Genomic DNA, 55532 nt, shown 5'->3' with positions numbered 1-55532 from the left:
AACACCCGTGCTACGGAACGGTTGACCGTGTAGACCATACGGCTGCGCTGCGGCGGAACCTCCGGCGTTTCAAGCAAGTCTTTCCAGACGGCCAGAACTTGGTCATCGACGGTGATGATCCGGCCTGCATGTGGTCGCAAATCCCAGTTTCCGTCGAGATCTTTAACGCCGGGTTCTGCTCCAGAATTATCGTGGACGAGCGAGCGCACGACCGTATCGGGGTGATACAACGACGAGGCATTGAGGAACAATGGCTCTCGCGCTAGCCCATACACATGCACGCCGTACTCGACCAGGTTGTGAATCTCAAACAGCTTGAGTTGGTTAATGAATTGCCAGTGCTGCCGTAGCCGTTGATACGCACCCTCCCGCAGCAGGCCGGCCTTCTCGTCGGTGAAGTGGGTCTCGGGGTGGATCAACGACACCGTGCCGCGTGGAGACATGTTGCGCCAGGTCTGCCCCATGAAGCAGCGATAAAGGTCCGGCTGCAAGCCCTTCAGCAGTGGGTACTGGCGTTCATCACCGACAAAGGCGGCGAGCGCGGCGATCTCGGCGGTGCCATCGACTACTAGATCGCGGATGCCGGGCAGTGCCAGAGTGGTTGCTTGCTTAGCTCGCACCTCGGCCTGCGTTGGTTTGAGTGCGAGTTGGAACCATGGATCACCCTCAGAAAGAAGTGCAGCCACGTCAGAGCGCGGCCGCACCCATGGCGGGTTCCCGACCTGCAGATCAAACCCCCCACGCCCGAACACCGGCCCGAAATCAAGCTCCCAGTGGAAGAACCCGTGCCGTCCGGCCAGCCGTTCGCAGACCACTAACCAGCGATGCGCGGCCAGCACTGCGTCAACATTCTTGGCTTGGGCGAACGTCAAATCGTTGTCTTCGGCAACGCCGAGGTCGTCCCAGTCGTCGATGTCGGCGAAGCTGTATTGCTGCTCGTCGCGGCGGCTGACTTTCAATTCCTGGCCGAGCAGTTGCTCCAGCCCGTCGATCCACGCGTTGACGCTCGGCGGGGACACCAGTTCGCCGTTCACGGTGGCTAACTCGTCGGTGAGCGGCCAGAACCACAGGGCGCACCAGGCGTCCATCACTCGGCGCAGCCGTTGATGCGCCCCGGCGGGGTCGGCCAGGGCTGCCTCGATGGCTTCGCGGGGGACCGCTCCGCCGGCGTCGGGCAGATCGTCAGCGCCCCAGACCGGGATGGCGCGACGGATCTGGGCTTCGGCGATCTGCAGCCGACGCAGCGCGAGGGCCCAGAGCCGTTCGGTGCGCCGGGCTAGCGACGACAGATTTGCGATCTGGGTTTTGGACAGCTTGGGGCGCAGCGATTTCCGCCAGTCCTTGAGCCGTTCCAGCGCGTCGGGGGCGAGTTCCTTGGCTTCCTTGGCGTCGACGGTGGCGCCCCAGCCGTCGACCGGCAGCAGGAAGTGGTGCACCCCGCCGCGCAGATCATCACCCAGCGTCGACAGCGGTGCATCGGTGGGAGTGGCCTGCAGCCAACCCTTTTCCCGCAGCGATGCCGCCGGGATGATCGAGTGACGTGCCCCCACCAGCGAGTTGCCGCGGCGCAGGTGCAGCCCGAACCAGGGGGCGGCCAAGCCTTCGCCCATGGTGGCCAGCCACAGCGAGATCTCGGCGAACTCCACCGCGGTGGCGTTCAGGTCCACCCCGTAGGTCTGATGCAGCGCGATGTAGGCCTTGACCTTCTGCAACTCGGCGGCATACGCGTCGGGGTCGATGCGCTGGTCGAGTTCGTCTTGTCGCCGACGCAGATATTCTTCGGCAAGCTGCTGGACGGCTTCGATGGCGAACGCCCCAGAGCCCAGGGCGGGTTCGCAGATGCTCAGGTCCAAAATGGCACGGGCGGGCGTGGTTTCGCCGTTCGGGTCGAGCAGTTCGGCCAGCGCCTGCCCGACCACGAAGCGGGTCAGCACCTCCGGGGAGTAGTAGGAGGCCGACTGCTGGCGTTCCCGCCCGGAGAGGCGATAGACGAACGTGCCGCGGTGGTGCAGCACCGGTTTGCGCTCCCCGGTGTCAAGGTCTTCGGCGGTGACGAAGTCGGATCGGGCGATGCCGTCGCTGCGGGTGGTTGGCACCACCCACGAGCCTTTGGACGCGTCGCCGTTCTTGGCGACCTCGAAGAGGTCTTCGGCGGCGAAGAAGCCGGTGTAGCTCATCAGTCCTTCGTAGACCGCGCCGAGCTGGTTGATGCCCAGTTGGGCATAGGAGATGAAGCCGCGGTCGCGGCCCTTGGCCTGCTTGCTGAGCAGCAGGTGGCGGAACACCTTCTGTAGTTCGGCGTTGCCGAGCTTGACCTCATCGATCAACGCGATGGCGCCGGGTTTGAACAGGTCGGCGCGCAGCGGCTGAAACACCAGGCCCTCGGCGGCGGCCGGATCATCGCCGCTGCCGTCGTGGCCGCGATCGACCAGATCGAACAGCACCGCCAGCGATTCATACAGGTGCGTGCCGGACCGGGCGCGGGGGCTGACCAGTTCTGTCAGGGTGAGCTCGCGCAGCCGGTCGATGGAGTAGCCGCGCTCGTAGGCGGGCTCACCGACCGGCAGCACCGCCAGCTCGGGGGAGGCTTCGGCATAGAGCAGGAACAGGATTCGGTACAAAAACCGCAGCGCGTCGCGGGCCAGCGGCTGGGCCTGCTCCGGCGGCAGCGGCGCCAGGCCGAGGGCTTTGCGGCGCGCGACCACCTCGTTGGCGATGATCTCGATCGACAGCCGCACCCCTTCGCGCAGATCCTCCGACACCCCGACGGTGTGCTTGATCGACTCCTCGATCACGCTCGACCACCAGATGGCGCCCTCGGCGTCCGGGGCCAACGAGTCAGCGTCCAGACAAGCCAGCGCGCGGTCGATCTCACCGCCGCGTTTGGTGTCGGCGCGCTCACCGACCAACTGCAGATCCACCGCCAAGTAGCGGCCTTCGGGCCAGCGTTCCCGCTCGGTGACCAGCGCCCGTCCACCAGCGAGTACCAGGGCGAACTGCGGGCCGTCGGCGGCGACGAACAGATGCGACAGCAGCCGGGCCACCGAGGTGATCGGCTTGCCGTCGGCCACCTCGTCGGTGAGATAGCCGCGCAGCAGCGACTTCTCGTCCTTGGCCAGCAGATCCTCCAGTGCCAGAGCGCCGCGGGCCTCCACGATCGCCAGCGGTGCCGGGCCGGCAAGCCCGCGGGCTCGCAGTGCCAGCACCGGGCCGGGCTGCCCGTCGACGCCGCCGAGGCGTTCGATGTCGAACCGGACCGGGTTGTCGAAGCCGAGGATGTCGCGCAGTTGCGTGTACAGCGCATCGACGGTGTCGGCGTCGGCGGTTTCGGCCAGGCCCAGAAACGCCTGCGCCAGCTCGCGCCGGTGCGCGGTGTAGCGGGACCGAGTGGTGGGCTGGTTCTCGTCGTGGGCTGGATCATGAGCCGAGTCCCACTGCTTGCGGCGCTCCAGCACTTTGGCTTGGAACGACTGCGATTTGGCGTCGGTGGTGAAGTAGTGCTCGGACAGGAAGTCGTCGGCGAGCAGCAGTGCATCTGATGTCGGCATCGCGGATTCCTACCTGTTTCCCTGCGGTTGCGGCACGACGACCACCAGGGGGCGCACCAGCCGCCGGTCCGGGTTCATGTCCTGTGCCAGTGATTGTTCGTCGTCGATCCGCCGGGTGCGCGCGACGAGGGTCTCCCGCCTGGCCAGCTCGCCGGCCTGCTGTTTCCAGGTCTGGGTGCGCTGCGTCCACGCGGCGATGCGGGCTTGCGTTTCGGCGCGGATCGCCTCGGCGTGCTGATCGGCGGCGGCATTCGCGGCCCGCGCCGCGGCGGCGACCAGTGGCTGCAAACCGGTCACGTCGGTGAGGTCGCCGGGGTTGACGGTGGCCAGGTTCAGCGCGTCGATCGCGAGGTGCGGATGGCTGTAGGCCGTGGCCATCCCTACCTCGGGTTGGCCGGGGTCGGGGAACACCACCGTGTAGTAGGACGCGGCCACCACCTGGCCGCGCCGATTGGACTGGGTCACCAACACCAGCACCGTTGGGAAATCCACCGTGCCGTGTACCGCGAAGATCTCATCGCGACTCAACTCCGCCAGCGCCCGATCGGCAGCCCACTCGACCACCGGGTGCAGCGGCGCCAGGAAATGCGCCTCCGGCCACGTCGTCGTCGAATCCCCGGAACGCGCCGCCTCCAACTCGGCCTGCCCGCGCGCCGGCGTCAACGCCAGCTTGAACGACTCGATCACCTTGCGGTCAGCCAGATAGGACTGCGGCAGCACCTGCAGCCGCTGCCGCAGATCCGCCGGCGGCACCAGTGAGGCGATCGAATGATGCTGGTGCACCTGCCATTTGATGCCGTTCGGCGGCGCCTGCGCCGGGGTGGTGATGAACTCATCGACCGCGTCGGAGACGAAAGCGAACTCGCTGGCGTACACCCCGGTCCTGGGCCGCGCGCTGGCGGTTGCGCCGGCCCCGGCCTGCGGGATCTCTCCGGTGGCCAGGTCGGCGAAGAACGCATCCAACCCGCCGCCGGCACGAGCCTCGTCGACGGTCTTGACCTCGGCGTCGAATTCGGCCTTTCCGGCCAGCACCTCACGGATGGCGTCTTCTTCGGCGGCGACGTCATAGCTGCCCATCAGCGACGCGACGTCGCCGAGGGCGGTGTGGGCTTCGTGTTCGCGCTCCACCAGCCGGGTCAGCACCTTGATGTCGCCGCTGAACCGGCCGGCGGATGGGGTGAGCAGCAGCGTGGTGATCTGCGGGCGGTGCCGCTGCCCGTAGCGGTCGATGCGCCCGTTGCGCTGCTCGATGCGGATCAGGCTCCACGGAATGTCGTAGTGCACCAGGTGATGGCAGTGGCTGTGCAGGTTCACCCCCTCCGAGGCGATGTCTCCGGTGACCAGCACCCGGATCGGTGAGGACGCCAGCTTGAAGGACTCCACGATGTCCTGCTGCTCTTTGTCGGACAGCCCGCCGTGCAGCATCGCCACCTGATCTCCGCCGAGTTTGAGATCGGCGGTGATGGATTTGCGCAGCCACTCCAAGGTGGCGACCCGTTCGGCGAAGATCACCACCCGGCGTTCGGCGCTGGGCGAGATACCGATCGCTTTGAGGTGTGCCAGCAGCCCGTTGTACTTGGCCGAGCCGGTGTGGCGGGCCTTAGCGGTCAGCTCGGCCAGCCGGGTCAAGGCTGTGCGTTCGACGGTCGCCTTGGCGCTGTCGTCAAGGCGGCGCAGCCGTTCGGTGATGGTGTCGACCAGCGCGGCGGGGGAGGACAGGAACGCCTTGGCCAGCACCCACGGGAACAGGGCGGCGGTCTTGCCCGAATACGGTGAGGCGCCCGACTCCGGCCACAACCAGACCTCTTCGAGTTCGCGGGCGATCTCGTCTTCGGCCGGCGATGCGGTGATGGTGATGTGCTGCGGTGGTTGGCGTTCGGCCCAGTCCGCGCCGACCTCGGCGGCCACATCGGGGTGGTGACGGTGCCGGCGAATCACGAGCTTGGCGACCTGGTCGAAGTCCGGTTTCCCGGCGGGGCTGACCGCGCTCGGGTCGAGCATGCGCACCAGCTCGGCGAACGACTCGGGTTTGCCGTTGTGCGGGGTGGCCGAAGCCAGGATCAACGCGTCGGTGCGATCGGCCAGCAGCCGCACCAGCCGGTTGTTCTGCGAGGCGGTGTTGGTGACGTTGTGCGACTCGTCGACCACCACGGCGTCCCACCACTGCTTTTGCAGGTGGGCGATGTAGCGGTCGCTTTTGAGGGTGTCGATGGAGATGATCACCCGCTTGTAGTAGGTGAACGGGTTGCGGTTGGCCGGCAGAATCTGCCGAATGCGTTGAATGCCGGTGGAATCCAGTCGCACGAACGGCAGCGCGTAGCGGCTCCACAACTCCATCTGCATCTGCTCCAGCACATGCTTGGGCGTGACGATCAGAATCCGCTCCCCGCGGCCGCGGCGCACCAACTCCGAGAGGATCATGCCGATCTCAATGGTCTTGCCCAGTCCCACCGCGTCGGCCAGCAGAATTCGCGGCCGCAGCTTGTCCGGGTCCAGCGCCTTTTGCACCGCCTTGAATTGGTAATCGAGGTGGGTGGCCAGACCGCGGTGCGCGATGGTCAGATCCGGGTCGGTGATGGCCGCCGGCGTCTTGCGCAGCGTGGCCTCCAGCCACAGCCGGGCCCGCCGGAACCCGGGGGAGTCATCCGCGGTAACCCGGACCTTGGTCGGGTCGACCTCGACGACGGTGTCGATCGCGGTGGAGAACGTCGCGGTGGTGTCGCGCACCAACTCCGACAGGCCGATCACGTGCACGAAGAAGCCGTCGGTGGCCTCTTCGACCGCGGTGACCAGCCATTCGGCGTCGCGCACCAGCACCACCGAGCCGGGGGCCGCGGTGAACGGTGTCGTGGTCGGCTTGTCTGCCGTGGTAGTCACTGGGGCTCCGGTCAGGGGTTTCGGGTGTTCTGTCGGGCGCGTCTGCGGTGCCGGCTGGTCGGGGGGTTCATCGGGTTGTGGTTCAACCTCGCCGAGAGCGATGAATGCATTGAGCACGATCTCACGCAGGGTCTTCGCGTTGCGCAGCCCATGCAGATACGTCATCTGGTCGCGATGCTTGGCCAAGTGGCCGTCCTCATGGCGGACCTCGCGCAGCGCGGCCACGATCGCGTCCCTCGCCGGCGTGTCGTGGGAGACCCAGTGCTTCAGCAGGGTGGGCCATGCATCGTGGACGAAGTCGTCTTTCGGGCGGGCGCCATACCAGCTGTGCAGTGCCTCGGCGGGGTCGTCGGGATCGGCGAAGCCCAGATCTGCGTAGAGCGCGTCAAGCAGTGGTCGGGGCAGGTTCGCCCAGTGAAACTTGTATCTAGGCACGGTCGATCCCGTGCTGCGGTGCTGCGGTGATTTTCACGCTGGCCGGCCGCTCGTCTCGGATTCGCATGACCGAGTGAATCTAACGCGCGAGACCGACAGGCTCGGCGGTGAGAGGTGGGTCGACGTTTGCGACGTTGCCGCCGACACGGTCGGCCCGATTCGTCCTACAACCATCTACACCCTGCACGTACTCGAAATCTCCTACGACAGCCGACTGTAGTGCGACGCCTTGATCCCGACCGAACTTTGGTTCGGTTAGTCGCACGCGCCGCAGATGCCGGTGAGCGGCAACTGCACGTAGCAGGTGGTGCAGAGCCTGGCCGCCTCGCGTCGGATGTCGCGAGCCCGATCGCTGCCATGGCGCACCTGATTCGTTGGATGCGCCACGTACCAGGTTCCCTTCCGTGAACTGGGACCACGGTCGGCGCCGCTGCCCGCGACTCGAACGACTTCGTCTTCGGAGACGAACCCGGTGGTGTACCCGTAGTGGATGCGCAGATCGGGCAGGCCATCCTGTCGCCGGGCTCGGACGTAGGGTTTGTCGACGCTGACCACCGCCTGATATTCGGCGATGCCGACGGCCATGGTTAGACGTTCGATGAAGCCGTGGTTTTCCACTGGAATCCGGGCCTTGCTCAGTGCCCCAAGCAGGGAGTCGGACTGATCGTCTGTTGTCGTCATCGTTGCTCGAGGATAGGGCCGAACATCGCAAGTTCGGCCGCCTTTGGGACGGGGCTGTAAGAGTGGCGAAGCCCGCCGGGTCTGAAACTCAGACCTCGTCGATCTCGCCTGCTTCTTCTCGGTCGCTGAAGACCTCCTTGGTCCGCTCGACCGCGTGCGTGGCGATCTCCATGGAATCCTGGACGATCGCGCTGACGCCGCCGGAGACGTCCCCGCGGATGATATCGCCGGCGTCCTCGACGATGTCGGAGGCCTTCTCGACAGCGTGGGTGGCGATGTCGCGGGCGGCGTTGAAGGCGTCCTTGGGGGTGAGAGCCATCAGAGTCTCCTGTCGCTAGCTGTTGAGTCCGACTCTAGACGCCGGACTGCGGCTGCGCAGTGCCTAGACGACCTGGGCTCCGGGGGTGCCCTCCGGCTCGATCGTGGCCGCCGCCAACGGGTTGTGGCGCGAGCGGCGCAGCCGGCGCTCCAGTGCAATGGCGCCGGCCGACAGCGCCAGGTTTGCGGTGATCATCAGCGCCGCGATCACCAACAGCGCCGGGAGGTAATTGCTGTACTGAGAACCGACCACCGTGCCCTGGCGCACCATCTCCACGAACGTGATCTGGTAGCCGATCGCGGTGTCTTTGAGCGCCACCACCAGTTGTGAGACCAGCACCGGCAGCATGGCGGTGACGGCCTGGGGCAACAGCACCAGTCGCATCGAGCGGCCCCAACTCATCCCCAGCGCGGCGGCCGCCTCGGATTGCCCGGCCGGTAGGGCGCGTACCCCCGCCCGCACGATCTCGGCGATCACAGCGCCGTTGTAGAGCGTCAGGCCGGTGACCACACCGGCCAGGGCGAGCTGCTGCGGCGGGAACACGTCCAGCACGCCGTAGACGAAGTAGGCGAAGATCATCATGATCAGCACCGGGATCGCCCGGAAGAACTCCACCATCACCGCACAACTCCAGCGGAGCGGCCGCACCCCCGACAGTCGGCCGACCCCGAGGCCGACGCCCAGGATCAGCGCCAGCCCGATCGACCAGGCCGCTGCGGTCAGCGTGCCCGAGACCCCCGGCAGCACGTAGGTTCGCCACAGGTCGGCGGTCAAAAACGGGGCCCACTTCTCGGCGGTCAGCTGGCCCTTGGCGGACAGTCGCGAATACACCAGCCAGCCCAGCGACGCCGCGGCCAGCACCGTCGCCACCGACACGGCGCGGTGGCGGGCCCGGGCGCGCGGCCCGGGTGCGTCGAACAGCACCGTGGACGACCCCGCGGCGCTCATCGCGTCACCGCCCAGCGCCGGCCCAGGTACCCGAACAGCAGGCCCAGCGGCAAGGTCAGCACGAGGAATCCGGCCGCGAAGATGGCGCCCACCGCGATCAGCGCCGCGGTGTTCTCGGTCATCGACTTCATCAGCAGTGCCGCTTCGGCAACCCCGATCGCCGAGGCCAGCGTGGTGTTCTTCGTCAACGCGATCAGCACCGAGCCCAGCGGGATGATCACCGCCCGAAACGCCTGGGGCAGCAGAATTATTCGCAGGTTCTGGCCGAAGCTCAGCCCGAGTGACCGGGCCGCCTCGGCCTGTCCGATCCCGACGGTGTTGACGCCGGAACGTAGCGCCACGCTCACGAACGACGCCGTGTACATCCCCAGTCCGAGCACCGCGAGCCGGAAGTTGCTGTCATCAATCGACGTCGGCGAGCGCGGATTGCTCAGGGTCACGCCCAGCGTCTGGGCCAGGCCGAACGAGCACAGCAGCAACAGCAGCGTCAGCGGGGTGCTGCGCACCAGGTGGACGTAGCCGGCGCCGAGCCACCGCAGCGCCGGCACCGGAGACAGCCGCATCGCGGCCAACCCGGTGCCCAGGATCAGGGCGAAGACCCCGGACAGCACCGCCAACTCGACGGTGACGGTGAAGGCCTGAAAAATCTGGCCGCGATACTCGGCGAACATCATCGCTCGATCGGCGGGGGATCGGGCACCGCGAACCCGGCGGCGCCGAAGTTGTCGACGAACGCCGTCCGCCAGGATCCGTCGCGTTCCATCTGCTCGAGCGCGTCGTTGATCCGCTGCCGCAGAACGTCGTTGCCCTTGCCCACGCCGATCCCGTACTTCTCTTCCGAGAACCGTCCACCGACCAGCTTGAAGGCGCCGGGGCTCTGGGCGGCGTACCCGGCCAGGATCACGTCATCGGTGGTCACCGCGTCGATGGCATTGTTGCGCAACGCCTCCACGCACGCCGAGTAGGTGTCGTAGCGCTGCAACTGCACGCCGGGATAGCGGTCCTTGATCAGTTGGGCGGGCGTGGACCCGGACACCGAACACAGCTTCTTGTGCTGCTGCAGCGATGCTGTGCCGGTGATGTCGGTGTTGTCGGCGCGCACCAGCAGGGACTGCCCGGCCAGCAGGTAGGGGCCGGCGAAGTCGACCTTTTGCCGTCGCGATTCGGTGATCGAATAGGTGGCCACCACATAGTCGACCTGTCCGTTGCGCAGCAGCATCTCGCGTTGGCCGGACGGGGCTTCCAGCCAGGCGATGCGCTGCGGCGGGTAACCCAAGGCGCCCGCGACGTAGCGGGCCACATCGACGTCGAATCCGCCGAGCGTGCCGTCCGGCTTCTTGACGCTCAACCCGGGCTGGTCGAACTTGACACCGATGGTGATCTTGCCGCTGTCGTGGGCGGTGCACGCGACCGACGCCACCGCCACCGCCACAGCGGCGGCCAGCACATGCAACAGCCGCGGTGCGCGCATCAGTGGTCGAGGACCCGGGAGAGAAAGTCTTTGGCCCGCGCGGACTTCGGGTCGGAGAAGAACTCCGCCGGCGCGGCGTCCTCGACGATGGTGCCGTCGGCCATGAACACCACACGGTCGGCGGCGCGGCGGGCGAAACCCATCTCGTGGGTCACCACCACCATCGTCATCCCGTCCGCGGCCAGTGAGCTCATCACCGCCAGCACCTCGCTGATCATCTCCGGGTCCAGCGCACTGGTCGGCTCGTCGAACAGCATCACCTTGGGGTTCATCGCCAGCGAGCGGGCGATCGCCACCCGCTGCTGCTGGCCGCCGGACAACTGGGCGGGGTGTTTGCCGGCCTGATCGGCCACGCCGACCCGTTCCAGCAGTGCCATCGCCTGGCGCTGGGCCTCGGCCCGCGGGGTCTTGTGCACCTTCATCGGTGCCAGTGTGACGTTGTCGAGGATGGTCTTGTGCGGAAACAGATTGAACGCCTGGAACACCATCCCGACCTGCGCGCGCAGCCGGGCCAGGGCGGCGCCTTCGGCCGGCAACGGTTGACCGTCGATGGTGATGGTGCCCGAATCCACGGTCTCGAGTCGGTTGATGGTGCGGCACAGCGTGGACTTGCCCGATCCCGACGGGCCCAGGATCGCCACCACCTCGCCACCGGCGACGTCGAGATTGACGTCCTTGAGCACATGCAGGCTGCCGAAGTACTTGTTGACGTCCCGGATGGCGATCATGGGCACCGGATCCGATCCGCCGCTGGTCATGGGTTATGAGCCTAACCAGCAGCGCCGTACCATGGCCGGGTGACTTCGCCGGTGATTTCCGAACAGCTGCGCACCTATGAGGTGCGTACCTACGGCTGTCAGATGAATGTTCACGACTCCGAACGCATCGCCGGCATGCTCGAACAGGCCGGTTACCGCCGCGCCGCCGCGGGCTCCGACGCCGACGTGGTGGTCTTCAACACCTGCGCGGTGCGCGAGAACGCCGACAACAAGCTGTACGGCAACTTGAGCCACCTGGCGCCGAACAAGCGCAGCAACCCGGACATGCAGATCGCGGTCGGGGGCTGCCTGGCCCAAAAAGACAAGGACGGCGTGCTCAACCGGGCGCCGTGGGTGGACGTGGTGTTCGGCACCCACAACCTGGGCTCACTGCCGGTGCTGCTGGAGCGGGCCCGGCACAACCGGCAAGCCCAGGTCGAGATCATCGACTCACTGCGCGAGTTCCCGTCGTCGCTGCCGGCGGCACGGGAATCGGCTTACGCGGCCTGGGTTTCCATCTCGGTGGGCTGCAACAACAGCTGCACCTTCTGCATCGTGCCGTCGTTGCGGGGCCGCGAAGTGGACCGCAGCCCCGACGACGTGCTCGCCGAGGTCGCCGCACTGGCCGACCAGGGCGTTCTCGAGGTGACGCTGCTGGGCCAGAACGTCAACGCCTACGGTGTCTCGTTCGCCGACCGGGCGATACCCCGCGACCGCGGGGCGTTCGCGTCGCTGCTGCGGGCCTGCGGCGACATCGAGGGCTTGGAGCGGGTCCGGTTTACCTCCCCACACCCGGCCGAGTTCACCGACGACGTCATCGAGGCGATGGCGCAGACCCGCAACGTCTGTCCCACGCTGCACATGCCGCTGCAATCCGGCTCGGATGCGGTGCTGCGGGCGATGCGCCGCTCCTACCGTGCCGAGCGCTACCTGGGCATCCTCGACCGGGTCCGGGCCGCCATTCCGGATGCAGCGATCACCACCGATCTGATCGTCGGATTCCCGGGCGAGACCGAGCAGGACTTCGCCGAGACCCTCGAGGTGGTGGCCGCGGCCCGATTCTCCGCCGCGTACACCTTCCAGTACTCCAAGCGTCCCGGCACACCGGCCGCCGAGCTGCCGGATCAGCTCCCCAAAGAGGTTGTCCAGCAACGCTACGACCGGCTGATCGAACTGCAGGAGCAGATCTCGCTGGAAGAGAACCAGGCGCAGATCGGCCGCACCGTCGAGCTGCTGGTGGCGGTCGGGGAGGGGCGCAAGGACGCTCAGACGGCGCGGATGAGCGGCCGGGCCCGCGACGGCCGGCTGGTGCACTTCGTCCCGGGCGGCGCGCAGGTGCGTCCCGGTGACGTGGTGACCACGACCGTGACCGGCGCGGCACCGCATCACCTGCTGGCCGACGGGAATCTGCTGAGCCACCGCCGCACCAAGGCGGGCGATATCGCGGCCGGCCCCCCGCCCGGGGTCGGGCTGGGCATGCCGAAGATGCCGGGGGCCGCGCGATGAACGGCCGAGCCGACAACGCCGGGGAGCACGGGGACTTCGAGGCCTACCGGGCCGACATCGAAGCCGCGGAGCGCCGGGTGGCCAGCGAAATCGACCCCGGCGGTAGGGGCCTGGTCGTCGCGATCGGCGTGTTCGTGCTGCTGGGATCGTTCCTGCTGCCCCACACCGGAGCGGTGCGGGGCTGGGACGTGCTGTTCGCCACCAACGGCGCCGACGAGGCCCTGGTGACGCTGCCTTCGCGCCTGTTCATGTGGCTGGCGCTGGTGTTCGGCGCCGGGTTCTCGATGCTGGCCCTGCTGACCCGCCGCTGGACGGTGGCGTGGGTGGCGCTGGCGGGCTCCGCGGTGGGCAGCGTGGCCGGCCTGCTGGCCGTGTGGTCCCGGCAGACCGTGGCACAAGGCCATCCGGGCCCCGGGTTCGGGCTCATCCTGGCCTGGATCACGCTGATCGTGCTGACGTTTCATTGGGCCCGGGTGGTGTGGTCGCGTACCGCGTTGCAGCTGGCCGCCGAAGAGGAGCGCCGCCGCAACACCGCGCAGCGCCAGGTCCTCGGCCTGCTCGACGAGCTCAAGCCTCCCGAGGACCAGCCGCCGAGCGAGTAGCCGCCGGCCCGTTTCTGCCGTCACGGCTGCCGCGATAGGCCTGGGCCCGCAGTTCCGCGAGCCACCGGGGCCGCAGGTGCACCCCCGGTGCGGTGTTGATAACCGGATCGAACGACACGTCCTCGCCGTCATCGAGGCCGGTGAGCACCAAGCGGGCCAGCGGACGAAAGTCCGCGGTGCCGCGGGCCTGGTCGAGTTCGAAACAGACCCGGTCCCGCTCGATCTGATCGCCGATGCTGCCCAGCGCCACCCCGAAGCCACCGACCGGCGTGCTCAGCCGTGCCCGCAACCACCATGTGCCGTCGCGGTAGCCCAACGGCATGAGCGTGGTCATCGTCAGACCCGCCCACGACACGGCGGGCCGCAACCCGACTGCCCGGCCCACCGCCCCGGACCCCGCCGACACAAGCAGGATGTCCCAGGGACCCGGCGCCCGCAGCGCCAGCCCGATCGCATCCGGCAGCGGCCCCGGGGTGCCCGCGCCCTTGGAGATCCGAGCGACGACCTCCGACGAAACCAGCGGAAGGCCCTCGTCGGCGGGTGCGATCCGCTCGAGAAAACCGGTCGCCAACACCCCGGCGGGATGAAACACCCGCCGGGAGCGCGCCACGGCGCCCCAGCGAAACACCTGCGCGGTCGGGTCCATCAGCGTCGCGGCACGTCTCCGCGCCACGAGCCGGTTTCGGCGGGCACGTTCTCGATGAAGTCCTTGAACCGCTTGAGATCCGCGTGGACACGGTGATCGAGGATGTTCAGCTTCTCGGCGACGTGCTCCACGACCCCGTCCGGGTCGATGTCCATCTGGGTGGTCACCCGGGTGGTGTCCTCGTCGATCTTGTGGAACGTGACCACGCCACCGTGCCGGGGGCCGCTGTCGGATCGCCAGGCCACCCGTTCTTCGGGGTGCTGTTCGGTGATCGTCGCGTCGAACTCGCGGGTCGCGGGCCCCACCTTGATGGTCCAGTGCAGGTGGGTGTCGTCGCGCTGTTGGATCCGCTCAACGCCCTCCATGAACAGCGGGAACGACTCGAACTGGGTCCATTGGTTATAGACCGTGCGGATCGGTCGCTTGACGTCGAGTGCGGCGGTGATATTGCTGGCCATAGTTACCCCCAACTGAGATGCGTCGCCAGTGAGACGGTTGTTGTCACTGTGGGGTTAGCCCGGTGCACCCGAGCGCCAAACATCGCCGGGTCAGCGCCGGTTGAGCGCCCGCTCGGCGGCCTGCGCCCATTGCCGCCACTGCTCGGCGCTGGCGGTGGCCTCCGCGGCCTCCTTGTCCCGGCCGGCGGCCTGGGCCTTTTGCGCCTGGCGTTCGAATTGTTCGGCGCGGGTACGAAATTGGGCAGCGCGGGCCTCGGCCTCGGGATCCACCACGGACGCCTCGGCGGCGGCGCCGGCATCCCGCACCTTCTTCTCCACCGCCCGCAACCGCCGCTCCAGCTCGGCGGAGCGCTCCCGGGGCACCTTGCCGGTCGCGTCCCACTTGGTGACGATCGACCGCAGCGCGGCACGCGCCGCATTCTGGTTGGCCGGGTCGATCCGCTCGGCCTCGGCCAGCAGCGCCTCTTTCGCCGCGGCATTGGCCACCAGCTCGGCGTCGCGTTCGGCGTTGGCGGCATTGCGCGCGCTGAAGAACGTGTCCTGGGCGGCCTTGAACCGCTGCCACAGCGCCTCGTCGAGATCCTTGCTGGCCCGCCCGACCGCCTTCCAGGTGTTGAGCAGCTCCCGGAACGCGGCACTGGTGGCCGCCCAGTCGGTCGAGCCGGCCAGCTCCTCGGCGCGCTTGCACAACCGTTCCTTCTCCTCGCGCGCCCCGGCACGTCCGCGGTCGAGGTCGGCGAAGTGCGACCCGCGTCGCCGGTTGAAGGCGTCCCGGGCCGCCGAGTAGCGCTTCCACAGCGCGTCGTCAGTCTTGCGGTCCAAGCCGGTGATCGTGCGCCACTCTTCGAGGATGGCGCGCAGCCGGTCGCCGGCGGCTTTCCACTGCGTCGAATTCGCGGCCAGCTCCTCGGCCTCGGCGGCCAGTGCCTCCTTGCGGGCGGTCGCGGCGGCCCGCTGCTCATCACGCTGCGCCCGGGCGGCAGCAACGGCGGCGCCGGCACGCTCGCTGACCGTGGCGATGCGGGCCGCCAGCGCGTCCACGTCACCGAGAACACTTGCCGTCGGCAATGTCTCGGCCAGCGCCGCCGCGGACGCCTTGATCTTGCGGGCGTCGCCGCTTCCGGAGGCCAGCCGCTCTTCAAGCAGGGTCACCTCGGTGCCCAGGTCGTCGAAGCGCCGACCGAAGTGCGCGAACGCGGCCTCGGGATCGCCGGCCTGCCACGAGCCGATCTGCCGCTCACCAGACGAGGTGATCAGCCACACCGTGCCGTCGGCGTCGACCCGTCCGAAGCGGTGCGGATCGCTGGCCGGCGGGCCGGCGATCACCGGGCCGGGGCGGGCACCCGGCTTGGGACCGGGACGCGGGCCCGGGCGCGGACCCGGGCGAGGAGCCGGGGCGGGGGAACCGCTGTCGACGTTCATCGCTGTAGTCACCTCACCCTTCGCGGGAGACCCGCGCATCTGCCGCGCACCGCGGCGCCTTGCCTCTAGGAGTATCCAAGCGTATTCAAGCAGCTACCCGCCACGGTGTGCCGCTAAGTCGGTGGTTCAGCGAGGCTCGACGGAGGAGAGGCGAAGCTGGGGCCGCCGTATGGGCCGGGCGGTAACCTGTTCGATCGCCGCCGGGTGTCACTGGGATACCACAGGCTTTGAGGAGTCCGCCAGTGGCGAAAGAGACCGTCGTCGTCTTGCTCGCACTCGGCGCGGCGCTCTTCGTCGCGATCAGTGATGTGATCCACCAGCGCAGCGCCCACCGGGTCGCCGACGAGTCGATCGGCCACCTTGCGCTGTTCGCTCGCTTGCTGGCCGACCGGCGCTGGTGGGTGGGCAGTGGGGTGGCCGTCGTGGGTTTCGTCCTGCAGGCCGCTGCGCTCGGGCTGGGCTCGGTGCTGCTGGTGGAGTCGCTGCTGGTGGTCTCGTTGCTGTTCGCTCTGCCGCTCAGTGCGCGGCAGTCCGGCCGGCGGCTGGGCCGGTCGGTCTGGATGTGGGCGGCGCTGCTGGTCGCCGCCGAAACCGTCATCATCACCGTCGGTAATCCCACCGCAGGGCAGGCCCGCGCCTCGTTCGACACCTGGATCTGGGTGATCACAGTGCTGGGTCCGGCGGTAGTGCTGTGCCTGGTGGGGGCGCGCCTGCGGCCCGGGCGGGTCGAGGCGGTGCTGCTCGCGGCGGCGTCGGCCATCTCCTGGGGCGTCGTCGCCGTGCTGACCAAGGGACTCGTCGAGTTGATCGGCGACGGACTGCGGCCGCTGGTGAGCTCACCGGAGCTCTACGCGTGGGCGGCGCTCGCGGTGGCAGGTACCGTGTTTCAACAGTCGTCGTTTCGCGCCGGAGCACTGACCGCCTCGTTGCCGACGATGACGGTGCTGGAGCCGACGGTGGCTGCGGCGCTGGGCGTGGCGTTGCTGGGTGAGGTGGTCCGGCCCGGCCGCAGCGGCGGGTTCTTGCTGGCCGCGGCGCTGGTCGTGCTGGTAGTCGCGGTCGCGGTGTTGTCGCGGAGCGAGGCAGTGGTCGACGACGATGCGGCTGCCTCCGCGGCGTAGCGTTGTCCGGTTGCCCCGCCGCCAGCCGGTATTCTTGCGCGATTGTAGGGAGGGTCATGTCGACAGGGAATGTCATCGCGGCGCTGCTCGCACTGTGCGCCGCGCTGGCGTCCGCCACCGGCGACGTGATCCGCCAGCGGTCCGCCCAGGAGATCACCGACCAGCAGGTCGGTCACCTGAAGCTGTTCTGGCTGTCGCTGCGCGACCCGAAATGGTGGGGCGGCGGCGCGGCGGCGGTGGCCAACTACGCCCTGCAAGCGGCGGCCTTGGCCGTGGGTTCGGTGATGCTGGTGACCGGGCTGCAGGTGACCGCGCTGCTGTTCGCGCTGCCGATGTATGCCTGGTTGACCCACCGCCGGGTGACCAACTGGGAATGGATGTGGGCGATCGTGCTGGCCGCGGCGCTGGCCGTGGTGGTGATCGTTGGGGATCCGACCGAGGGCAAACAACATGCCCCGGCGGCTGCCTGGATCACGGTGTCCGTGGTGGTGATCACGCTGTTGCTGGCCTGCGCGGTGGCCGCCCGCCGACTCCGGGGCCGGCCTGCCGCCGCGGTGCTGCTGGCCGTGGTGGCGGGTACCTCGCTGGCGGTGTTCGCGTTGCTGACGAAAGTGCTCGTGGAGCTGATCAAGGCCGAAGGTCTGGAAGACGCGCTGGAGTCGCCCGTGGTGGTGCCCTGGCTGATAGCGACGCTGGCCGGCATGATCTTCCAGCAGTCGGCGTTCCGGGCCGGCGCACTGACCGCCTCGATGCCGACGATGATCGTGGCCAAACCGCTGGTGGCCAGCGCACTGGGCGTGCTGCTGCTCAACGAGCACATCCAGGCCGGCGGGGTCGAGGACGCCGCCGTGATCATCGGGGTGGTGCTGATCGTCATCGCGACGGCGGCCTTGGCCAGGGGTGAAGCCGCCACCATCGTCGCCGACGCCGGAGGCGCCGACCGGGCCACACCGGTGGCGTCACCGACGAGCTAGCCGGGGTCTCGTGCTGGGACCGATAGCGATTGTGCCGTCGGCGCCGGTGCTGGTGCCCGAACTGGCCGGTACCGCCCCCGAGGCGGCCCAGCTGCGGGCCGCGGCGCTGGCCGCAGCCGCAACGCTGCCGCCGCGCTGGGTGGCGTTGGGCGCCGGAGCCGACGGCGTATTCGGCCCGGACAGTGCCGGCAGTTTCGCCGGATTCGGCGCCGACGTGGCGGTGCGCCTGGCCCCGGGGAGCGAGCGACCGGCCGACCTGCCGTTGTGTGCCCTGGTCGCCGGCTGGGTGCGCGGGCAGCTGCGGCCGGATGCCTCGGTGCTGGTCCACGCCCGCACCGACCCGGCCGCCGCGCTGGCCGCCGGCAGGCGACTGCGGGCCCGGATCGAGCAGTCACCAGAGCCGATCGGGGTGCTGGTGCTGGCCGACGGCGCCAACACCTTGACCCCGACCGCACCCGGCGGGCACCACCCCGAAGACGTCGGCGTTCAGCGCGCCCTCGACGACGCCTTGGCCGCCGGCGACGTCGCCGCACTGGCCGACTTGCCGCCGCAGATCGTCGGGAGGGCGGCATTCGCCGCGCTGGCCGGCCTGGCTGAAACCCCGCCGCGCACCGCCACCCAGCTCTACCGCGACGCCCCCTACGGCGTCGGCTACTTCGTTGGGGTCTGGGAGCCGTGAGGCCGATCGCGGTCGTGGGGCCCACCGGCACCGGCAAGTCGCAGCTCGCGCTGGACCTGGCCGAACGGCTCGGCGCGGAGATCGTGAACGCCGACGCCATGCAGCTTTACCGCGGCATGGACATCGGCACCGCCAAGCTGTCGCCGACGGAACGACGGGGCATCGCGCACCACCAACTCGACGTCCTCGACGTCACCCAGACCGCGACCGTTGCCCGCTACCAGCAGGCCGCAGCCGAGGACGTCGAGGCGATCGCGGGCCGCGGCGCGGTCCCGATCATCGTCGGCGGGTCGATGCTCTACCTGCAGGCGCTGCTCGACGACTGGTCGTTTCCGGCCACCGACCCGGCGGTGCGGGCCCGCTACGAGCAGCGACTGACCGAGGCCGGCGTGGCGGCGTTGCATGCCGAGCTGGCCGTCGCCGACCCGGCCGCGGCGGCGGCGATCCTGCCCACCGACCGCCGGCGCATCGTGCGGGCGCTGGAGGTGGTGGAGCTGACCGGGCGGCCGTTCGCCGCTTCGGCGCCCACCATCGGCGACCCCCGCTGGGACACGGTGATCATCGGATTGGACTGCGACACCGGCCTTCTCGATGAACGGCTGGCCGCCCGGACCGACACGATGTTCGACCGGGGACTGGTCACCGAGGTCGCGACGCTGCTGGCGGCCGGGTTGCGCGACGGGGTCACCGCCGCCCGGGCCCTGGGCTATGCCCAGGTGATTGCCGACCTCGATGCGGGCGGTGACGGTTCCGGCGCCCGAGAGCCGACCTTCATCGGCACCCGCCGCTACGTGCGCCGCCAGCGGTCCTGGTTTCGCCGCGATCACCGCATCACCTGGCTGGACAGTGCCGCCGGCGGTCTGCTCGACGCGGCACTGGCCGCGTGGCGGCACGTATCCTGAGCACATGCTTTTCGCCAAGGGCCACGGCACCCAGAACGACTTCGTCGTATTGCCGGACCTGGGCGCGGAACTGGATCTGAAGGCTGCCGCGGTGGCCGCGCTGTGTGACCGGCGCCGCGGCCTGGGCGCCGACGGCCTGCTGCGGGTGACCACGGCCGGGGCCGCCGTGGGCGCCGGGGTGCTGCAGCACCTGCCCGAAGGGGTGGCCGCCGAGGACTGGTTCATGGACTACCGCAACGCCGACGGGTCAGTCGCCGAGATGTGCGGCAACGGGGTCCGGGTGTTCGCCCACTACCTAAGGGCCACCGGCCTGGAATCCCGCGACGAGTTCGTCGTCGGCTCGCTGGCCGGGCCGCGTCCGGTGACCGTGCACCATGCCGACGCGGTGCGGGCCGAGGTCACCGTCGACATGGGCAAGCCGAACCGGCTCGGCAGCGGAGGGCCGGCTTTCGACGCCGTCGTGGGCGGGCGGCGCTTCGCCGGGCTGGGCGTCGACGTCGGCAACCCGCACCTGGCGTGTGTGGACCCGGGGTTGTCGGCCCCCGAACTGGCTGCCCTGGACGTGGCCGCACCGGTGTCCTTCGACCCCGCCCAGTTCCCCGACGGCGTCAACGTGGAGATCCTGACCGCCGCCCGCGACGGCGCGGTGTCGATGCGGGTGCACGAACGCGGGGTGGGGGAGACCCGGTCCTGCGGCACCGGGACGGTGGCCGCCGCGGTGGCCGCGTTGGCCCACGGCGGCGCGTCAACCGGCACGCTGCGCGTCGACATCCCCGGCGGACAAGTCAGCGTCACCATCACCGAGGCCACCAGCTATCTGCGCGGCCCGTCGGAACTGGTGGCGCGCGGTGACATCGCACCGAGCTGGTGGGCGGCGCTGTGAGCTATCCGGAGGTCCCCAGCACCGGTGAACTGGCCCTCGACGACCGCTCGGCGCTGCGCCGGGTTGCGGGGCTGTCCACCGAGCTCGCCGACGTTTCCGAGGTCGAATACCGCCAACTGCGCCTGGAGCGGGTGGTGTTGGTCGGGGTGTGGACCGAGGGCAGCGCCGCCGAAGCCGACGCCAGCATGGTGGAACTGGCGGCGCTGGCCGAAACCGCCGGTTCCGAGGTGCTCGAGGGGCTGATCCAGCGCCGTGAACGGCCCGACCCGTCGACCTACATCGGCTCGGGGAAGGCCGTCGAGTTGCGTGAGGTGGTGCTGGCCACCGGCGCCGACACCGTCATCTGCGATGGCGAGCTGTCCCCGGCGCAGCTGACCGCGCTGGAGAAGGCGGTCAAGGTCAAGGTGATCGACCGCACCGCGCTGATCCTGGACATCTTCGCCCAGCACGCCACCAGCGCCGAAGGCAAGGCGCAGGTGGCGTTGGCGCAGATGCAGTACATGCTGCCGCGGCTGCGTGGTTGGGGCGAGTCGATGTCGCGGCAGGCCGGTGGCCGGGCCGGTGGCAGCGGCGGCGGGGTGGGGCTGCGCGGCCCCGGTGAGACCAAGATCGAAACCGACCGGCGCCGGATCCGGGAGCGGATGGCCAAGCTGCGCCGCGAGATCAAGGCGATGAAGCAGGTGCGCGACACCCAGCGCAGCCGCCGCCTGCACAGCGACGTCCCGTCGGTGGCGATCGTCGGCTACACCAACGCCGGCAAGTCCAGCCTGCTCAACGCGCTGACCGGCGCCGGGGTGCTGGTTCAAGACGCACTGTTCGCCACGCTGGAACCCACCACGCGCCGTGGGTTTTTCGAGGACGATCGGCCTTTCGTGCTGACCGACACCGTCGGTTTCGTTCGCCATCTGCCCACCCAGTTGGTGGAAGCCTTCCGTTCCACGCTGGAGGAGGTCGCCGACGCCGAGCTGTTGGTGCATGTCGTCGACGGTTCCGATCCGGCACCGCTGAGCCAGATCAGTGCGGTTCGTCAGGTGATTTCCGAGGTGATCGCCGAGCGGGACGGCCAGCCGGCCCCGGAACTGCTGGTGGTCAACAAGATTGACGCCGCTGGGGACCTGGCATTGGCGCAGCTGCGCCGGGCGTTGCCCGACGCGGTGTTCGTTTCGGCGCGCACCGGCGACGGCATCGACGCGCTGCGCCGCCGGATGGGGGAGCTGGTGTCACCGGTCGATACCGCGGTGGATGTCGTCATCCCTTATGGCCGTGGTGATTTGGTGGCCCGAGTACACGAACACGGCCGGGTGCAGCAGGCCGAGCATGGTGACGGCGGGACTCGGATTCGCGCGCGGGTCCCCGCCGCGCTGGCCGCCAGCCTGCGCGAATTCGGCCAGGCGTAGCAGCCGTTCGCGGCGTGTGATCGGTCACAGCAGTTTCGGGCTGCGCGCACCGGTGCGCTAGGCTCACAATCAACGCTGGTGTCAAAGGACGCCGGTACGTCGTGGAACGCTTACTCACCACCGATATCCGGTGGATGGTGCGTCCAGCACAAGCTCTTCTCGCGGCGATCGATTTTGCCCACCGGCAATCTCGCCCACCCACCGATGCCGGAAAGGCACCGCATTCATGACTAAATCTTTTGCTGACCTCGGCGTGCCCGCACCACTGGTGGCGGCGCTGCACGACAACGAGATCACCGCGCCGTTTCCGATCCAGATCAGTACCCTGCCCGACACCCTGGCCGGGCGCGACGTGCTGGGCCGCGGAAAGACGGGCAGCGGCAAGACGCTGGCGTTCTCAATTCCGTTGGTAGCCAGGCTGGCCGACACCAGACGACGCCCGAACCGGCCGTCGGGCCTGGTGCTCGCGCCCACCCGGGAACTGGCCACTCAGATCACCGCGGCGGTCGAACCCCTTGCGGCGGCTTACGGCTTGAAGGTCACCACCATCTTCGGCGGGGTGGCGCAGAGCCGGCAGGAGACGGCGCTGCGCGGCGGCGTCGACATCGTGGTGGCCTGCCCGGGGCGCCTCGAAGACCTGATGAAGCAGAAGCTGATCAGCCTGGACGCCGTACAGGTCACCGTGCTCGACGAAGCCGACCACATGGCCGACCTCGGCTTCCTGCCGGGCGTCACGCGGATTCTGGCCGCTACGCCGGCCACCGGTCAGCGGCTGCTGTTCTCGGCGACCCTGGACAACGGGGTGGACAAATTGGTGCGGCGGTTCCTGCACGACCCGGTATCGCATTCGGTCGATGACATCGCAGCGCCGCCGCCGGCCATGACCCATCACGTGTTCCATGTTGCCGGGGCGCAGGACAAGAAAGATCTGGTGCACCGGTTGGCGTCCGGCACCGGCCGGCGAATCCTGTTCATGCGCACCAAACATCAGGCCCGCAAGCTCGCCAAGCAACTGACCGAGGCCGGCATCCCGTCAGTGGACCTGCACGGCAACCTGTCTCAGCCCGCGCGCGACCGCAACCTTGCCGCGTTCAGCACCGGGGCGGCTCGGGTGCTGGTGGCCACCGACATCGCTGCGCGCGGCGTGCACGTCGATGAGGTGCAGCTGGTGGTCCACGTCGACCCGCCGGCCGAACACAAGGCCTACCTGCACCGCTCGGGCCGCACCGCACGCGCCGGCAGCGCCGGCGACGTGGTCACCGTGGTGCTGCCCGAACAGCGCGGGGACACCCAGGTGCTGCTGCGCCGGGCCGGGATCACCGTGGCCGCGCAACAGGTCAGCGTCGACTCGATGCCAGTCCAAGCGTTGGTCGGCGTGGTCGCCCCGTTGCAGATGCCTGCCCCCAAGGCGGCCCTACCGCCGCGTCCCGCGTCGCCGAAGAACCGCGGATCGGGCAGCGGCCGGCGGCGTCGTGCCGCGGCGCCGGGAGCCCCGCAGCGACCGGCACGGCGGGGCGGTCCGCGCCGGGCCGGGGCGGACGCGCGGTAATCCGCATCGGAGACGTCCAAGTGAAGTAGCCGGCTACCCTAGTGCCGCCGTCTTCGGCAGTGGTTTGCTCGAGGGATGTCTGCACCCACCAGGTTGCCGCCGCCCCGGCTGGTCCGCGCCGTTGAGCGGGTCCGCGACCGGCTCTACCGGCTCCATCAGCGGCTTGCGCCGGCGCCGGCGGTGATGATGGAGATGATCCTCACCGCCTGGATGTCCCAGGCGATCACCGTGGCCGCCGAACTCGGCGTCGCCGACGTACTCGCTGACGGCCCGCAGCCCATCGAAGAATTGGCGAGCCGAGTCGGCGCGGACCCCGACGCACTGGCCCGGCTGCTGCGGGCACTGATCAGTCGCGGCGTGTTTCGCCGCCGCCGCGACGGCCGCTATGAACTGAACGCGCTGGCCGACACCCTGCGCCGCGACGGTTTCCCGTCGATGGCCGGCATGGCACGGTTCGTCGGGTCACCGCAGCATCGCGAACATTGGAGCCTGCTGGCCGACGCGGTCCGGACCGGTAAAGCCGTCGTCCCGCAGTTGCGCGGTATGCCCGCCTTCGACTACCTGGCGCAGGAGCCCGACCTTGCCGAGGTGTTCAACCAGGCGATGACCAGCGGCTCGGAGTGGGCGGTGGCACCGCTGGTGTCGGCCTACGACTTCAGTGGCTATCCGACGATCGTCGACGTCGGGGGTGGGCACGGCCGGCTGCTGGCCGCTGTCCTGGCGGCCACCCCCAAGGCCCGCGGGGTCCTCTATGACCTGCCGCACGTCGTCGCGGGTGCCCCGGCGCTACTGGCCGAGCACCGGGTGACAGACCGGGTTCGCGTCGTCGAGGGATCGTTCTTCGAGCAGGTTCCCAGCGGCGGGGACGCCTACCTGCTCAAGAACGTCATCCACGATTGGCCGGATGAGCAGGCCGTCCAGATTCTGCAGAACGTGCGGGCGGCGGCCCGGCCCGGCGCAGTGGCGTTGTTGGTCGAACTGGTGATTCCCGAGCACGACAGGGAGTTCCTGGGCAAGTGGGCGGACCTGGAGATGCTGGTAGGCGCGGCGGCCCGCGAGCGTACCGCCGCGCAATACCGCGGTCTTGTCGAGCAGGCCGGGTTTGCGATGACCCGGGTGGTGCCGACCGCGTCGCCTTTCAGTGTGGTGGAGGCGCGGGCGGTGTGACCACTTCGGCGGTCAACGCGGGCCTCTGCCCTCCCAACCATCCGGTTGGTCTATTGTCGTCGGAAAGATTCCGTCGATCCCGGAGGGCAGGCGATGAGCGCCGCAATCAAGTACCAGCGAACCCTGTTCGAGCCTGAGCACGAGCTGTTCCGGGAGTCCTACCGGGCGTTTTTGGACCGCCACGTCGCGCCGCACCACGAGGAGTGGGAGAAGGCCAAGATCGTCGACCGCGGCGTCTGGCTCGAAGCCGGCAAGCAGGGCTTTTTGGGCATGGCGGTGCCCGAGGAGTACGGCGGCGGCGGCAATCCGGACTTCCGTTACAACACGATCATCACCGAGGAGACCACCGCGGGCCGCTACAGCGGCATCGGGTTCAGTCTGCACAACGATGTCTGTGCGCCCTACCTGCTGGAACTGTGCAACGACGAGCAGAAGCAGCGCTGGCTGCCCAAGTTCTGCACCGGTGAACTGATCACCGCGATCGCGATGACCGAGCCTGGAACCGGCAGCGACCTGCAGGGCATCAAGACCCGGGCGGTCAAACAGGGCGACCACTACGTGCTGAACGGGTCGAAGACGTTCATCACCAACGGCATCCACTCCGACCTGGTCATCGTCGTCGCCCAGACCGACCCGGAGAAGGGCGCGCAGGGCTTCAGCCTGCTGGTGGTGGAGCGCGGCATGGAGGGCTTTGAGCGCGGACGCCACCTGGACAAGATCGGGCTGGACGCCCAGGACACCGCCGAGCTGTCGTTCACCGACGTGCACGTGCCGGTCGAGAACCTGCTCGGCCAGGAGGGCATGGGCTTCATCTACCTGATGCAGAACCTGCCCCAGGAACGGATCTCGATCGCGATCATGGCCGCCGCGGCGATGGAGGCCACCCTCGAGCAGACCATCACCTATACCAAGGAACGCAAGGCGTTCGGCAAGCCGATCGGCAGCTTCCAGAACAGCCGTTTCCTGCTGGCCGAGCTGGCCACCGAGGCCACCGTGGTGCGGATGATGGTCGACGAGTTCATCCGGCTGCACCTGGACAAGCAGCTGACCGTGGAGCAGGCCGCGATGGCCAAGTGGTACAGCACCGAGAAGCAGGTCCACCTGATCGACCGCTGCCTGCAGCTGCACGGCGGCTACGGCTACATGCGCGAATACCCGATCGCCCGGGCCTACCTGGATGCCCGGGTGCAGACGATCTATGGCGGCACCACCGAGATCATGAAGGAGATCATCGGCCGCAGCCTGGGTGTCTAGCCCCTTGGTGATCAGTGGCCTGAGCTGCGCATTCGGCGCTATCGGGCGCTCGCTGGCGGGTGGTGGCGTCGGCATCGATTCGGCATCGGCTAGGTATCTGTTTCCGCAATATCGATGACTTCGCTTCGCAATACGGGTCGATTGCGGGAAAGTTTATGCCGGAAACATTTGCGTCGAGTGCGGTGCCTGGGAGGGCCTGGTGACTAGTCGGAAAGATCGGTTCGGCAAGACGGCGGTGCGCATTGCGCTCGGCCTCGCGACGACGGTCACCGTGCTGCTGTCGGTGCAGACCGCGGCGGCGACACCCGACAGCGACGCCCGCGACGCCATCACCGCGGCATGGCAGGCCGCCGGCGGCGATGGCTCACCGCTGGGCCCGCCCAAGGGCGACGTGCACCCGGCCGGGGCCGGATTCGCCCAGGACTTCGCTGGCGGCACGATGTTCTTCACCCCCGAAACCGGTGCCAAGGCGCTCTATGGGGCCATCCTCGACAAGTACGAGGCCCTGGGCGGGGCGGCCACCAACGACCTCGGGTTTCCCAACATCGACGAAGTGCCGGGTCTGGTCCCGGGCAGCCGTGTGGCGATCTTCTCCGGTCGCGACAACCCGGTGATCTTCTGGACGCCCGAGCACGGCGCCCACGTGGTCCGCGGCCCGATCAACGCCGGCTGGGACAAATTGGGCAGCTCCACCGGCCCGCTCGGGGTGCCGGTCGAGGACGAGAACTACGACGGCGCGGTGGTGACCCAGAAGTTCAGCGCCGGCGCGCTGTCCTTCGACGGGGCGACCAAGACGTTCACCACGGTGCCGCCGGAGCTGGCCGCCCAGCTGGCCGACCTGCAGGTTCAGCTCGACCCGACCGCGGCCATCGACCAGGCGTGGCGCACCGCCGGCGGCCCCTCGGGCGCGCTCGGCGCCAAGCAGGGCGACGAGTACGTGGTCGGCAGCGACGGCGTGGGCCAGGATTTCGCGCACGGCAAGGTCTACTTCTCGCCGGCCACCGGAGCCAACGCGGTCGAAGGCGACGTGTTGGCCAAATACGAGTCGCTGGGCGGTCCGGCCGGCAGCGATCTGGGCTTCCCCATCACCAGTACGGCCGACGGTTCCATCCCCGGAAGCAAGTTCAATTCCTTTGCCGCCGACGACGATCCGGTGATCTTCTTCAGCCCGGACAACGGCGCCTTTGTGGTGCGCAGCGCGATGAAGGCCGCCTGGGACAAGCTCGACGGCGCGTCCGGGAAGCTGGGCGCCCCGGTGGGCGATCAAGCCCTCGACGGTGACGTGGTTACGCAGAAGTTCACCGGTGGGGCGATCTCCTGGAACCAGACGACCAACACCTTCAGCGCCGAACCGGCCGAACTGGCGCACGCCTTGTCGGGCTTGCAGATTCCGGGGATGAACCTGCCCAACAGCAGCACGTCCACGGCGCCCGGCACCGCCAAGGAGTCGCACTGGAACTGGCTGTGGGTGCTGATCCCGGTCGCGGTGCTGGTGGTGCTGGGGGCGCTGGCAGCCGCGGCGATGTGGTGGCAGCGCCGCCGGCCGGCCGCGGCACCCGAGGAGCGGGCGCCGGTCGCGGTGCCCGCCCCGGTCCGCGACGACTACGACGACGATGACGAGGCGTGGGCCCACCAGGAGCAGCAGGACCACGAGGGCACGGTTCGACTGCCGAGCCGGTACGGCCGCTCGTCGTTCGGTGCGGCACCCGAGGAGTCATCGGATCAGTCGATTCCGGATGCGCCCTGGCTGCACTACGGCGAACCCGAGGCCGGCGACGAACCCGACGACGAGGACGAGGCGGACACCGCGCCGACGCGGGTGGTGACCGAGGAGGATCTGGGCGGTACCGGCCGGCACGCCGTGGGGCACGGGGCTTCGGGCAGCGAATCGCGCGCTTTCGGCTCGGGGGCACAACCTCGGACATTCGGCGCGGGCCGGCGCAGCTTGGGCGCCGACGAGTCGGTCCATCCGGTGATGCACCTGCCGCTGGATGACCCCTACCAGCAGCCGGACGGCTACCCGATCAAGGCGAACATCGGCTCGGGGCTCTACTACACGCCGCAGAACGCCCTGTACGACGACACGCTCGCCGAGATCTGGTTCGCCTCCGAGGATGCCGCCCGGCTCAACGGATTCACCAGGGCGGGCTGATCACCGCAGGGGCAGCGAATTTCGTTCGCTGTCCGGGCGGGACCCGAAGATCCGGCGCTGATCTTCGGTGATGGCGACGTCGTCGATGCTGGACTCGCGGCGGCTCATCCGGCCGTCGTCGGCGAACTCCCACAGCTCGTTGCCGTAGCTGCGCCACCACTGACCGTCGGCGTCCCGGCTTTCGTACTGGTAGCGCACCGCGATCCGATTGCCGTGATAACACCACAGCTCTTTACGCAGTGCGTAGTCGCGCTCACGCTCCCACTTGCGTCGCAGGAACGCCGCGATTTCGGCGCGCCCGCTGATGAACTCGTCGCGATTACGCCAGACCGAGTCGTCGGTGTAGGCCTGCGCCACCCGGTCGGGGTCGCGGGTGTTCCAGGCGTCCTCGGCGGCGGCGACCTTACGCTGCGCCGACTCCTCGTCGAACGGCGGGCACGGGTCGAACATGCTGGCCTCCCTTGGTATCACGGCGTCAACTGTGCCAGCGCTTCGGCGGCCGGAACGATGTCGTGGATGCGGTGAATCGTCTCGCCGGCGTAGAGCGCCGATCGGTCGACGACGGCCGCGTCCATCCCGGCCAGCGGCAGCGCGGGGGTATACAGCGGCACCGTGGGCCGCTGGAGGGCAAGGATCGCGCCCTGGGCGCTCACCGGCATCAGCCGGCTCAGCCGCGCACCGGCCCGATTGAATGCCCGCACCGCCGGTGGCCCGAGTTCGTCGCGCGCACACCAGCGTTCGGTGGCCGCATTCGGGATGACCCGGTGCGCCAGCGGCCAGCCCATGCCGAACAACATCGTGCGGATGGTTCGCCGGGCGCTGAGCACCTTGTGCTTGTAGGCCGGATGTGCACGCGACTCCTCGGTGAGCAGAAAGCGGGTCCCGGCAATCGCCCCGGCGGCCCCGGCGGCCAGCAGTGCCCGGACGTCGTCGGCGTCGGCGACCCCGCCGGCGGCCAGCACCGGGGCTCCGCCCGCGGCCTCAAGCACCTCGGGCAAGGTCACCGCCAGCGGCCGGTCGGCCACCAGGTGGCCGCCGGCCTCGACGCCCTGGGCCACCAGTCCGTCAGCGCCGGCGGCCAGCGCCCGGCGGGCTTGCGCGGCGTCACCGGCGGTGCACAACACCGGGATTCGCGCCGCCCGCAGTGCCGCGATCGCGCGTGCCGGAGCGCCGTCGTGAAACACCACCAGGGCGGCGCCGGCCGTGATGCAGGCATCGATGTGGGCACGGCGGGCGAACGGCACCAACAGATTGGCCGCCACCGGGCGCCCACCGGCCAGCGTCACGGCGCGACGCAGCTCCGCGGCGAAGCGGCGCGGATCGCTCAGCCCGACGGTGCCCAGGCCGCCGGCCGCCGATACCGCACCGGCCAACTCCGCACCGGCCACGCCGCCGCCCATCCCGGCCTGCATGATCGGGGCGCTCAACCCCAGCGACTCCAGCAGGCTCATCGGTGCGGCCCGACCTGTTCGAGGGCACGGACCGTAACGCAGCACCGCCGCTCGCATGGAGTCAGCGCCGCGCGCTGCGGCGGTTCGCCGGCGCCCTCCAGCATGCCCCGGATCAGCTGCAGATTGAGCCCGCACACCTCTTCGGTGTACTGGCGCGCCAGGCGTTCGAACGGGCAGTTGCGCAGCTCGATATCGCCATCGCCGGTGACCGCAGGCTCATAGCCGTACTCGCAGAGCGCGTCGAAGACGTCGTGTTCGGCTGCCCCGGTCCGCCCGGCCCGGCGGGCCGCCGCCGCGATCGCCGAGCGCACGGTGCCGGCATCATCGGCGACCATGGCGGCGACTAACAGATCGGCCAGCAAAGCGTAGTTGCGCGGCGGCACGCTGACCGAAAGCTCGGCTCGGGTGCGCGAGTAACGCTTGGCGGGGCGCCCGGCACCGGGCCCGGAGCGGCCGGCAGGCCGGGCGTAGCTCACCGAGAGAATCCCCGCCTCGGCCAGTTTGTCCAGGTGGTAGGCCGCCAGGGTGCGGCTGATACCGACGGCGCTCGCGGCGTCCTCGCGGGCCACCGGCTCGTCGCGGGACGCGATGTACTGATAGAGCCGCTGCCGCACCGGATCGTCCAGAGCGCTCAATCCGGCTAACGGATCCAGACCGCCGCAGGGTGGGGTGCTCATCAACCCAATGTAACACCAAAAAATGTTGACAAATAGGGCCGAGTGCGGTCAATCTGAACGGATCGCTGACACGTGGGATGGGGGAGATTGAGATGTCGGTAGCCGTCTACGCCGACCTGCGGGTGGTCGATGGGCCGGTCCCGGACCTGGACGCCGCCGAGCAGGCCGCCGCGGCGTTTCTACACGCCCTGGGCGTCTCCACCGACGATGAGGCGCTTGCGGGCACGCCGCGCCGGATGGCGCGGGCCTACGCCGAGATGTTCACCCCGAAGCCGTTCGAGGCCACCACTTTTCCCAACGACGAGGGATACGACGAATTGGTGCTGGTGCGCGACATCCCGTTCCGTTCGGTCTGCGAGCATCATCTGCTGCCGTTCACCGGAACCGCCTGTGTCGCTTATTTGCCCGGCGATCGCATCCTCGGCCTGTCCAAGCTGGCCCGGGTCGTGGACTACTTCGCCTGCCGGCCGCAGGTGCAGGAACGCCTCACCAAGCAGGTGGCCGACTGGCTCACCGAGCACCTGCGCCCGCGCGCCGTCGGGGTGGTAATCCGCGCCGAGCACACCTGCATGACGTTGCGCGGCGTACACGCCACCGGGTCGACCACCGTGACCTCGACCCTGCTGGGCACGCTGCGAACCGACGCGCGCTCCCGCCAGGAGTTCTTCTCCCTGGTCGGCCTCGGTGGTAGCCGGTAGCCGCCGAATCGCCGGTCAGATCTTGCGGATGACGGTCACGACCTTGCCCAGCACCACCGCGTCGTTGCCCGGAATGGGGTCGAAAACCGGGTTGTGCGGCATCAGCCAGACCTGACCGCCGGCCCGTTTGAAGGTCTTGACGGTGGCCTCGCCATCGATCATCGCGGCCACGATGTCGCCGTTGTCGGCGACGTTCTGCTGGCGCACCACCACCCAGTCGCCGTCGCAGATCGCGGCGTCCACCATCGACTCACCGACCACCTTGAGCAGGAACAGCTCGCCTTCGCCCACCAGTTCGCGGGGGAGCGGGAAGACGTCCTCGACCGCTTCCTCGGCCAGGATCGGCCCGCCGGCCGCGATCCGGCCCAGCACCGGAACGAAGGTGGGTTCGGGCAGCGCATCGGATCCGGCCAACTCCGTCCGTGGAGCCGAGCCGGAGGCCAGGTTCGTTTCGTCCGGGCCGCGGACGTCGACGGCGCGGGGCCGGTTGGGGTCGCGACGCAGGTAACCCTTGCGTTCCAGCGTGCGCAGCTGGTGGGCGACCGAGGACGTCGAGGTCAGTCCGACAGCGTCGCCGATCTCCCGGATGCTCGGCGGGTAGCCCCGTTCGTTCACCGAGGCGCGGATGACGTCGAGGATGGTGCGCTGCCGGGCGGTCAGCGGTGAATCGGGCACAGATGCCAGTCCCGGGCCGGTGGTCTTGCTGCTGTCGCTCATAGCGGCGAATGTAGTCCTCTGATCGCGATTAATCAAACATGTGTTCGAGGTGTGTCGTGCGGGCGTTCGAAGCCGGCCCGAGGATGTCGGTGGTGGTCGCTAATGTATTCGACAACGAATCGATCACATGTTCGGATATCGAACATACAATCGATTATGATTCGAACAGTCGAGCGAATAGGGTCGCCGACGCCGAGTGAGGGAGAACCGCACATGATGCTGATCGACACGAGCGCTCCGACGTTCGACCAGGTCGGGCCCGACCGGTTCGGGACCCGTCGCGGTCCCGGTGCCGCGCGGCGCGCGTGCGCGGTGCAGACTCGGCCGCCGCGGCTGGCGCGGACCCGTCCGGGCGGCGCGCCGCTTGAGCACCGGGGCAGCGGCGTGCTGATGTCGCGCACCGCGCACCGGCCGCAACCGGTCAAGCCCATCACTCCGGCGACCACCGTGGTGCTGGCTTTGATCGCCGCAGGCATCACGGTGTGGCTCGGGCTGGTCGCCCAATTCGGTGCGTCGATGGCCGGCGGTGGCGCGCCCGCAGTGCCCGAGCAGTTGGGCGTGGTCCGGGTTCAAAGCGGCGAGAGCCTGCAGCGCTTGGCGGCCCGGGTCGCACCCGACGCGCCGACCGCGCAGGTTGTCGATCGGATCCGCGAGCTCAACAATCTGGAATCGGCGGCCCTGGACGCCGGCCAGCCGCTGATCGCGCCGATCGGCTGAACGTCGATGTCCGGCCGGCCGCGGCCCGCGCCCACTGCGGCGCGCCGCCCGGCACCCGCGCAGGTACGCTCACTGGTGTCCCAGTGGTCCGGGCCGCCTCAGCTCGTGCAGGTGTCCGGCTCTCGGCACGGCGAAGGAGCGGCCATGCATTGCCCGTTTTGTCGCCATCCAGACTCCCGGGTGGTGGATTCCCGCGAAACCGACGAAGGCCAGACCATTCGCCGCCGTCGGTCCTGCCCGGAATGCGGTCGTCGCTTCTCTACGGTGGAGACGGCGGTGTTGGCCGTGGTGAAACGCAGCGGCGTCACCGAGCCGTTCAGCCGGGAGAAGGTCATCAGCGGGGTGCGTCGGGCATGTCAGGGCAGGGACGTCGACGATGACGCGCTCAACCTGCTGGCCCAACAGGTCGAAGACGTGGTACGGGCGGCCGGCTCACCCGAGATCCCCAGCCACGAGGTGGGTTTGGCGATTCTGGGCCCCCTGCGCGAACTCGACGAAGTCGCCTACCTGCGATTCGCCTCGGTGTATCGCTCGTTCTCATCGGCGGCCGACTTCGAGCGGGAGATCGAGGCACTGCGCGAGCACCGCCAGGTACCCAGCACCGGTTGAGCTCGCCGCGCACTACGCTGGCTCCATGGCACCCGATCTGCACCCGAATCTGGTGGAGTTGGCCCCGCTGTTGGGCACCTGGTCCGGCCGGGGCTCGGGGGTATATCCCACGATCACGTCGTTCGACTACCTCGAAGAGGTGAGCTTCGCGCACGTCGGCAAACCGTTTCTGATCTACGGCCAGAAGACCAAGTCGGCCGCCGACGGCCTGCCGCTGCACGCCGAGACCGGATACCTACGCGTCCCGGAACCGGGCCGGATCGAGTGGGTGCTGGCCCATCCGAGCGGGATCACCGAGATCGAGGTGGGCGGCTACCAGGTGACCGCCGACGGCATCGATCTCGAGATGACGGCGCCGACGATCGGCCTGGCACCCACCGCCAAGAAGGTGACAGCGCTGCGCCGCCACTACTGCCTGGCCGGCGATGAGTTGTCCTACACGCTGGATATGGGCGCGGTGGGTCAGCCGGCGCAGAACCACCTGACCGCCAGCCTGCGCCGAACCGGGTAGGCCCGGTCAGTCGTCGCCGCGGTCCTTCTTGGCTTCCTGGGCCAGGAAGCGTTCGAATTCGGCACCCAGTTCGTCGGCGCTCGGCAGATCCTCGTCGCGCGCCAGCAGCGAACGGTTCTCCTGGGCAGCGATGAACGCGTCGTACTGGCGTTCCAGTGCCGCCACCACCTGGGCCACCTCGGCGCTCGCCTCCACCTGCTCGTCGATCTTGGCTCGGATCTCGGCCGCGGCCACACCGAGTTCGCCCAGCGGCAACTGCAGTGAACCGGACTGGGCGGCCTGCCGCAGCAGAGCCTCGGCCGCCTCCGGGTAGTCGGTCTGCGACACGTAATGCGGCACGTGCACGGTGAACCCGACCACCTCGTGGCCGTGCTGGGCCATTCGATACTCCAGCAGGTTGGAGGCGCTGCCCGGGACCTGGACCTCGGCGATCCACGGGGTGAAATCGGTGATCAGCTCCCGGTTGTTGGAGTGCGCGGTCAGTGTCACCGGCCGGGTGTGCGGGACCGCCATCGGGATGGTGCCCAGCCCGATGGTCCGCCGGACCCCGAGCCGCTCGGCCAGCAGCCGTACCGCGGTGATGAACCGCTCCCACTTGAGGTCCGGCTCCATGCCCGCCAACAGCAGAAACGGCGTCCCCGCCGTGTCGCGTAGCGCGTAGAGGCTGAGCTCGGGTTCGGCGTAATGGGTGAAGTGGTCGGTCTTGAAGGTCATCACCGGCCGGCGAGACCGGTAGTCGAGGAGGTCGTCGATCGCGAACGACGCGACCAGCTCACTGTCGAGGCTGGTCTTGAGGTGGCCGGCGGCCAGCCGGATCGCGTGGCCTGCGTCGGAGAAGCCCTCCAACGCGTGGATCAGGACCGGACCCGCGCCGTCCGGCGACGTCAGCTGAGGCGCCGGGACCTCCAGCTCGTACATGCCGCCTTGCTCGGCCTGATAATGCCGGTCCGGGGTGGGACCGGTGTCCGGTTGATCGGCCATTGCCTCTGCCTCCTCATCGATCTCGGTGCGGATTGCACCGCCTAGTTTCCCCCACTTCGGGCCGCATCGGAAAACGATGCGCACTTGCGACCGACAACGCGCGGGTGCGTCGACCGCATTCCCCGATGGGTTCCCGTTCGCTTAGCGATGAAATCCCCTTCGATACGCGCGCGCTCACAGTTGCGGGTTCATCCACAAAGTGGCCGCCTACCGCACGCGGTCGCGCCCCCGATGACGGTGGGCGTCGTCAACGTTGCTGCCATGACGACGAAGCAACCCGAATTCACCTTGAATCGGCCCGGAGCGCTGATCGCGGCGCTGCCGGCCATCCTCGGCTTTGTGCCGGAGAAATCATTGATCCTGGTCGCGATCGACGGCGGCGAACTGGGCTCGGTGCTGCGGGTCGACCTCTCCGACGAACTGGCCGATACCGTCGGCCACCTCGCCGACGTCGCCGCGGCCGCAGCTCCGGCGGCGGCGATCGCGGTGATCGTCGACGCCGACGGAGCGCATTGCCCGGTCTGCAACGACCAGCATCGCCGGCTGGTCGACGCCCTGTCGCTGGAGTTGTCGCGCCACGACATTGAGCTGCTCACCGTGCACTTGGTGGACCGGGTGGCAGTCGGGGGCCGGTGGCACTGCGCCGATGGCTGCGGCGCCGGCGGGCCGGTCGACGACCCGGCGTCTTCTCCGCTGGCTGCGGCCGCGGTGCTGGAGGGCAGGCGCCTCTATCCGCGCCGAGCGGACCTACAGGCGGTGATCGCCCCCGACGACGCGGCGCGCCGTGCCGCGGTGGGGGCCGTGATCGATGACCTTGCGGCCGACCGGGCGGCCGCGGTCAAGGCCGGGGGACAGGACCGGGCCCGCCGCGACGTCGAAGCGATGCTGCAGGCCGTGATCGCGCTGGCCGCCGGCGGGGAGCCGAGCGAGGCGGATCTGGCGCGGCTCGGATGTTCGCTGACCGATGTGCTGGTCCGCGACACCCTGTGTGCGTTGGCGGTCGGCGAACACGCCGGCGACGCGGAGATGCTGTGGGCGCTGCTGGCCCGTGCCCTGCCCGAGCCGTGGCGGGCCGAGGCGCTGGTGCTGCTGGCGTTCGGCGCCTACGCGCGCGGAGACGGACCGCTGGCCGGGGTATCGCTGGAGGCCGCGTTGCGGAGCATGCCGGAGCACCGGATGGCGGGCCTGCTCGACACGGCGCTGCAGTCGGGATTGCGGCCGGACCGCATCCGCGGGCTGGCCGACACCGGATATCGGCTTGCCCGACAACTCGGGGTGCGGTTGCCGCAGCGGCGGGGCTGCGGTCAGCGGGCAGGCTGAGCCCGCCGGTTCAGCGAGGTTCGACGGAGGAGAAGCGAAGCTGGGACCGCCGCATGGACCCGGCGGTTTAGACCTTCTGGACCTTGACGGCGTGCGCCATCTGGTAGGGCAGGCTGACGTCGGTGTGCCCGGGCATCACGATGGTCACGCCGTCGTCTGCGTCGGCCTCGACGGTCACCCGGGCGTTCGGCACCACACCGGCCTCCTTCAGCCGGGTGATCAAGTCGATGTCGCCTTGGACGTGCTCGGTGAGCTGGCGCACCACCACCGCCACCGGCGAGCCCGCCGGCAACTCGGTCAACCGGACCAGGTCGGCGTCCCAGGACCCGGAGTCCGCGCCGAAACCGAGATCCAGCAGACCCGGGATCGGGTTGCCGAACGGTGACGTGGTGGGGTTGTCGAGCACCTGCACCAGACGACGCTCGACGTCCTCGCTCATCACGTGCTCCCAACGGCAGGCCTCGGCGTGCACGTCTTCCAGGGGCAGCCCGATGATGTCGACGAGCAGCCGCTCGGCCAGCCGGTGCTTGCGCATCACCGACACCGCCAGCGCGCGGCCCTTCTCGGTGAGTTCCAGGTGCCGGTCACCGGCGACCCTCAGCAGGCCGTCGCGCTCCATGCGGGACACCGTCTGGCTGACGGTCGGCCCGCTTTGTTCCAGCCGCTCGGCGATCCGAGCACGCAGCGGGGTGACACCCTCTTCCTCAAGGTCATAGATCGTCCTGAGGTACATCTCGGTGGTATCAACCAACTCATTCATTGCGCGCCTTCCGTCCCCGCTGAGTCTACTTCGGCAGGCCAGACCGCGGTGAACGAGCGACGCCGAGGGCGGCCCGGCGGCAGCGATGGCCGCCGGGCCGTCGCACTGCTGCGGCGGCCCGGCGGGACGGTGTCAGCTGGCGTAGGAGCGTAAGCGGTCGGCGCGCTCGCCGTTCCGCAGCTTGGCCATCACCTCGCGCTCGATCTGGCGGACCCGTTCGCGGGACAGGCCGAACAGCTTGCCGATCTGATCCAGCGTGCGGGGCTGCCCGTCGTCGAGGCCGAACCGCAGCCGAATCACCTGGTGCTCACGCTCGTCCAGGGTCGCCAGGACGCTGCGGATGTCGGTGTGCAGCAGCTCGGAGATCACCGCGTTCTCCGCGGACATCGCCTCGGAGTCCTCGATGAAGTCGCCCAGCGGAGCTTCCTCGTCCGAGCCGACCGGCATGTCCAGGCTGACCGGGTCGCGGCTGTGCTCCAGCAGGTCGTTGATCTTCTCCGCCGGAATACCGGATTCGGCGGCGAGCTCCTCATCGGTGGCCTCGCGTCCGAGCTGCTGATGCATCTCACGCTTGATCCGGGCCAGCTTGTTGACCTGCTCGACCAGGTGCACCGGCAGCCGGATGGTGCGGCTCTGATCGGCCATCCCGCGGGTGATGGCCTGGCGAATCCACCAGGTGGCGTAGGTGGAGAACTTGAAGCCCTTTGCGTAGTCGAACTTCTCCATCGCCCGGATCAGCCCGAGGTTGCCTTCCTGAATCAGGTCCAGCAACGGCATCCCGCGACCGGTGTAGCGCTTGGCCAGTGAGACCACCAGGCGCAGGTTGGCTTCCAGCAGATGCCGGCGGGCGTCCGCGCCGTCGCGGACCACCGCCGCCAGCTCGCGCTTGCGCTTCTCGCCGAAGCGCTTGCGGGTGTCCAGCAGGTGCTGTGCATAAAGCCCGGCCTCGATGCGTTTGGCGAGCTCCACCTCGTCGGCGGCGTTGAGCAGTGCGGTCTTGCCGATACCGTTGAGGTACACCCGCACCAAATCCGCGGCTGGACTCTGCGCGTCCAGGTCACCGTCGATCCGACTGATGGTGGCATCTGCCCTTGCCATTACGGCCTCCCGTTGATCGGCTTCAGCTGTCACACGTGTCAACGTCTGACACGGGTGCAGAGTTCCCGCCTGATCGCTTTTCCACACCACTTGACGTGCGGGAATACCGGGATGTCTTTGAGAATGTGCTAAGAACCGGTGCCGTGCGGCGGTTCGCCGGCCCCGCCGCCACCGGACTCGCGCGACTCGGACCCCGGCTCGTCGGTAGGCGATTGAGGCCCGGACTCGAAAGGCTGCGGCTGCTCCAGCGCCCGGCGCCCGGCGGTGGGAAACAACGGCGTACGTGCCGGAGCGGCGTCGTATCGGCGCGGCTCGTCGGCGCTGCGCGGCGGCCGGTCGTTGGCGATCAGCACCGCTATCCACGGCAGCGGTATCGAGGCGACCAGGATCAGCAGGGAGATCAAGCCGTTGTGCCAAATCCCGTAGGCGATCGCGGCCAGCACCAGTGCCGGCACCCGGAACGCCATCAGCGTCAGGTACTTGCGTACCCGTTCACGGTGCTGCTGTTCGAAGGACGGAGCGGCAGCAGTGATGAGCACCGGCCGACCGTCGTCGTCGAAACCCAGCTCGGGGCCGTGCTTCATCACTCCACTGTCCCACACCGACCGGTGTCGCGGCACCAGGGGTTTTACGATCCGTTGAGTTCTGGGCACAATGGGCAGATGGGCATACAGACCGACACTCTCGAGCGCACCGATGCCGAGGAACGCGTCGATGACGGGACCGGCGACGACACCCCGAAGTTCTTCCACTACGTCAAGAAGGACAAGATCGCCGAGAGTGCGGTCATGGGCACCCACGTGGTGGCGCTGTGCGGTGAGGTGTTCCCGGTGACCAAGTCGGCGAAGCCGGGATCGCCGGTCTGCCCGGACTGCAAGCGGATCTACGCGACCCTCAAGAAGGCGTGAGCGGATCGTCGCAGCCGCGATCGTTCCGGGTCGTGCGAGTCGCCATCCACTCGCGCAATCGGCGCAGGTGGGTGGACTCCGCCGGCCACTCCTCCTGAACGGCGGCGTTCAGCTCGGCGCCCAGCATGATGGCGAAGCCGAGTAGAAACGCGAACAGCAGGAACGCGATCGGGGTTGCCAGCGCACCGTAGGTGTAGCCGGTGCTGGTGATGTAGCGCAGGTAGACCCGCAGCCCCAGCGTCGCGACGACGAACACCGTGGTGGCCAGCACCGCACCCATCACCAGCCGGTGCGAGGGCAGGGGCTTGGGCAGCGAAACCCGGTAGAGCACGGTCACGGCCACCAGCAGCCCCAGCACCAACGCCGGGTAGTAGCCGAACCGCAGCAGATCCGTCCACCGGGCGGGCAGGTGTTCGGCCACCGCGTGGGGGCCCAGCGCAGCGAACGGGGCCCCGGCGACCGCGATCACCAGCATCGCCACATACAGGCCCAGCGCGAAGAACCGTTGCCGCACCGGATGACGCAGCGCGGTCTGATCATGTGCCTCGACCACCGAGTCGACGAACGCCGAGATCGCCGAGGAACCGGCCCACAGCGAAATCACGAAGCCGAGCGAGACCACCTCGCCCCGAGCGTTGGAAACGATGTCCCGCACGGTGGGCTCGATGATTTCCACCACCACGTTCTTCGAGAAGAAGCTGCTTGCCATGCCGATCAGCCGGTCCTGGATGGTCGCCAATGTGTCCGGGCCGAACAACGGTGCTATGTAGGACAGGCTGCCCAGCATCCCCAGCAGCAGCGGCGGCAGCGACAGCACCGACCAGAAGCCCGCCTGCGCCGACTCGGCGAAGATCGAGTCGTCCCAGCTCTTGGCCAAGGTGCGGCGGGCGATGCGCAGCAGGTGGTGTCGGGAAGGTCGGGGAATCTGGTCAGTCATGACCAGCCCAGCATTCCTGACAAGTGGTGCTACTGCACAACTCCCGCTGCCGCGGGCGTGTTGCGTGGCTTGAGGTTAGGCCTCGTCTGAAGCGCTGACCTGAATCACGGCCGCCAGCTCGATCAGCTTGGCTTCGTGCTCGTTGGCGTGGTGCTGGCAGAAGAGAAGTTCGGCACCGGAGGGCAGCGTGGCTCGCACCCGGGCGGCAGCACCGCACCGGTCGCATCGATCAGCCCGAGTCAGTTCGGGACTGGTCAGAGTCGCGTTCATGGGCTCCTCCGTTCTCGCGGTTGCTCACAAGTGTGTCAGACGCTCGGGCGTTCGGCGTTGTTCCCGGCTTCGGCTGTGTCGTGTCTCACCCCGAGGCGGCGCTAGGGCAGGATCGACGACGATGAACGCTTCCGGCATCCTTGTGCATCTGTGCAGCGCCGCGGAATGGGCGAGCGCGCAGACGTCGGGTGCGCTGCGCCCCGAGTCGTTGGACAGGGTGGGTTTCGTGCACCTGTCGACGCCGCAGCAGGTTCATCTGCCCGCCAATCGGCTCTACCGAGGCCGCACCGATCTGGTGTTGTTGCAGGTGGACCCGGCCAAGGCGCAGGCACCGGTGCATTGGGAGCCCGGCGTGCCGGGCGATCCGGAATCGATGCTCTTCCCGCACCTGTACGGGCCGTTGCCCGTCGGCGCGGTGATCGGTGTCACGCAGTATCGGCCGGGCCCGGACGGTGCGTTCGCCGCGGCGGATTGAGGTTGATCGGGGTGGTCGGTTTGGCCGCTGACTTCCGGGTGAGTTCGCTACGGGCGAACACGTTTTGAGCCTTGTTGATCAACGCGGCGGGCACCCGCGGCCACGCGGCGGCGACGGCGTTGACCGCCGAGAGCACGGCAGGATCCAGGCTGGCCTCGGCCGGCACCGGATGGCCGTGGGCCACCGCGCGCTTGAGCAGGGCGGTGAAGGTCTGCGACGACTCGCCATCGGTGGACATTGACGGCGATCCTACGCGCGGGCGCTTCCGGCCGGGCGGTTAAACCGGCCGGGCCTCGATGATCGACATCGGGCTCGCCGTGGGGATCACCCGCTGCAGCCGGAATCCCGACTGCGACAGCAACGCGGCGTACTGCCGCCGGGTGCGTTCCTGTCCGCCGGCGGCGACCAGCATCTCCAAATCGAGCACCAGACCCAGGTGGGCGGGCGCGCCCTCGGGCAGCACCATCTCGAACAGCAACACCTTGCCGCCGGGCGCGATCGCCCTGCGGACATTGCGCAGAATTTCCAGCGACCGGTCGTCGTCCCAGTCGTGAATGACGGTCTTGAGCAGATAGGTGTCGCCGCCGGAGGGGACCGATTCGAAGAACGACCCACCCGCGCGATCGCAGCGCGAGGCCACCCCGGCGGCGGCCATCGTCGCGTCGGCTCCGGCCACCACCTGGGGCAGGTCGAACAGCACCCCGCGCGCATCCGGCGCCTGACGCAACACCGCGGCCAGCAGCGCGCCGTGGCCCCCGCCCACATCCACGATCAGGTTGCTGGTGCTGAAGTCATATGCGGGAACGGCGGTTTCGATCGCGACGGCGGACGCTCCGGTCATCGCGTCGTTGAAAACCTGCGCCAGTTCGGGATCGGTGTCGGTGTACTCGAAGAAGGACATGCCGCGCACTTTGCTGACGGCGGTCTCGCCGGTCCGCACCGAGTGTTCCAGGTTCGACCAGTGCTCGCCACGAAACGCGTTGAGGACGGCGAGCAGCGCCGCCGGTGGTGCTGTGGTCGCGTGGGTCGCCTAGTCCAGGTAGTCGCGCAGGACCTGAGACCGACTGGGGTGCCGCAACTTCGACATGGTCTTCGACTCGATCTGGCGGATCCGCTCGCGGGTGACCCCGTAGACCTGGCCGATCTCGTCGAGGGTGCGCGGCTGGCCGTCGGTCAGGCCGAACCGCAGCCGCACCACGCCGGCTTCGCGTTCCGAGAGCGTCTCGAGCACCGACTGCAGCTGATCCTGCAGCAGGGTGAACGAGACGGCATCTACGGCTACTACCGCCTCGGAGTCCTCGATGAAATCGCCGAGCTGGGAGTCGCCCTCGTCGCCGATCGTCTGGTCCAGCGAGATCGGTTCCCGGGCGTACTGCTGGATCTCCAGCACCTTCTCCGGGGTGATGTCCATCTCCCGGGCGAGTTCCTCGGGGGTGGGCTCGCGGCCCAGGTCTTGCAGCAGCTCACGCTGGATGCGGCCGAGCTTGTTGATCACCTCGACCATGTGCACCGGGATGCGGATAGTGCGCGCCTGGTCGGCCATGGCGCGGGTGATGGCCTGGCGGATCCACCAGGTGGCGTAGGTGGAGAACTTGTAGCCCTTGGTGTAGTCGAACTTCTCCACGGCGCGGATCAGACCGAGGTTGCCCTCCTGGATCAGGTCCAGAAACGCCATTCCGCGGCCGGTGTAACGCTTGGCCAATGACACGACCAGCCGCAGGTTGGCCTCCAGCAGGTGGTTCTTGGCGCGGTCGCCGTCCCGGCAGATCCAGGCCATGTCACGCCGGTAGGCGACGGCCAGCTTCTCGCCCTTCTCGGTGTGCTCGGCCATCTTCTGGGTGGCGAACAGACCGGCCTCGATGCGCTTGGCCAGCTCGACTTCCTCTTCGGCGTTGAGCAGCGCCACTTTGCCGATCTGCTTGAGGTAGGCGCGCACCGAGTCGGCCGAGGCGGTGAGCTCGGCGTCCTTGCGGGCCTGGCGCAGGGCTTCGGACTCCTCTTCGTCCCAGACGAAATCGCCTGAGGCCTTATCTTTTTCGGAGGGTTCGGCGATCTCGTCGTCGTCATCGCCGGCCTCATTGGTGGCCACGGCGGTGGTGGCCGCGGCAGTGTTGTCGCCCGCGGCTTCGTCGTCGGAGGCGGCGTCGTCCTCGAGTTCGTCCAGGCTCAGGTCGGCGTCGTCGATGTCGTCCTCGCCGGGCTCGCCGTCCAGTTCGGCGTCGGTGTCCAGATCCTCGGCCACGAGGTCGACGTCTGCGTTCTTGGCGCCCTTGGCGGCCGCGGCTTTCTTGGCCGGACCCCGGGTCGACCGGGTCTTGGGCTTGGTGGCGTCGTCGGTGGCGTCGCCGTTCTTGGCGGCGGCGCTCTTGGTCGCCGGGCGCGCTGTCGTCTTGGTGGCCTTCTTGGCCGGGGCGGCCTTGGCGGCCTTCGCCGCGGTGCGCTTGGCCGGGGTCTTGGTGGCGGCCTTGGCAGGCGGCTTGGCGGGCGCCTTGGCGGCACTGCGCTTCTTCGGCTCCTCAGTCGCCGGCTTTGCCTTGCTCGCTGCCACGTCCACCCCTTCGGTCGGACTGACTTTCGGTTCGCAGGGCCGTGCGCAACCGAAAGTGTCGGGTTATGTCGAATGTCGGCTCTATTTCAGTTGGGTGATCAACTGGGATAGTCGCCGCTATCGGTTAGGCGGCCGCCGTCGACCATTGTAACGACAGTCGCGGGCGACAATCGCTGAGCGGGCGGAAATCACCGGGTGACGTCGGTGGCAGACGCCATCGCGGCTCCGACGATTCCCGCGGAGTTCTGCAGTGTCGCGGCGACCACCGGGGTCCGGTTGCCCAGCAGTGGCACCCACTGGTCGGCCTTGCGGCTGATGCCGCCGCCGACGATGATCAGGTCGGGGCAGAGGGCGTTCTCGATGGCCACCAGCACCTTGGTCACCTGCTTCGACCACTTCTTCATGCTCCAGTTCTTACGCTCCTTGACCGACGCGGCGGCCCGGTGCTCGGCTTCCTTGCCGTCCACATCGATGTGCCCGAGTTCGGTGTTGGGCAGCAATTTTCCGTTGTGGATCACCGCCGATCCGATCCCGGTCCCGAAGGTGAGCAACACGACCACGCCGGTGTTGTCCTTGCCCGCTCCGAAGCGCTCTTCGGCCAGTCCGGCGGCGTCGGCGTCGTTGAGGATGACGACGGGCTGGCCGTCGAGTGCGGCGGCGACCGCCGCTTGGGCGTTCACCCCGATCCAGGATTTGTCGACATTGGCGGCGGTCCGCACCACACCGTCGACCACCACGCCGGGATAGGTGACCCCCAGCGGGCCGGTCCAGCCGAAGTGCCGGACCACCGCGGCGACGGTCTCGGCGACCGCGGCCGGTGTCGCGGGGCTGGGCGTGGGCAGCTTGTAGCGTTCGCCGACCAGCGTGCCGGTCTCGAGATCGACGATGCCGCCTTTGATGCCGCTGCCGCCGACGTCGACGCCGAACGCCTGTCGTTGCGGCCCGGTGCCGCCGGTGGTCGCAGCAGGCGACGCGGTGGTGGAATCGGTCGAGTCGGTGCCGGTCATCCCTCTCCTCTCACGGGGTCGCTGGTCAGCAGGTGCCGGAGTGGACCTTGGTCAGCAGCGCCGGGTCGGGCAGTCCGGTGGCATCCGGACGCAAGCCCGCCAGCGCCGCTTCGATGTCGTCGCTGTGGGCCAGGCTGACGAAGTCGCTTCCAACCGCCAGGTCGACGGAGTCGTCGGGACGGTCGTCGCGGAACAGCTCGGTGCACGGAGCCACCAGCCACAGCGCCGCCGCGGCGGCCTGTCCCGCCTCGCCGAAGCGGATCTGGCCCTGGCAATCCAGCCGGTCGTTGGCATAGACCGGGTCGTTGGCGGCGGTCGGCTGGGCGAAACCGTCGTCGCGCAGCGCGTCGGCGACATCGGCGGCCTGCCCGGCCCGGCCGCTGGCGTTGAGCACGCGGGCCTTGACGTCGGCCAGCTTGGCCGGGGTGGCGGTCATCATCGCGGCACGCGGCACCTGGGTGCCGAGCCGCGGCTGGCCGGGCTCGGTGGGCGCCGGCGGAGGGTTGCACACCGCGGCCTCGTGCATGTCGGCCGGCCGGGTCAGCGCCACGGTCCACGCCACGGCGGTCAAAAGTGACAGCGCGGCCAAGGCGTAGGCGGCGGGTCGATAGTTGCGCCGCCGGAAGGGCAGACCATGCTTGTCGAACTCGGTGCCGGAAGTGATTTGCGCGACCACGTACGCACTCTAGAGGGCGCGCGAGGCAGCGATCACCGTGGTCAGCAATATAATGTGATGCAAATCACAGTTGATCTGGACGCGAACCGGGCACGAATCATTTGGTGGATGCGTTCGACGCTGGTACAAAGCTCGCGCAGGGTTACGAGGGGACGAGGGAAGAAGACCATGGCTACCGACTACGACGCCCCGCGTCGCACCGAGACCGACGACGTTTCCGAGGATTCACTCGAGGAACTCAAGGCTCGGCGGAACGAAGCGCAATCCGCCGTGGTCGACGTCGACGAATCCGAATCCGCCGAATCCTTCGAGCTGCCCGGCGCGGACCTGTCCGGAGAAGAGCTGTCGGTGCGCGTCGTCCCCAAGCAAGCCGACGAATTCACCTGTTCGAGCTGCTTTTTGGTGCAGCACCGCAGCCGTTTGGCCAGTGAGAAGAACGGCGTGATGATCTGTACCGACTGCGCGGCCTGACCCCGTCGCTCAGCTCTGCAGGGCCTCCAGCACTCGCTGCGGATGACGGCAGCTGATCAGCCAGTACGGCGTCGGGTCATCGGGATCATCGAGTACGACCAGCACCATCGGCCCCACCCAGCCACGATGCACCACATAGGCCGCCGGATCGAGCTGGCGGCCCAGTGCCGCCGACTTGGCCGACTGCGGCACCTCGGCCGCGCGGGCGATGACGCTCACCGGTAGGTGCGCCTCGCCGACCCACAGCTCACGCTGGTCGGAGGTCTCGACGACGAGCACCTGGATGCGTCCCAGCCACAGCAGGGCGGCCACGGTGATCGCGAAGAACACGGCGAACGGCAGCCAGCCCGGCAGGCTGCGCAGGCCCAACCGGACTTCGTAGGCCATCAGGCCGTTGCCCACGAACCCCAGCGGCCACCACCACCAGGGCACCCACAGTTGCTCGCGGTAACGCACGGTTTGCGGTGCTTGGTGGTTCAGACGCGATCCCGACATCCGGCTAAGAGTAGTCTTGCGGCTCGTGTCGCCCAGTCTTGCGGTTGTCCGCCTCGATCCTGATCTGCCGTTGCCGCGCCGCGCCCATGCCGGCGACGCCGGGGTCGACCTCTACAGTGCGGTCGACGTCGAGCTGGGACCGGGCCAGCGTGCCCTGGTGCCCACCGGTATCGCGGTGGCGATTCCGTTCGGCATGGTCGGCTTGGTGCACCCCCGATCGGGTTTGGCTGCGCGGGTGGGGCTTTCAATCGTCAACAGTCCGGGAACGATCGACGCAGGTTATCGCGGCGAGGTTAAGGTGGCATTGATCAACCTGGACCCGGCGACGCCGATCGAGATCCATCGGGGGGACCGGATCGCCCAGCTGGTGGTACAGCGGGTCGAGCTGCCCGAACTGATCGAGGTCACCTCGTTCGATGAGGCAGGGCTGGCCGGGACCACCCGTGGCGGTGACGGGCACGGCTCGTCGGGCGGACACGCGAGTTTGTGAGAAGCGAAGTGACGAAGATGGGCGGCAGTGATGGCATTCGGTAGGGGCAAGCGCAAGACCGGCGGCGACGAGCCGACGCGCGCCGAGCCGCAACCCGAGGACTCCGAGGACTCCGAAGACGTGGACTCGGGCGAGGAGCTCGACGGCCCGTTCGACATCGAAGATTTCGACGACCCCGCCGCGGCGACGACGGCCCGACTGGATCTGGGTTCGGTCCTGGTGCCGATGCCCGCCGGCGCCCAGGTCCAGGTCGAACTGAGCGAGGCCGGCGTGCCCAGCGCGGTATGGCTGGTGACGCCCAACGGGCGGTTCAACATCGCCGCCTACGCCGCGCCCAAGTCGGCGGGACTGTGGCGCGAGGTGGCCGCCGAGCTGGCCGACGCGCTGCGCCGGGACTCCGCGAGCGTCAGCGTCATCGACGGCCCATGGGGCCGGGAGGTGGCCGGATCGGCGACTGGCGCGGTCCGGTTCATCGGGGTCGATGGCTACCGCTGGATGGTGCGCTGCGTGGTCAACGGCCCGCACGAGACGATGGACGCGCTGACCGAGCAGGCCCGGGAAGCCTTGGCGGACACGGTGGTCCGTCGCGGCGACACCCCGTTGCCGGTGCGTACCCCGTTGCCGGTGCGGCTGCCCGAGCCGATGGCTGAGCAGTTGCGGGCCGCGGCCGCTGCCCAGGCCGCCGCCCGGGGCCAGGCGCCGGCCGGCCAGCAGCCGGCCGGGGGAGCCGCGCCCGACGCCGGCGGCGATGTGCCACCGCCCGCGCCGACTGCTCGCCGCAGCGCGGAGGGATCCGCGATGCAGCAGTTGCGCACTATCACCGGCGGTTAGTGACTAATAGGTTTCGCCCAGCGCCGTCAGGCAGGCGGTGCCCAACGCGGACGGGTCGGCGCCGATCTGTTCGAGGGTCACGGTGCACAGCGCCGCCCGCGGGGCGACGGCCACCCATTCCGTGGCGGCCTGCAACGGGTGCACCGCGTCGTCGACGGCTGCGGTGACCCCCATCGGCGCCGCCAGGGTGGCCAGCTCGGCGCGGGTCGGGGCGACATAGGCCGCCGCCTGCTCCAGGGCGTCGGGCAGCAGCGGCCACTGAGCGGTCCAGGAGCGGGTCAGCTCGTCGGCGAGCCAGGCCGGGCTGGTCGCCCGCAGCTCGGCCACCACCGCCGGCAGCCCGTCACGGCGCAGCTGCTCGGCGCTGTAGCGGGCGGCATGGGCGGCCGGCGCGGCGCCGGGCGAGCCGGTCCAGGCGGGCAGTGCGGCCAACACCGCGACCACCTGCCCCGGATGGCGCAGCGCCCACGCGGTGGCCACCGCCGCGCCGATCGACACGCCCCCGACGACGATCGGGCCGGATCGGGCCGCGGCGTCCAGCGCCGCGAGATAACCCTCGACGAGACGGTCCGGTTGCGGACGGTGCGCAATCAATTCGGCGCCCACCTGCTGCAACGGCGCCTCGAACGCCCGGCGGACGTAGTCCTCGTCGGATCCGGTTCCCGGCAGCAGGACGGCCGTCACACCGTGCAAATCAAATGCCACCCCTTGATCCTGCCGGGTCGTGTGGCATTGGGTAATCAACAGGTCTACCCTAGCGGACGCACACACTTGAGGGAGAGGGCATGGCTGCGCCGAAGGGTTACCTGCGCCGGCTGACTCGGAGACTGACGGAAGATCCTGAGCTGCGCGACGTCGAGGAGTTGTCCGACGAGGCGCTCAGCACCGGCGCCCAGCGTGCCATCGACTGCGAACGCGGCCAAGAGGTCACCATGGTCGGCGTGCTGCGCAGCGTGGAAGCCAACGCCAAGGGGTGCGTGGGCGGGGTCCGCGCCGAGCTGTTCGACGGGACCGACACGGTGACGCTGGTGTGGCTGGGGCAGCGCCGCATTCCCGGAATCGACTCGGGCCGCACCCTGCGGGTGCACGGCCGGGTCGGAAAACTCGAAAGCGGCTCCAAGGCCATCTACAACCCGCACTACGAAATTCAGCAGTGAGCGCCGGGGATTATCGGCCCGCAGCAGTGATGACCGACGACTTCGGCCCCCAGGGGCCACAGCGGCTGCTGGACCAGATCGGCGGGGCGGCCGGCGTGATCTACTCGTCGTTGCCGATCGTGGTGTTCGTGCCGGCCTCCAGCCTCTTCGGGCTGCGGATTGCCGTCATGGCGGCGCTGGGCACCGCTGCGGCGGTGCTGGCGTGGCGACTGATCCGCCGGGAATCCACCCAGCCGGCCGTCTCGGGATTCTTCGGGGTGGCCGTGTGCGCCCTGATCGCATATCTGATGGGTGACTCCAAGGGCTACTTCCTGCTCGGGATCTGGACATCGCTGGTGTGGGCGGTGGTGTTCGCCGGCTCCATCCTGATCCGCCGCCCGGTGGTCGGCTACATCTGGAGTTGGGCCAGCGGCCAGGGCCTGGCCTGGCGAGAGCTGCGGGCGGCGATCTACGCCTACGACGCGGCGACGCTGACCTGGGTGCTGGTGTTCGGGTCCCGCTTTGTGGTGCAGCGGTTGCTCTACAACGCCGACCAGACCGGCTGGCTGGGGGTGGCGCGCATCGCGATGGGTTGGCCGCTGACCGCGCTGGCTGCCCTAGTGACCTATCTGGCGGTCAAATACGTGCAGCGGGCGCTGGATTCGCGGTCCGACGCCGACGCGGCAGACGGCCGCGAACCGCGGTCAGTGCGCGGGTAACAGCAGCTGGCGCAGCTCGTCCTCGACCCCGCTCGACGCGACGAACAGCAACTCGTCGCCGCCCTCGAGGGGCTCGTCGTCCTGGGGCACGATCACCCGCGGCCCGCGCAGGATCGTCACCAGTGCAGCGTCGCGAGGCAGCGACAGCTTGCGTACCGGCTTGCCGCCCCACGGGGTGTCGTCGGGCAGCGTGATCTCCAGCAGGCTGGCCTGGCCCTTGCGGAACTCCATGAGCTGCACCAGATCCCCGACCGCGACGGCTTCCTCGACCAGCGAGGCCAGCATCCGCGGCGTGGACACCGCCACGTCCACCCCCCAGGCGTCGGTGAACAGCCACTCGTTGCGGGGGTCGTTGACCCGGGCGACCACCCGGGGCACCGCGAACTCGGTCTTGGCCAGCAGCGAGAGCACCACATTGGCCTTGTCGTCGCCGGTGGCGGCGATTACGACGTCGAAGTCCTCCAGGTGCACCGACTCCAGCAGGGTCAGCTCGCAGGCGTCCCCCAGATGCCACTGGGCATCGGCGATGTCCTCGACGTCGATGTGCTCCGGGTTGCGCTCGATCAGCGTCACCTGGTGGTCACTGTCGAGCAGTTCCCGGGCGATCGACCGGCCGACGGCCCCGGCCCCGGCCACCGCGACTTTCATTGGCGCCGCTCCTCAACCCTGGCTCCGCAGGCTCCGCCAGCGTCTTCGTCGACGACGCGTTTCATTGGTCCAGGTCCTCGCTGGGCGGCAGCGCGGCGATCGGGATCGCCTCGGCGACACGGCCCGACACCGCGACGATGTACACCTGGTCGCTGGCCTGGATGACGGTCTTGGACTCGGGCAGGATGCCGGTGCCGAACCGGATCAAGAACGCCACGCGGGCGTTGACGGCGGCCTCCAGGTCGGTGACCGGGCGGCCGATCCAGGCCTCGTGCAGCACGACCTCGGCCACCGCGACGGTGCCGGTCGGGTCGCGCCACTTGGTGGTCTCGCTCTCGCGGGTCAGGGCGTCGAGCAGTCGGTCGGTGGTCCAGGGCACGGTGGCGATGGTGGGAATGCCGAGCCGTTCGTAGACCGCGGCCCGCTTGGCGTCATAGATACGTGCGACCACCCGGGCCACACCGAACGTCTCGCGCGCCAGTCGCGCGGCGATGATGTTGGAGTTGTCACCCGAGGACACCGCGGCGAACGCCCCAGCCTCCTCGATGCCGGCGCGCAGCAGCACGTCGCGGTCGAAGCCCATGCCCAGCACCCGCTCGCCGCTGAACTCCGGGCTGAGCCGGTTGAACGCGGTGGTGTCACGGTCGATGATGGCGACCTCGTGGCCGATCCGGGACAGCCCGTCTGCAACCGAGGCCCCCACCCGGCCGCACCCCATCACAACTACCCGCACCTGCACGGTCCTTTCGGCTGGTTTCGGCTGGCTGTCGCCCGCAGTAGTGCCCGTATTCGGTGAACGCTACCGCCAGAGCCGCCCTGGCTTACCCTTGGCTCTCGTGTCGAATTTTTCCACCGCTGCTCGGCGGCTGCTTCTGGGCCGGCCGTTTCGCAGCGATCGGCTCAGTCACACGCTGTTGCCCAAACGCGTCGCGCTGCCGGTGTTCGCCTCCGACGCGCTGTCCTCGGTGGCCTACGGCCCCGAAGAGGTCTTCCTGGTCTTGTCGGTGGCGGGCATCGCGGCCTACCGGTTGACGCCGTGGGTCGGCCTGGCGGTGGCGTTCGTGTTCATCACGGTGGTGGCCTCCTACCGCCAGAACGTGCACGCCTACCCCTCCGGCGGCGGCGACTACGAAGTGGTCACCACCAACCTGGGGGGCACGGCGGGCCTGACCGTGGCAAGCGCGCTGATGGTGGATTATGTTCTGACCGTCGCAGTCTCGATCTCAGCGGGAGTCGCCAACATCGGTTCGGCGATTCCGTTCATCGCCGATCACAAGGTGGCGTTCGCGGTGGGGACCGTCGCCGTGGTGGCCGCGACCAACCTGCGCGGCATCCGCGAATCCGGCACCGCGTTCGCGGTCCCTACGTACGCGTTCATGATCGGAGTCTTCGCGATGCTGGGCTGGGGGCTGTTCCAGATCTTCGTGCTGGACCATCCGCTGCAAGCCGAATCGGCAGCGTTCAAGATCCACTCGGCGCACGGTGAGGTGGTCGGCGTGGCCCTGGTGTTCCTGGTGGCGAAGTCGTTCTCGTCGGGCTGTGCGGCGCTGACCGGGGTGGAGGCGATCAGCAACGGTGTGCCGGCGTTCCGCAAACCCAAGTCGCGCAATGCGGCCACCACGCTGTTGATGCTGGGCGTCATCGCGGTGTCCATGATGATGGGCATCATCGTGCTGGCGAGGGAGACCGGGGTGAAGATCGCCGCGCGCCCGCACGAACAACTGATCGGGGCGCCGGCCGACTACGACCAGAAGACGCTGTTGGCGCAACTGGCCGAGACGGTGTTCCGCGGCTTCCCGCCCGGATTGTGGATCATCGCCGGCGTAACCGCGCTGATTCTGGCGCTGGCCGCCAACACCGCGTTCAACGGCTTCCCGGTGCTGGGTTCGATACTGGCGCAGGACCGGTATCTGCCACGTCAGCTGCACACCCGCGGCGACCGGCTGGCGTTCTCCAACGGAATCGTGTTCCTGGCGGTGGTGGCCATCGCCTTCATCGTGGCGTTCGGCGCCGAGGTCACCGCACTGATCCAGCTCTACATCGTCGGGGTGTTCGTCTCGTTCACGCTGAGCCAGATCGGCATGGTCCGGCACTGGAACCGATTGCTGCGCACCGAAAACGACCGTGCGGCGCGGGTCAAGATGATGCGCTCCCGAGTGGTCAACACCATCGGCTTCTTGGCCACCGGGACGGTGTTGATCGTGGTGGTCGTCACCAAGTTCGCGGCCGGCGCCTGGATCGCGATCGTGGCGATGTCGGTGCTGTTCGCCATGATGAAGATGATCCGCCGCCACTACGACGCCGTCGCCCAGGAGCTGGCCGAACAGTCTGCCGCCCTTGACGATCAGGCGGTGCTGCCCAGCCGCAACCACGCCTTGGTGCTGGTCTCCAAGCTGCACCTGCCCACCCGCCGCGCGCTGGCCTACGCGCGGGCGACGCGCCCGGACACCCTGGAGGCGATCACCGTCAACGTCGACGACATCGAGACCCGCGCTTTGGTCCGCGAATGGGAGGACAGTGATATCACCGTGCCGCTCAAGGTGATCGCCTCGCCCTACCGTGAGGTCACCCGGCCGGTGCTCGACTATGTCAGACGCATCAACAAGGAGTCGCCGCGCACCGTGGTGACCGTCTACATCCCCGAATATGTGGTGGGGCACTGGTGGGAACAGGTGCTGCACAACCAGAGTGCGTTACGGCTCAAGACCCGGCTGCTGTTCATGCCGCAGGTGATGGTGACCTCGGTGCCCTGGCAGCTCAACTCCTCGGAACGGCGCAAGGTGCTGGCGCCGCACCACGCCCCCGGTGATACCCGGCGAGGATTTCTGGAGTGAGCGACCAGGAGCTGACCCTCGTCACCGACGCGCCCGCGAATGGCGGCAGTTGTGTGGCCCGCCATGACGGCCGGGTGGTCTTCGTGCGTTACGCCCTGCCCGGCGAGCGGGTGCGGGCGCGGATCACCGCGGAGCGCGGATCGTACTGGCACGCCGAATGTGTCGAGGTGCTCGAACCGGCGGACGGCCGGGTCGCCTCCCTGTGCCCGATCGCCGGCGTCGACGGTGCCGGCTGTTGCGACCTGGCGTTCGCCGATCCGGCCGCGGCCCGTGCGCTCAAGGGCGAAGTGGTCTCCAACCAGTTGGCACGGCTCGGCGGCTACGACTGGCAGGGCGAGGCCGAACCGGTGGGCGAGGGCGGTCCGACTGGCTGGCGCAGCCGGGTCCGGCTGGAGGTCGGCGCCGACGGGCGGGCCGGGTTTCACCGGTATCACAGCGAGGAGTTGGTCACCGATCTGCGGTGCGGCCAGTTGCCCGCCGGGATGATCACGGGACTGGCCGAGCAGAGCTGGCGGCCCGGCGACCACGTCCATGTGGTGGCCGACGACGACGGCGTGCGGCACGTGGTGAGCACCGGCCGGGGTCATCGCCCGCAGGTGCACGAGGGCGACTATCACGCCACCCAGTGGGTCGGCCGGCGGCGCTGGCAGATCCCGGTGACCGCGTTCTGGCAGGCGCACCGGCACGCGGCCGCGCTCTACAGCGCGCTGATCGCCGACTGGGCAGCGCCGGAGGTCGGCATGACCGCCTGGGACCTCTACGGCGGGGCCGGGATCTTCGCCGCGGCACTGGCTGAGGAGGTGGGGGAGTCCGGCCGGGTGATCAGCGTCGACACCTCGCGGGCGGCCACCGGCGCCGCCCGGGCCGCGCTGGCCGATCTGCCGCAGGTGTCGGTGCGGACCGATTCGGTGCGCCGGGTGTTGGGTGCGCAGCGGACCGCTGCCGACGTCGCGGTGCTGGACCCGCCGCGCGCCGGCGCCGGACGCGAGGTGATCGAGGCGCTGGCGGCCGCGGGCGTACCGCGCCTGGTGCACATCGGTTGTGAGGCAGCGTCTTTCGCCCGGGACATCGGTCTGTACCGCAAGCATGGCTATGCCGTGCAGCAGATCCGGGTGTTCGACGCGTTTCCGCTGACTCACCACGTGGAGTGCGTGGCGCTGTTGGTGCGCTAGCCGTCAACCGGGCGCCTCGTCAACCGAACACGAAGTAGCGCAACCACAGATACGGCGCCGCCAGTGCTATCGAGACCACCGTGACCACGATGCCCTTGCGGGTGAACTCCCAGAACGTGATCGGATTCCCGGCGCGGCGGGCGATGCCGAGCATCACCACATTGGCGCTGGCTCCCACTGCGGTCAGGTTGCCGCCGAAGTCGGCGCCGAGCGCCAGCGCCCACCACAGGGCATCGGGGTGCAGATCGTTGGGCAGCGTGGTGCTCAGCTCGGCCACGATCGGTGTCATGGTGGCCACGTAGGGGATGTTGTCGATGATGCCGGAGACCGGCGCGGACACCCCCAGGATTCCCATCGTGGTCAGCAGGGCGTTGCCGCCGGTGAGTTCGGTGGCGCCCTTGGCCAGGGCGGCGATCGCCCCGGTGTCCACCAGGGCGCCCACCATCACGAACAGGCCGGCGAAGAACAGCAGGGTCTCCCACTCGACGCCGGACAGATAATCCGAGCGCTCCATCTTCGAGATCACGATCAGCACCCCGGCACCGAGCAGCGCCACCACGGAGGGCTCCAGGTTCAGTGCGGAGTGTCCGATGAACCCGGCGAACACCCCGGCCAGCACCAGGCCGCACTTGATCAACAGGCGGCGGTCCTGGATCGCCTCGTGCTCCTCGAGCGCCATCACGTCGGCGACCCGGTCGGGGTCGACAGTGAACGATCCCGGGAACAGCCGCGGCAGCATCAGGATGAAGACGACCAGGACGATGGCCACGATCGGCGCCATGTGCACAAGAAAGGCGTTGAACGACAAGCCCGCTCGGCTGGCGATGATGATGTTGGGCGGATCGCCGACCAGCGTGGCGGCGCCGCCGATGTTGGACGCGAACACCTCGGCCATCAGAAACGGTGCGGCGTTGATCTCCAGTCGGTCGCAGACCAACAGGGTGACCGGGGCGATCAGCAGCACCGTGGTGACGTTGTCCAGCAGTGCTGACGCAACAGCCGTCACCAGCACCAGCAGGATCATGATACGCAGCGGGGAACCCTTGGCCCGCTTGGCCGACCAGATCGCGACGTACTCGAACACGCCGGTCTGGCGCAGCACGCTGACGATGATCATCATGCCCAGCAACAGGAAGATGACGTCCCAGTCGATGCCGGTTTTGCGGGAGTAGAAGATGTCGTCGGAGGAGATGACGGGCAGGATGACCACCGCGGCCGCCCCGGTCAGCGCCACCACGGTCTTGTTGATCCGGTCGGCGGCGATGAACCCATAGGCGATCACGAAGACCGCGACCGCGAAGTAGATCATCGGGGCAGTCCCGCACAGCGGCCGGCCGCGACCCCCACCATGCACCCCCTGGATACGGAATCATTGACGCCGACCAGGCTTGCCGGTACACCGCATGAAAATGGATACGTTATCAGCCGCGCCGATCAGGTTTGAGCGCTGCCGCGAGCAGTCGCGAGGCGGTGATCACGCCGAGCAGTTTACCGTCCTTGACGACGGCCACCAGCGGGCTGCGCAGCTGGGCCATGGTGGAGGCGACTTCGATGAGGGTGTGGGCGGGCCCGGCGGTCGGCAGTTCGGGCAGGTGTTCGGGCAGCACGTCGCGCACCGTCTTGCCGTGCAGTTTCTCCGCGGCGCGATCGGCCGCGCTCTCGCTGAGCACTCCGGCCAGCGACGGGTCGTCCTGGACGTAGCCGGGAAGGATGAACCGCACGACCTGTGAGGCCGGCAGCACCGCGTGCGGCTTGCCGGCGGGGTCGATAACCACGATTCCGGGCAGTCGGTGTTCGGCCAATAATCGGGCCGCGTCCACGGCGTCGGAGTCGATGGACACCACCGGGAACTCCTCAGCGATCTCCTCGGCGCGCATACGACGACCATACGGTGGTCACCCGTCGCCATGCGTAGACTGGCCGGATGCTTGAAGGGATCCGCGGCCCCGCCGATCTGCAGCACCTCTCGCAGGCTCAGTTGGCCGATCTGGCGGCGGAGATCCGGGAGTTCCTGATCCACAAGGTTGCCGCGACAGGCGGGCACCTGGGCCCCAATCTGGGCGTGGTGGAGCTGACACTGGCGCTGCACCGGGTGTTCGACTCTCCGCACGATCCGATCATCTTCGACACCGGCCATCAGGCCTACGTGCACAAAATGCTGACCGGACGCAACCGTGACTTCGGCAGCCTTCGCAAGAAGGGCGGGCTGTCGGGGTACCCGTCGCGCGCCGAGAGCGAGCACGACTGGGTGGAGTCCAGCCACGCCAGTGCTGCGCTGTCGTACGCCGATGGGCTGGCCAAGGCCTTTGAGCTGACCGGGCATCGCAACCGGCACGTGGTGGCCGTCGTCGGCGACGGTGCGCTGACCGGCGGCATGTGCTGGGAGGCGCTGAACAACATCGCCGCCGGCAACCGGCCGGTGGTGATCGTGGTCAACGACAACGGCCGCAGCTACGCGCCGACCATCGGCGGCTTCGCCGACCACCTGGCCGCGTTGCGACTGCAGCCCGTCTACGAGCGGCTGCTGGAGCGCGGCCGCGGGCCGGGGGGGGGGGGGGGGGGGGGGGGGGGGGGGGGGGGGGGGGGGGGGGCGCGCGGGGGGGGCGGGGGGGGAGGCGCGGGGGCGG

The 55532-nt window shown here is 68.9% G+C and carries 59 protein-coding genes (1 of these 59 running past the window's edge); 27 read left to right on the top strand and 32 right to left on the bottom strand.

The annotated features are described in order from the left end of the window. The 8 genes from A5771_RS10295 to A5771_RS10260 form a co-directional block, all read right to left on the bottom strand. Positions 1 to 3548, bottom strand: the 5' portion of a protein-coding gene (locus tag A5771_RS10295) for an Eco57I restriction-modification methylase domain-containing protein (protein ID WP_064855113.1). The gene continues 1138 nt to the left of window position 1, outside the view; only the first 3548 of its 4686 coding nucleotides appear in the window; the start codon lies at positions 3546 to 3548; its stop codon lies beyond the left edge, outside the window. Between the two features lie 9 nt (positions 3549 to 3557). Continuing rightward, a complete protein-coding gene (locus A5771_RS10290) occupies positions 3558 to 6860 on the bottom strand; it encodes a helicase-related protein (RefSeq protein WP_234783018.1) in 3303 nt (1100 codons plus the stop codon). Positions 6861 to 7115: 255 nt separating this feature from the next. Beyond that, complete coding sequence (locus tag A5771_RS10285) at positions 7116 to 7541, bottom strand: hypothetical protein (RefSeq protein WP_064855112.1); 426 nt, start codon at positions 7539 to 7541, stop codon at positions 7116 to 7118. Between the two features lie 88 nt (positions 7542 to 7629). Next, entirely contained in the window at positions 7630 to 7860 is a 231-nt protein-coding gene (locus A5771_RS10280; RefSeq protein WP_064855111.1) for a hypothetical protein, read from the bottom strand. A 63-nt stretch (positions 7861 to 7923) separates the two neighbouring features. Then, complete coding sequence (locus A5771_RS10275) at positions 7924 to 8808, bottom strand: amino acid ABC transporter permease (RefSeq protein ID WP_064855110.1); 885 nt, start codon at positions 8806 to 8808, stop codon at positions 7924 to 7926. Then, positions 8805 to 9482 carry an amino acid ABC transporter permease gene (locus tag A5771_RS10270; RefSeq protein WP_064855109.1) on the bottom strand — a complete coding sequence of 226 codons (678 nt, stop codon included), beginning with the start codon at positions 9480 to 9482 and terminating at the stop codon, positions 8805 to 8807. Before A5771_RS10270 ends, A5771_RS10275 begins: the two co-directional genes overlap by 4 nt. Continuing rightward, positions 9479 to 10279 carry a glutamate ABC transporter substrate-binding protein gene (locus tag A5771_RS10265; protein ID WP_064855108.1) on the bottom strand — a complete coding sequence of 267 codons (801 nt, stop codon included), beginning with the start codon at positions 10277 to 10279 and terminating at the stop codon, positions 9479 to 9481. The genes A5771_RS10270 and A5771_RS10265 overlap by 4 nt, the downstream gene beginning before the upstream one ends. Beyond that, positions 10279 to 11037: an amino acid ABC transporter ATP-binding protein gene (locus A5771_RS10260; RefSeq protein WP_064855107.1), complete on the bottom strand. Its 759-nt coding sequence runs from the start codon at positions 11035 to 11037 to the stop codon at positions 10279 to 10281. The genes A5771_RS10265 and A5771_RS10260 overlap by 1 nt, the downstream gene beginning before the upstream one ends. 39 nt (positions 11038 to 11076) lie before the next feature. On the opposite strand from A5771_RS10260, the gene miaB reads away from it, so the two are divergent. Further along, positions 11077 to 12543 (top strand): tRNA (N6-isopentenyl adenosine(37)-C2)-methylthiotransferase MiaB, encoded by a 1467-nt coding sequence (miaB, locus tag A5771_RS10255; protein WP_064855106.1) that lies wholly within the window; start codon positions 11077 to 11079, stop codon positions 12541 to 12543. After that, positions 12540 to 13145: an Rv2732c family membrane protein gene (locus A5771_RS10250; RefSeq protein ID WP_064855105.1), complete on the top strand. Its 606-nt coding sequence runs from the start codon at positions 12540 to 12542 to the stop codon at positions 13143 to 13145. The genes miaB and A5771_RS10250 overlap by 4 nt, the downstream gene beginning before the upstream one ends. On the opposite strand, the gene A5771_RS10245 is transcribed toward A5771_RS10250, so the two are convergent. The 3 genes from A5771_RS10245 to A5771_RS10235 all read right to left on the bottom strand — a co-directional run bounded on the left by A5771_RS10245 (position 13111) and on the right by A5771_RS10235 (position 15671). Continuing rightward, on the bottom strand, positions 13111 to 13791 hold the full coding sequence (locus A5771_RS10245) for a hypothetical protein (RefSeq protein WP_064855104.1): 681 nt from the start codon (positions 13789 to 13791) through the stop codon (positions 13111 to 13113). The two genes, A5771_RS10250 and A5771_RS10245, sit on opposite strands and share 35 nt — an antisense overlap. Beyond that, positions 13791 to 14249, bottom strand: coding sequence for an SRPBCC family protein (locus A5771_RS10240; RefSeq protein WP_064855103.1), 459 nt, complete (start codon positions 14247 to 14249; stop codon positions 13791 to 13793). Before A5771_RS10240 ends, A5771_RS10245 begins: the two co-directional genes overlap by 1 nt. Before the next feature lie 90 nt (positions 14250 to 14339). Further along, the gene (locus A5771_RS10235; RefSeq protein WP_109401092.1) at positions 14340 to 15671 is read right to left on the bottom strand and encodes a DUF349 domain-containing protein; all 1332 of its coding nucleotides are present in this window, start codon (positions 15669 to 15671) and stop codon (positions 14340 to 14342) included. A 242-nt stretch (positions 15672 to 15913) separates the two neighbouring features. Between A5771_RS10235 and A5771_RS10230 the strand changes: the two genes are divergently transcribed. The 10 genes from A5771_RS10230 (at position 15914) to A5771_RS10185 (ending at position 27749) form a co-directional block, all read left to right on the top strand. Beyond that, positions 15914 to 16792, top strand: a complete 879-nt coding sequence (locus tag A5771_RS10230) for a DMT family transporter (RefSeq protein ID WP_064855102.1) — start codon at positions 15914 to 15916, stop codon at positions 16790 to 16792. A 56-nt stretch (positions 16793 to 16848) separates the two neighbouring features. Next, positions 16849 to 17766 (top strand): DMT family transporter, encoded by a 918-nt coding sequence (locus tag A5771_RS10225; protein WP_064855101.1) that lies wholly within the window; start codon positions 16849 to 16851, stop codon positions 17764 to 17766. Between the two features lie 10 nt (positions 17767 to 17776). Continuing rightward, positions 17777 to 18445, top strand: coding sequence for a hypothetical protein (locus A5771_RS10220; RefSeq protein ID WP_064855100.1), 669 nt, complete (start codon positions 17777 to 17779; stop codon positions 18443 to 18445). Then, on the top strand, positions 18442 to 19347 hold the full coding sequence (miaA, locus tag A5771_RS10215) for a tRNA (adenosine(37)-N6)-dimethylallyltransferase MiaA (protein WP_064855099.1): 906 nt from the start codon (positions 18442 to 18444) through the stop codon (positions 19345 to 19347). The genes A5771_RS10220 and miaA overlap by 4 nt, the downstream gene beginning before the upstream one ends. Positions 19348 to 19351: 4 nt before the next feature. Further along, a complete protein-coding gene (dapF, locus tag A5771_RS10210; protein ID WP_064855161.1) occupies positions 19352 to 20230 on the top strand; it encodes a diaminopimelate epimerase in 879 nt (292 codons plus the stop codon). After that, complete coding sequence (hflX, locus tag A5771_RS10205) at positions 20227 to 21627, top strand: GTPase HflX (protein ID WP_064855160.1); 1401 nt, start codon at positions 20227 to 20229, stop codon at positions 21625 to 21627. The genes dapF and hflX overlap by 4 nt, the downstream gene beginning before the upstream one ends. Before the next feature lie 226 nt (positions 21628 to 21853). Continuing rightward, positions 21854 to 23176: a DEAD/DEAH box helicase gene (locus A5771_RS10200; protein WP_064855098.1), complete on the top strand. Its 1323-nt coding sequence runs from the start codon at positions 21854 to 21856 to the stop codon at positions 23174 to 23176. 75 nt (positions 23177 to 23251) lie between these two features. Beyond that, positions 23252 to 24343 (top strand): methyltransferase, encoded by a 1092-nt coding sequence (locus A5771_RS10195; protein WP_064855097.1) that lies wholly within the window; start codon positions 23252 to 23254, stop codon positions 24341 to 24343. A 93-nt stretch (positions 24344 to 24436) separates the two neighbouring features. Then, the gene (locus A5771_RS10190; protein WP_064855096.1) at positions 24437 to 25597 is read left to right on the top strand and encodes an acyl-CoA dehydrogenase family protein; all 1161 of its coding nucleotides are present in this window, start codon (positions 24437 to 24439) and stop codon (positions 25595 to 25597) included. Positions 25598 to 25796: 199 nt separating this feature from the next. Then, positions 25797 to 27749, top strand: a complete 1953-nt coding sequence (locus A5771_RS10185; RefSeq protein ID WP_234783017.1) for an LGFP repeat-containing protein — start codon at positions 25797 to 25799, stop codon at positions 27747 to 27749. Here the strand turns inward: A5771_RS10185 and A5771_RS10180 are convergent, their stop codons facing one another. From A5771_RS10180 to A5771_RS10170, 3 genes are read right to left on the bottom strand one after another with little or no spacing between them, the layout of a single operon-like run. Further along, positions 27750 to 28199: a nuclear transport factor 2 family protein gene (locus tag A5771_RS10180; RefSeq protein WP_064855095.1), complete on the bottom strand. Its 450-nt coding sequence runs from the start codon at positions 28197 to 28199 to the stop codon at positions 27750 to 27752. A 17-nt stretch (positions 28200 to 28216) separates the two neighbouring features. Continuing rightward, the gene (locus tag A5771_RS10175; RefSeq protein ID WP_064855094.1) at positions 28217 to 29200 is read right to left on the bottom strand and encodes an NAD(P)H-dependent flavin oxidoreductase; all 984 of its coding nucleotides are present in this window, start codon (positions 29198 to 29200) and stop codon (positions 28217 to 28219) included. Then, positions 29197 to 29877: a helix-turn-helix transcriptional regulator gene (locus A5771_RS10170; RefSeq protein WP_064855093.1), complete on the bottom strand. Its 681-nt coding sequence runs from the start codon at positions 29875 to 29877 to the stop codon at positions 29197 to 29199. Before A5771_RS10170 ends, A5771_RS10175 begins: the two co-directional genes overlap by 4 nt. 92 nt (positions 29878 to 29969) lie before the next feature. On the opposite strand from A5771_RS10170, the gene folE reads away from it, so the two are divergent. Further along, entirely contained in the window at positions 29970 to 30575 is a 606-nt protein-coding gene (folE, locus tag A5771_RS10165; protein WP_064855158.1) for a GTP cyclohydrolase I FolE, read from the top strand. A gap of 15 nt (positions 30576 to 30590) precedes the next feature. On the opposite strand, the gene lexA is transcribed toward folE, so the two are convergent. After that, a complete protein-coding gene (gene lexA / locus A5771_RS10160; RefSeq protein ID WP_064855092.1) occupies positions 30591 to 31292 on the bottom strand; it encodes a transcriptional repressor LexA in 702 nt (233 codons plus the stop codon). Positions 31293 to 31505: 213 nt separating this feature from the next. Here lexA and A5771_RS10155 point away from each other — a divergent pair, with 213 nt between their 5' ends. From A5771_RS10155 to A5771_RS10145, 3 genes are all read left to right on the top strand, one after another. Further along, positions 31506 to 32009, top strand: coding sequence for a LysM peptidoglycan-binding domain-containing protein (locus A5771_RS10155; protein ID WP_064855091.1), 504 nt, complete (start codon positions 31506 to 31508; stop codon positions 32007 to 32009). 144 nt (positions 32010 to 32153) lie between these two features. Beyond that, entirely contained in the window at positions 32154 to 32618 is a 465-nt protein-coding gene (gene nrdR, locus A5771_RS10150; RefSeq protein ID WP_064855090.1) for a transcriptional regulator NrdR, read from the top strand. A gap of 25 nt (positions 32619 to 32643) precedes the next feature. Continuing rightward, positions 32644 to 33129 (top strand): peroxynitrite isomerase, encoded by a 486-nt coding sequence (locus tag A5771_RS10145; RefSeq protein WP_064855089.1) that lies wholly within the window; start codon positions 32644 to 32646, stop codon positions 33127 to 33129. 6 nt (positions 33130 to 33135) lie between these two features. On the opposite strand, the gene A5771_RS10140 is transcribed toward A5771_RS10145, so the two are convergent. Further along, on the bottom strand, positions 33136 to 34110 hold the full coding sequence (locus A5771_RS10140; protein ID WP_064855088.1) for a proteasome assembly chaperone family protein: 975 nt from the start codon (positions 34108 to 34110) through the stop codon (positions 33136 to 33138). 261 nt (positions 34111 to 34371) lie between these two features. On the opposite strand from A5771_RS10140, the gene A5771_RS10135 reads away from it, so the two are divergent. Then, entirely contained in the window at positions 34372 to 35430 is a 1059-nt protein-coding gene (locus A5771_RS10135; RefSeq protein WP_064855157.1) for a DUF4192 domain-containing protein, read from the top strand. Positions 35431 to 35497: 67 nt separating this feature from the next. Here the strand turns inward: A5771_RS10135 and A5771_RS10130 are convergent, their stop codons facing one another. The 3 genes from A5771_RS10130 to A5771_RS10120 form a co-directional block, all read right to left on the bottom strand. After that, positions 35498 to 36190 (bottom strand): metal-dependent transcriptional regulator, encoded by a 693-nt coding sequence (locus A5771_RS10130; protein ID WP_064855087.1) that lies wholly within the window; start codon positions 36188 to 36190, stop codon positions 35498 to 35500. Positions 36191 to 36322: 132 nt separating this feature from the next. Next, entirely contained in the window at positions 36323 to 37288 is a 966-nt protein-coding gene (locus A5771_RS10125) for a sigma-70 family RNA polymerase sigma factor (protein WP_064855086.1), read from the bottom strand. A gap of 128 nt (positions 37289 to 37416) precedes the next feature. Further along, the gene (locus tag A5771_RS10120; RefSeq protein ID WP_109401091.1) at positions 37417 to 37890 is read right to left on the bottom strand and encodes a DUF3099 domain-containing protein; all 474 of its coding nucleotides are present in this window, start codon (positions 37888 to 37890) and stop codon (positions 37417 to 37419) included. Between the two features lie 66 nt (positions 37891 to 37956). Between A5771_RS10120 and A5771_RS10115 the strand changes: the two genes are divergently transcribed. Further along, positions 37957 to 38196 (top strand): DUF3039 domain-containing protein, encoded by a 240-nt coding sequence (locus tag A5771_RS10115; RefSeq protein WP_064855156.1) that lies wholly within the window; start codon positions 37957 to 37959, stop codon positions 38194 to 38196. Here A5771_RS10115 and A5771_RS10110 read toward each other — a convergent pair. Both A5771_RS10110 and A5771_RS10105 read right to left on the bottom strand, forming a co-directional pair. Beyond that, positions 38183 to 39133 (bottom strand): YihY/virulence factor BrkB family protein, encoded by a 951-nt coding sequence (locus A5771_RS10110; RefSeq protein WP_064855084.1) that lies wholly within the window; start codon positions 39131 to 39133, stop codon positions 38183 to 38185. The genes A5771_RS10115 and A5771_RS10110 overlap by 14 nt on opposite strands. Before the next feature lie 75 nt (positions 39134 to 39208). Then, positions 39209 to 39403, bottom strand: a complete 195-nt coding sequence (locus A5771_RS10105; RefSeq protein WP_064855083.1) for a DUF7455 domain-containing protein — start codon at positions 39401 to 39403, stop codon at positions 39209 to 39211. A 121-nt stretch (positions 39404 to 39524) separates the two neighbouring features. Between A5771_RS10105 and A5771_RS10100 the strand changes: the two genes are divergently transcribed. Continuing rightward, positions 39525 to 39878 (top strand): DUF952 domain-containing protein, encoded by a 354-nt coding sequence (locus A5771_RS10100; protein ID WP_064855082.1) that lies wholly within the window; start codon positions 39525 to 39527, stop codon positions 39876 to 39878. On the opposite strand, the gene A5771_RS10095 is transcribed toward A5771_RS10100, so the two are convergent. The 5 genes from A5771_RS10095 to cei all read right to left on the bottom strand — a co-directional run bounded on the left by A5771_RS10095 (position 39829) and on the right by cei (position 44109). Further along, a complete protein-coding gene (locus A5771_RS10095) occupies positions 39829 to 40116 on the bottom strand; it encodes a hypothetical protein (protein ID WP_064855081.1) in 288 nt (95 codons plus the stop codon). The genes A5771_RS10100 and A5771_RS10095 overlap by 50 nt on opposite strands. 39 nt (positions 40117 to 40155) lie before the next feature. After that, positions 40156 to 40830, bottom strand: coding sequence for a methyltransferase (locus A5771_RS10090; protein ID WP_428844403.1), 675 nt, complete (start codon positions 40828 to 40830; stop codon positions 40156 to 40158). 78 nt (positions 40831 to 40908) lie between these two features. After that, a complete protein-coding gene (locus A5771_RS10085; protein ID WP_064855155.1) occupies positions 40909 to 42426 on the bottom strand; it encodes an RNA polymerase sigma factor in 1518 nt (505 codons plus the stop codon). Between the two features lie 188 nt (positions 42427 to 42614). After that, a complete protein-coding gene (ppgK, locus tag A5771_RS10080) occupies positions 42615 to 43433 on the bottom strand; it encodes a polyphosphate--glucose phosphotransferase (protein ID WP_064855079.1) in 819 nt (272 codons plus the stop codon). 25 nt (positions 43434 to 43458) lie between these two features. Next, positions 43459 to 44109, bottom strand: a complete 651-nt coding sequence (cei, locus tag A5771_RS10075) for an envelope integrity protein Cei (protein WP_064855078.1) — start codon at positions 44107 to 44109, stop codon at positions 43459 to 43461. A gap of 168 nt (positions 44110 to 44277) precedes the next feature. Between cei and A5771_RS10070 the strand changes: the two genes are divergently transcribed. Further along, the gene (locus tag A5771_RS10070) at positions 44278 to 44580 is read left to right on the top strand and encodes a DUF4193 domain-containing protein (protein WP_013829371.1); all 303 of its coding nucleotides are present in this window, start codon (positions 44278 to 44280) and stop codon (positions 44578 to 44580) included. A gap of 9 nt (positions 44581 to 44589) precedes the next feature. Here the strand turns inward: A5771_RS10070 and A5771_RS10065 are convergent, their stop codons facing one another. Next, the gene (locus A5771_RS10065; protein ID WP_064855077.1) at positions 44590 to 45075 is read right to left on the bottom strand and encodes a DUF3093 domain-containing protein; all 486 of its coding nucleotides are present in this window, start codon (positions 45073 to 45075) and stop codon (positions 44590 to 44592) included. 25 nt (positions 45076 to 45100) lie between these two features. Here A5771_RS10065 and dut point away from each other — a divergent pair, with 25 nt between their 5' ends. Both dut and A5771_RS10055 read left to right on the top strand, forming a co-directional pair. Further along, entirely contained in the window at positions 45101 to 45565 is a 465-nt protein-coding gene (dut, locus tag A5771_RS10060; protein ID WP_064855076.1) for a dUTP diphosphatase, read from the top strand. 27 nt (positions 45566 to 45592) lie between these two features. Further along, complete coding sequence (locus A5771_RS10055) at positions 45593 to 46396, top strand: DUF3710 domain-containing protein (RefSeq protein ID WP_428844401.1); 804 nt, start codon at positions 45593 to 45595, stop codon at positions 46394 to 46396. Positions 46397 to 46399: 3 nt separating this feature from the next. On the opposite strand, the gene A5771_RS10050 is transcribed toward A5771_RS10055, so the two are convergent. Further along, complete coding sequence (locus A5771_RS10050) at positions 46400 to 47101, bottom strand: alpha/beta hydrolase (protein ID WP_064855074.1); 702 nt, start codon at positions 47099 to 47101, stop codon at positions 46400 to 46402. An 80-nt stretch (positions 47102 to 47181) separates the two neighbouring features. Between A5771_RS10050 and A5771_RS10045 the strand changes: the two genes are divergently transcribed. Together A5771_RS10045 and A5771_RS10040 are read left to right on the top strand one after the other, a co-directional pair. After that, positions 47182 to 47553 carry an OB-fold nucleic acid binding domain-containing protein gene (locus A5771_RS10045; RefSeq protein WP_064855073.1) on the top strand — a complete coding sequence of 124 codons (372 nt, stop codon included), beginning with the start codon at positions 47182 to 47184 and terminating at the stop codon, positions 47551 to 47553. 29 nt (positions 47554 to 47582) lie between these two features. Beyond that, on the top strand, positions 47583 to 48251 hold the full coding sequence (locus A5771_RS10040; RefSeq protein WP_064855072.1) for a DUF3159 domain-containing protein: 669 nt from the start codon (positions 47583 to 47585) through the stop codon (positions 48249 to 48251). Here the strand turns inward: A5771_RS10040 and A5771_RS10035 are convergent. Together A5771_RS10035 and A5771_RS10030 are read right to left on the bottom strand one after the other, a co-directional pair. Further along, complete coding sequence (locus A5771_RS10035; RefSeq protein WP_064855071.1) at positions 48237 to 48899, bottom strand: potassium channel family protein; 663 nt, start codon at positions 48897 to 48899, stop codon at positions 48237 to 48239. The two genes, A5771_RS10040 and A5771_RS10035, sit on opposite strands and share 15 nt — an antisense overlap. Before the next feature lie 61 nt (positions 48900 to 48960). Next, positions 48961 to 49632, bottom strand: coding sequence for a potassium channel family protein (locus tag A5771_RS10030; RefSeq protein WP_082947169.1), 672 nt, complete (start codon positions 49630 to 49632; stop codon positions 48961 to 48963). Between the two features lie 103 nt (positions 49633 to 49735). Here A5771_RS10030 and A5771_RS10025 point away from each other — a divergent pair, with 103 nt between their 5' ends. After that, positions 49736 to 51733, top strand: coding sequence for an APC family permease (locus A5771_RS10025; RefSeq protein ID WP_064855069.1), 1998 nt, complete (start codon positions 49736 to 49738; stop codon positions 51731 to 51733). Next, complete coding sequence (locus A5771_RS10020) at positions 51730 to 52905, top strand: class I SAM-dependent RNA methyltransferase (RefSeq protein ID WP_064855068.1); 1176 nt, start codon at positions 51730 to 51732, stop codon at positions 52903 to 52905. Before A5771_RS10025 ends, A5771_RS10020 begins: the two co-directional genes overlap by 4 nt. 19 nt (positions 52906 to 52924) lie before the next feature. On the opposite strand, the gene A5771_RS10015 is transcribed toward A5771_RS10020, so the two are convergent. Both A5771_RS10015 and A5771_RS10010 read right to left on the bottom strand, forming a co-directional pair. Continuing rightward, positions 52925 to 54214 carry an SLC13 family permease gene (locus A5771_RS10015; protein WP_064855067.1) on the bottom strand — a complete coding sequence of 430 codons (1290 nt, stop codon included), beginning with the start codon at positions 54212 to 54214 and terminating at the stop codon, positions 52925 to 52927. Between the two features lie 112 nt (positions 54215 to 54326). Further along, on the bottom strand, positions 54327 to 54782 hold the full coding sequence (locus A5771_RS10010) for a CBS domain-containing protein (RefSeq protein ID WP_064855066.1): 456 nt from the start codon (positions 54780 to 54782) through the stop codon (positions 54327 to 54329). A gap of 47 nt (positions 54783 to 54829) precedes the next feature. Here A5771_RS10010 and A5771_RS10005 point away from each other — a divergent pair. Next, the coding region (locus tag A5771_RS10005) for a 1-deoxy-D-xylulose-5-phosphate synthase N-terminal domain-containing protein (RefSeq protein ID WP_234783016.1) at positions 54830 to 55532 on the top strand (703 nt) is incomplete at its 3' end.

The sequence above is a fragment of the Mycolicibacter sinensis genome, from assembly GCF_001667375.1.
GTDB classification, from domain to species: Bacteria; Actinomycetota; Actinomycetes; order Mycobacteriales; family Mycobacteriaceae; genus Mycobacterium; species Mycobacterium sinense_A.
This window is presented reverse-complemented; position numbering and strand designations above follow the sequence as displayed.

Excerpts from the sequence above, each read along its gene's own strand:
- A5771_RS10285 (WP_064855112.1), bottom strand. The coding sequence starts at position 7,541 with ATGACGACAACAGACGATCAGTCCGACTCCCTGCTTGGGGCACTGAGC.
- A5771_RS10280 (WP_064855111.1), bottom strand. The coding sequence starts at position 7,860 with ATGGCTCTCACCCCCAAGGACGCCTTCAACGCCGCCCGCGACATCGCC.
- A5771_RS10275 (WP_064855110.1), bottom strand. The coding sequence starts at position 8,808 with ATGAGCGCCGCGGGGTCGTCCACGGTGCTGTTCGACGCACCCGGGCCG.
- A5771_RS10270 (WP_064855109.1), bottom strand. The coding sequence starts at position 9,482 with ATGATGTTCGCCGAGTATCGCGGCCAGATTTTTCAGGCCTTCACCGTC.
- A5771_RS10265 (WP_064855108.1), bottom strand. The coding sequence starts at position 10,279 with ATGCGCGCACCGCGGCTGTTGCATGTGCTGGCCGCCGCTGTGGCGGTG.
- A5771_RS10260 (WP_064855107.1), bottom strand. The coding sequence starts at position 11,037 with ATGACCAGCGGCGGATCGGATCCGGTGCCCATGATCGCCATCCGGGAC.
- A5771_RS10250 (WP_064855105.1), top strand. The coding sequence starts at position 12,540 with ATGAACGGCCGAGCCGACAACGCCGGGGAGCACGGGGACTTCGAGGCC.
- A5771_RS10245 (WP_064855104.1), bottom strand. The coding sequence starts at position 13,791 with ATGGACCCGACCGCGCAGGTGTTTCGCTGGGGCGCCGTGGCGCGCTCC.
- A5771_RS10240 (WP_064855103.1), bottom strand. The coding sequence starts at position 14,249 with ATGGCCAGCAATATCACCGCCGCACTCGACGTCAAGCGACCGATCCGC.
- A5771_RS10235 (WP_109401092.1), bottom strand. The coding sequence starts at position 15,671 with ATGAACGTCGACAGCGGTTCCCCCGCCCCGGCTCCTCGCCCGGGTCCG.
- A5771_RS10225 (WP_064855101.1), top strand. The coding sequence starts at position 16,849 with ATGTCGACAGGGAATGTCATCGCGGCGCTGCTCGCACTGTGCGCCGCG.
- dapF (WP_064855161.1), top strand. The coding sequence starts at position 19,352 with ATGCTTTTCGCCAAGGGCCACGGCACCCAGAACGACTTCGTCGTATTG.
- A5771_RS10200 (WP_064855098.1), top strand. The coding sequence starts at position 21,854 with ATGACTAAATCTTTTGCTGACCTCGGCGTGCCCGCACCACTGGTGGCG.
- A5771_RS10195 (WP_064855097.1), top strand. The coding sequence starts at position 23,252 with ATGTCTGCACCCACCAGGTTGCCGCCGCCCCGGCTGGTCCGCGCCGTT.
- A5771_RS10190 (WP_064855096.1), top strand. The coding sequence starts at position 24,437 with ATGAGCGCCGCAATCAAGTACCAGCGAACCCTGTTCGAGCCTGAGCAC.
- A5771_RS10180 (WP_064855095.1), bottom strand. The coding sequence starts at position 28,199 with ATGTTCGACCCGTGCCCGCCGTTCGACGAGGAGTCGGCGCAGCGTAAG.
- A5771_RS10175 (WP_064855094.1), bottom strand. The coding sequence starts at position 29,200 with ATGAGCCTGCTGGAGTCGCTGGGGTTGAGCGCCCCGATCATGCAGGCC.
- A5771_RS10170 (WP_064855093.1), bottom strand. The coding sequence starts at position 29,877 with ATGAGCACCCCACCCTGCGGCGGTCTGGATCCGTTAGCCGGATTGAGC.
- folE (WP_064855158.1), top strand. The coding sequence starts at position 29,970 with ATGTCGGTAGCCGTCTACGCCGACCTGCGGGTGGTCGATGGGCCGGTC.
- lexA (WP_064855092.1), bottom strand. The coding sequence starts at position 31,292 with ATGAGCGACAGCAGCAAGACCACCGGCCCGGGACTGGCATCTGTGCCC.
- A5771_RS10155 (WP_064855091.1), top strand. The coding sequence starts at position 31,506 with ATGATGCTGATCGACACGAGCGCTCCGACGTTCGACCAGGTCGGGCCC.
- nrdR (WP_064855090.1), top strand. The coding sequence starts at position 32,154 with ATGCATTGCCCGTTTTGTCGCCATCCAGACTCCCGGGTGGTGGATTCC.
- A5771_RS10145 (WP_064855089.1), top strand. The coding sequence starts at position 32,644 with ATGGCACCCGATCTGCACCCGAATCTGGTGGAGTTGGCCCCGCTGTTG.
- A5771_RS10140 (WP_064855088.1), bottom strand. The coding sequence starts at position 34,110 with ATGGCCGATCAACCGGACACCGGTCCCACCCCGGACCGGCATTATCAG.
- A5771_RS10135 (WP_064855157.1), top strand. The coding sequence starts at position 34,372 with ATGACGACGAAGCAACCCGAATTCACCTTGAATCGGCCCGGAGCGCTG.
- A5771_RS10130 (WP_064855087.1), bottom strand. The coding sequence starts at position 36,190 with ATGAATGAGTTGGTTGATACCACCGAGATGTACCTCAGGACGATCTAT.
- A5771_RS10125 (WP_064855086.1), bottom strand. The coding sequence starts at position 37,288 with ATGGCAAGGGCAGATGCCACCATCAGTCGGATCGACGGTGACCTGGAC.
- A5771_RS10110 (WP_064855084.1), bottom strand. The coding sequence starts at position 39,133 with ATGACTGACCAGATTCCCCGACCTTCCCGACACCACCTGCTGCGCATC.
- A5771_RS10105 (WP_064855083.1), bottom strand. The coding sequence starts at position 39,403 with ATGAACGCGACTCTGACCAGTCCCGAACTGACTCGGGCTGATCGATGC.
- A5771_RS10100 (WP_064855082.1), top strand. The coding sequence starts at position 39,525 with ATGAACGCTTCCGGCATCCTTGTGCATCTGTGCAGCGCCGCGGAATGG.
- A5771_RS10095 (WP_064855081.1), bottom strand. The coding sequence starts at position 40,116 with ATGTCCACCGATGGCGAGTCGTCGCAGACCTTCACCGCCCTGCTCAAG.
- ppgK (WP_064855079.1), bottom strand. The coding sequence starts at position 43,433 with ATGACCGGCACCGACTCGACCGATTCCACCACCGCGTCGCCTGCTGCG.
- A5771_RS10070 (WP_013829371.1), top strand. The coding sequence starts at position 44,278 with ATGGCTACCGACTACGACGCCCCGCGTCGCACCGAGACCGACGACGTT.
- A5771_RS10065 (WP_064855077.1), bottom strand. The coding sequence starts at position 45,075 with ATGTCGGGATCGCGTCTGAACCACCAAGCACCGCAAACCGTGCGTTAC.
- A5771_RS10045 (WP_064855073.1), top strand. The coding sequence starts at position 47,182 with ATGGCTGCGCCGAAGGGTTACCTGCGCCGGCTGACTCGGAGACTGACG.
- A5771_RS10040 (WP_064855072.1), top strand. The coding sequence starts at position 47,583 with ATGACCGACGACTTCGGCCCCCAGGGGCCACAGCGGCTGCTGGACCAG.
- A5771_RS10035 (WP_064855071.1), bottom strand. The coding sequence starts at position 48,899 with ATGAAAGTCGCGGTGGCCGGGGCCGGGGCCGTCGGCCGGTCGATCGCC.
- A5771_RS10015 (WP_064855067.1), bottom strand. The coding sequence starts at position 54,214 with ATGATCTACTTCGCGGTCGCGGTCTTCGTGATCGCCTATGGGTTCATC.
- A5771_RS10010 (WP_064855066.1), bottom strand. The coding sequence starts at position 54,782 with ATGCGCGCCGAGGAGATCGCTGAGGAGTTCCCGGTGGTGTCCATCGAC.